Origin of the sequence: Geminicoccus sp. (assembly GCF_035556675.1) — a bacterium.
Lineage (GTDB): Bacteria > Pseudomonadota > Alphaproteobacteria > Geminicoccales > Geminicoccaceae > Geminicoccus.
Genome location: NZ_DATMFZ010000108.1, coordinates 1 through 41,550, shown reverse-complemented (window position 1 = coordinate 41,550; position 41,550 = coordinate 1). Strand labels below are relative to the sequence as shown.

Genomic DNA, 41,550 nt, shown 5'->3' with positions numbered 1-41,550 from the left:
GCGGATCATGTTCGTGAAGGTGCAAAGGTCGCCGCCCAGGCTCCAGGCCCTGGGCGCGTCCGAGCACCAGGCCAGGTAGCGGAACGGGATCTCCTCGGCGCCCAGGCCGGCATAAAGCTCGACCAGATGGTTTTGCAGGGTGCGCATGTCCTGCATCAGCGCCTGGGTGTAGCAGGCCCGCTGGGTGTGCTTCATCCGGGCGAACAGCACGCCCAGGGAGGCATCCAGCGTCACCGACAGATGCTCCAGCTCCAGTTCCGGCGTGCGCACCCGCCGGCCACGGAACGGGGTGACGGTGGCGTGACGAGGCTCGTCCGGGCTCACGCGGGAGTAGCCGACGAGCTCACGCATCTTGCGCAGGGAGATAGCCATCTGTTGGTTCCTATGCTTGCCGACTGGAGCGTTTCAAGTTGCAGGCCGGCCGTCCACCGGGTGTTGCCCTGATAAATCACCGGGAAATATCGTATTCAAATGATTTATTTTCCAGATTTACTTCATTTTTCCGCATCATTTTCAGAAGTAAATCTTCACGTCAATTAGAAAATCTGGGAGCGATGTTGTTTCAATCACCAGACTTGCCTCAGAATTGCCGAGTTCTTCGCCCTGACCCGCTCCACCCGCGCCTGCAACCGGAGCGCAGGAACAGGGGAACTTCAAGATCCGCGAAGTAGTTATGCAACTTGCTACCTTCATTTGCCTCCAGCCAATTGGCTACCTATCAGGTTAGGGCTCATTTTATTAAATTTCATCCATTTTTTGCTTACTCAACCCCGGATGCAATCGAAGTCCCATCATTAACTCCAGATGAACGGGCATGTTGATCTTGAGACTATCCCAGCATCTGCGTGCTTGATGAGTAAGCAATTGCCATTTTCTGAATTCTTATGCCAATATCCGGGCGAATTCTAAAAAACTTTACCCAAATATCCCGGCATTGACTATACGTGTATCCGGCTTCCATCCTCATCATGCTTTCTCGCGCCCCTGTTAACGGGCATCCTGTAGCGGCAGGATACGCCAAAACAACTTGCGGGAGAATGTCTCGCAACTACAGTCAACAAGGGAGAATTTTCGCATCTGCATCGCCTAGCGGAGTTCACGGAACTGCTCCAAAAGGTCGCAGCATGGCGATCCGTCCCCTTGCCGTGCCCCTTCCGATCCGGCCGGCCACGCGGCGCACACGATGGAATGCGGCCGTGTAGACAAGCTGGCATGGCCTCGCCGGATCCCGCCCGGCTATCAATCATCGAGAGACAGGAACAATTCCAGCAAGAACTGGAAATCGACGTGAATCTGTTCACATAAGCTACTTATTTTCTTGTGCTAGTTTTAATTATTCTAGAAGTTTTTGACCAAAGCAAAAACCATCACCATCAATACATTAGAATGCCCCGGATGATTGGCGACCATTCGAGAGATGCGAGCTTTCAGCGCACCATGCTTGCCTTGCGAGGGCCCTGGCTGATACTTCCGGGGGTCATCCGGATCTGAGAAGGTGCCGGGCGATTAACCAAGAGCTGAACGATTCGGCGGTAGCCAGGTGCCTGAACGCCTCGCAAGCACACAGTTCCTCTCGACGGCAGGAGCGCAGCCGGCTGCCCGCTTCCTCGCCGCCATCGGCGTCCTGGCGCTGCTGGCGGCACTGGCGACAGCGTGGCTGGCCGGTCCGGACGGTGTGCCGGTGCTGCTGAACCCGGTCAGTGCCATCCTGCTGATCGGGCTGCTGCGGTGCCGTCCGGCCGCACTTCCGGCCATGGTAGTCCTCGGCCCCGTGGCGATCCTGGCCGGATGGCTGCTGGCCGGCCAGCCGTTCCGACTAAGCCTGGAAGCCGCGCTGCTGCACATGCTCGAGGCAGGCTTGGCCGCGGCCCTGCTCCGGTACGGTAATCGTGTACGGATTGAGCAGCCCGCCGATGCTCTGTGGTTCGGCATCGTGGCCCTGCTGGTGCCCGCCTTCACCACGCTGGGTGCCATCGCCCTGGGCCACTTTCAGGGGCGGCCGCTGGACCTCCTGGCCGCCTGCCATGCCTACGCCGCCAGCACGCTGGGCCTGCTGGTGCTGGTGCCGCTGGTCCTGGTCAGGGGCTTGCCTGGCTGGCGCCTGGGCGCAGCGCTCCTGGCCGTGCTGCTCGCGGCCGCTGCCGCTCTGAGCGCGGCCACCGCCGTTCCGCCCCTCCTCCTCCATCTGCCGCTCCTGGCGCTGCCCTGCCTGACGCTGGCGGCCCTGCATCTGGGGCTGCGCAGCGGCCTCCTCCTGACGCTCGCCACCGCCGCAGGAATGAGCGTCGTACTCATGGCCCTGGATCTGGGCGTCGCCGTTCCGGCCGGCACCGTGCTCGCCTGGCAGGCCTATCTGCTGGCGGCGGCCCTGGCCGTGCTGGCGGCGGGTGTCGCCCAGGCGGAGCGCTGCCGCCTGCTGGCCGATCTGCGTGCCGCGCGGCAGATCGCCGATGACGCGCGCAGCGCCAAGGTCAACTTCCTGTCCGCGATGGGCCACGAGTTCCGCACTCCGATCACCGCGGTGCTGGGCATGGTCGACCTGCTCGACCAGTCGGACCTTCCGGCGGGCGAGAAGACCTATCTGGAGACGATCCGCACCTCCGGGCGCCACCTCCTGGCGATCGTGAACGACCTGCTCGACTTCTCCCGCAGCGAGGCCGGCCGGCTCCAGGTCGACAATGTCGAGTTCTCGCTGCGCGAGATCCTGGACCAGACCCGCGCCTTTCTGACTCCCCAGGCCAGCGAGCTCGGCCTCGAGTTCCACTTCGACGTCGACGAGCAGCTCCCGGTGGTGGTCCGCGGCGATCCGCGCCGGCTGCGCCAGGTTCTGCTCAACCTCACCGGCAACGCCCTGAAGTTCACCAATCGCGGCAGCGTGACGGTGCAGATGCGGCACACCGTGGCGGACGGTGCGGTGCGGCTGCGGGTCGACATCACCGATACCGGTATCGGCATGGCGCCGGAGAAGGTGGCCCGCCTGTTCCGCTCGTTCGACCTGGACGGCACGCCCACCCGGCGCAGCCATGGCGGCATCGGCCTGGGCCTGGCGATCAGCAAGCGGCTGATCGAGGCCATGGGCGGCCAGATCGGCGTCGAGAGCACCCAGGGCGTCGGCAGCCGGTTCTGGTTCGAGGTAACGCTGCCCCTCGGTTCGGCGCCCAACCCGGTCCTCCTGAACGCCAGCGACCTCCCGCCCCTGCGCGTGCTGGTGGCCGACGATGGCGCCGTCAATCGCAAGTTGCTCCTGCAGATGCTGAGCCGCTACGGCCACCAGGTGACCTCGGCCCGCAACGGCGTCGAGGCGGTCGAGATGGTGGTGCGTGGCCAGTTTGACGTCGTGCTGATGGACATCCAGATGCCGGTGATGGACGGCATCGAGGCGACCCGGCTGATCCGCGAGCTGCCGGCACCGCGCAATGCCACCCCGATCCTCGGGATCACCGCCAGCATCATGCCGGAGGAGTACCAGCGCTGCCTGGACGTCGGCATGAACCGCGTTCTGGTCAAGCCCCTGGACTGGGAGCAGCTGTTCGCGGTGATGGCCGAGCATGCCAAGCTGGACGAGGCCGACGCCTGATCGCCTGGCCGCGGCGGGAGGCCCGCCTCTTCCGCGGCGCACGGCGCTGGGCATGAGCGGCACCGTGCTCATGCTGCTGACCAGGGGTGCCATGGCCGTTGTCCCGGCCGACGACCGGCTGCGGATCGACCGGCTCATCGCCCTGATGACGATCGAGGAAAAGGCTGGCCAGCTTACCCTGCTGGCCGACCCGTTCCGCTGGCGCCCCACCGGCGTCAATCCCGGCGACACGGATGGCCTGGACACGGACCAGGCACGGATCGCCCGCCTGATCCGCGCCGGCCGGCTGGGCGCCCTGTTCAACGGCGTCGGCGCCGAAGCGGGCCGGAGCCTGCAGCGCCTGGCGGTCGAGGAAAGCCGGCTGGGCATCCCGCTCCTGTTCGCCGCCGACATCATCCACGGCCTGCGCACGATCTTCCCGGTGCCGCTCGCCGAGGCGGCCAGCTGGGATCCGGAACTGGCCCGCCGGATTGCGCGCGCCGCCGCCCGCGAGGCGGCCGCCAGCGGCATCCACCAGACCTTCGCGCCCATGGTCGACATCGGCCGCGACCAGCGCTGGGGCCGGGTGGTCGAGGGTGCCGGCGAGGACGTCCTGCTCGGCCGGCTGTTCGCGCAAGCGCGGGTCCGGGGCTTCCAGAGCGACGATCTGACCAGGCCCGACGCGCTGCTGGCCACACCCAAGCATTTTGCCGCCTACGGTGCCGCTGAGGCCGGGCTCGACTATGCAGGCGTGGAGATCTCGCTGCCCACCCTGCGCGAGGACTACCTGCCCCCATTCGAGGCCGCATTCGCCGCCGGTGCCGGTGCCGTGATGAGCGCCTTCCACGAGCTGAACGGCGTGCCCGCCACCGGCAACAGATGGCTGCTCACCGACCTGCTGCGTCGCCAGCTGGGCTTTGCCGGCTTCGTCGTCGCCGACTACACCGCCGATGCCGAGCTGGTGGCGCACGGCGTTGCCAAGGACGAGCGTGACGCCGCCCGGATCGCGTTCCTGGCCGGCGTCGACATGTCGATGCAGAGCGGCCTCTATCTGCGCTACCTGCCGGACCTGGTCGCCGCAGGCGAGGTCCCGCTCGCTCTGGTCGACGCGGCGGTGCGCCGGGTGCTGGCGGCCAAGGCGGCACTCGGCCTGTTCAGAAATCCCTATCGCGGCACCGACCCTGAGACGGAGCGCCGGGTGCTGGCCGATCCGGCACAGCTGGCGCTGGCGCGCGAGGCGGGCCGCCGCTCGGCCGTGCTGCTGAAGAACCAGGGCGACCTCCTGCCCCTGCCCAAGGGCGGGCGGCGGATCGCCCTGATCGGCCCGTTCGGCGACGACCGCGCCAATCTGTTCGGCCCCTGGTCGATCTTCGCCGACCCGGAACGCGCAGTGACGATCGCCGACGGGCTGCGCCGGGCGATGGCCGATCCTGCCCAGCTTCGGGTCGAGCCCGGCTCCGGCGTGGAAGAGCCGCTTCCCGGCGGCATCCAGGCCGCGGTGGCTGCCGCCGAAGCGGCCGATATCGTGGTCCTCGCGATCGGCGAGTCCGCCGCCATGTCCGCCGAAGCGCAGTCACGGGCCGAGATCGTGGTGCCGCCGGCCCAGCAGGCCCTGGCGGAAGCCGTGGCCGCGGCCGGCAGGCCGATCGTCGTGCTGCTCAAGACCGGCCGGGCCCTGGCCCTCTCTGGTGCTGTCCGTGATGCGCAGGCGGTCCTGGTGACCTGGTTCCTCGGCTCCGAGGAGGGCCATGCGGTGGCGGACCTCCTGTTCGGCGACCATGCCCCATCCGGCCGCCTGCCCGTGAGCTTCCCGCACTACTCCGGCCAGGAGCCCTTCTACTACAGCCGCAAGCCCACCGGCCGGCCGGAGCGGGCGGACGACCATGCCTTCAAGGCGCGCTTCCGGGAAACGGCCAATCGTGCCCTCTACCCGTTTGGCCATGGCCTCACCTATGCGCCGGTCCGCTACGGGGAATTGCGGGTCGAGCCCGCCCATCTGCCCTGGGACGGCGAACTCACCGTGACCGCCCGCCTGCGCAATGACGGCAGCCGCCCGGCCGAGGAAGTGGCGCAGCTCTATGTCCGCGACCGGGTGGCGAGGCTGACCCGGCCGGTACGGCTGCTGACGGCGTTCACGCGGGTGACGATACCGCCGGGCGGGGAGGCCGAGGCCCGGTTCACCCTGCGCCGCCAGGACCTGGAATATGTCGGCCCGGACCTGCAGCCCACGGTGGAGCCTGGGGAGTTCGACCTCTGGGTGGCGCCCGACGCCGAGCACGGGCTCCAGGCCCGCTTCACCCTCCTCGCCTGACGACGGCCTACTGGGCGAGGAAGCCGCCATCCACCGGCAGGGTATGGGCGGTCACCATCGCGGCCGCCGGGCTCGCCAGGTAGAGCACGGCGCTCGCCACCTCCTCCGGCTCCGCAATCCGGCCGAGCGGCGTGCGCTCCTCGATCTTCCGCATCACCTCGTCCTGGGCGAGCAGGGCCTGGATGAAGGGCGTGCGCACATAGGTGGGTGCCACCGCGTTCACCCGGATCCGGTGCGGCGCCCACTCGATCGCGAGCGCCCGGGTCATGTTGACCACCGCACCCTTGGTGGTCTGGTAGGACACGTTTGGATAGATCCCGCCCGACAGTCCCATGATCGAGGCGATGTTCACCACTGCCCCGCCCTTCCCAGCCGCAATCATGTGCTTCGCCGCCTCGCGGGCGCAGACGAAGCTGCCTGTCATGTTGACCGAAACCACCTTGTCCCAGTCGGCCATGTCCAGCTCGACCGCCGGCTGGCGGATCGCGATGCCGGCGCAGTTGACCAGGATGTCGACCGGCTGACGCTCGGCGATCGTAGCAAAGCTCTGTGCCACCGCCGCCGCGTCGGCGACGTCGCAGGCAGTGGCATCGATCCCGTCGCCCAGCGGATCTGCCGGCACCTGCCGGTCCAGCACGGTCACGGCGGCACCGGCGGCCCGGAGCAGCCGTGCCGAGGCCAGGCCGATCCCGCTACCGCCGCCGGTCACCACCGCGCCGGCGCCATCCAGGCGGAACAATCCATCGAGTACTGAGCGAGCCATGTCGGTTCCGTGCAGGCAGCCTGTTGCGTGAGGGGTCGCTAGGCGAAGGCGTCGTACTGGATCTTCATGGTCCCGCGCTTGGTGGGCGACACCATCTGCTGGGCGATCCCTTCCAGCGGCAGGCGGTGCGACACCAGCGCCTCGGCCTTGCCGCCCAGCCCCTGCAGCACCGCGATCGCGTCCGGCAGATTGTTCGACACCGCATGGCTGCCGATCAGGATCAGTTCGCGGCGGAAGATGTCGTAGGGGCTGACCTCGATCCGGGCCGTGGGCGGACACACGCCGAAGAACAGGATGGTGGCGCCGTCATGGGCATAGAGCGGCATCCGGCCCGCCACCTCGGCGACACCGGTGCAGTCCACCACCAGGTCGAACCGCTCGCCCAGCCGCTCCGGCGTCAGGCCCTGGCCCTCGACCGTGCCGGCGGCGCCCAGGGCGGTCGCACGCTCCAGGCGGGACGGCTCCAGGTCCACCATGGTGACATCGGCAAGGCCGCGCGCCTGCAGGCCCAGCATCATCATCAGGCCGATCGGCCCGGCGCCGAACACCAGGGCGCGCATGTCCGGCCGCACCTGGACCCGGTCGATGCCGTGCATCACGCAGCCGAACGGCTCGGCCAGCGCCGCCACATGGAACGGCAGGCCGCCCACCGAATGGGCGTTGCGCGCGGCCACCTTCACCATCGGCGCGAACCCGCCATGGGTGGTGGCGCCATAGGCCTGCAGGTTGGCACACAGGCTGGGCCGGTTGGCCTGGCAGGAGCGGCAATGGCCGCACGGGATCATCGGATCGACCGCGACCCGGGCACCCACCTCGATCCCGCGCACGCCCTCGCCCACCGCCCGCACCGTCCCGGCGATCTCGTGGCCGGGCACCACCGGATAGGCGCACAGATAGCGGCCGTGCAGGATGTCCATGTCGGTGTGGCAGACGCCGGTAGCCGCCACCTCGATCAGCACCTCGCCATCCGCCGCAACCGGCTCGTCGATCGCCATGATCCGCGCATCGCCCTGCGCGGCGAACACCAAAGCCTGCACTGTTCTCGCTCCCTGATCCCGCCGTCGTTGCGGCTGGTCCAGCCCTGCCAACGATCCGGGGGGCCGGTCAATCCCTGCCGGACGACGGCGGGCGGGATGGGTTGCCTCTAATAGCCCAGCGCCATGCCGTCCTTGCGCGGGTCGGAGCCACCCCAGAGCGTGCCGGTCGCCTGGTCGATCCAGATCGCCTGTGCCCCGCCGATCGGCGAGCCGACGATCTCGACCCGGTGGCCAAGTGCGGTGAGCCGCTCCAGCGTACCGGTATCGACCGTGGGCTCCACTTCCAGCATGCCGTCGAACGAGAAGGCCCGCGGCGCGTCGATGGCTTCCTGCACGTCCAGGCCCTGGTCCAGCATGCCGGAAAGGAAGGCGGCATGGCCGGCCGCCTGGTAGTGCCCGCCCATCACCCCGAATGGCATCACCGTCCGGCCATCCTTGCGCAGCATGCCCGGGATGATCGTGTGCATCGGCCGCTTGCCGGGTGCGATCGCGTTGGGATGGTCCTCGATCAGCCGGAACGAGGCGCCGCGGCTGTGCAGCAGCACGCCGCTTACCGGATCCAGCCGGGTCGAGCCGAAGGCGTGGAAGATCGAGTTGATGAACGAGATCGCGTTGCCGTCACGGTCGACCACGCAGAGATAGATCGTGTCCTGATGCTCGGGCTCGTGCCAGAGCGTGGCCACACCCGCCCGCTCACGCGACAGGCGCCGGCGCAGGATGGCGGTGGTCTCGTCCGAGAGCAGGGTCTCGACCGGGTGCGGCAGGTGCGCCGGGTCCGCGATCAGTGCGTCGCGGTGGTGGTAGGCGAGCTTGGTGGCCTCGGCATGGAGATGAATCCGCTCGGCCAGCGGCATCGAGGCCGGAAGCTCGAACCCGCCAAGGATGTTCATGATCATCAGCGCCGCGACACCCTGGCCGTTCGGCGGGCACTCCACCACCTCGTAGCCGCGATAGCCGGTCGAGATCGGCGTGCAGTAGATCGCGCTGTCCATCCCGGCCGCAAAATCGTCGAGCGTGTGCAGGCCGCCCAGCGCGCGCAGCCGCGCCACCATCGATTCGGCCACGGCACCCGTATAGAACGCCCTGGCCCCGTGCTGCGCGATCTCGCGCAGCCGGGCACCCAGCTTCGGCTGGGCATGGGTCTCACCCACCCGCGGCGCCCGTCCGTCCTTCAGCAGGAACTGCGCCGCTCCTTCGTCCTTCGCCAGGAGTTCCGCCTGGCACGCCCAGTCATGTGCCACGCGCGGGCTGACCGGATAGCCGTTCTCGGCATAATGGATCGCGTCCCGGAACAGCCGGTCGAGCGGCAAGCTGCCATGGTCGCCGTGCAGCTTCATCCAGGCGGAGATCGCACCCGGCACCGTCACCGCATGCGGGCTGGTCTGGGCGATCTCGGTCAGGCCCAGCTCCCGGAGCCGGGCCACGGTCGCCCCGGCCGGTGCGCGGCCGCTGCCATTGATCGCCACCACCTCACCGCCGGCCGGCGCATAGAGCGCGAAGCAGTCGCCGCCGATCCCGGTCATGTGGGTGTCGACCACCGCCTGCACCGCGACCGCCGCCAGCGCCGCGTCGACCGCATTGCCACCCTCGCGCAGGACCTGGAGCCCCGCCGAGGTCGAGAGCGGGTGCGAGGTCGCGATCGCCGCGTTCGGCGCCAGCATCGGGCTGCGGCCAGGGCGGAACAGGTCTCTCATGCTGCGGATCCTCTGGCGGATGACGATGGCGTCCCGGTCCGGGCAACGGCGCCGGACTGGCTGACGGTCAGGCCAGCGGATGCCTCGGCCCATTTCAGCCGACCGTTGCCGGATCGGCCAGAGGCAAATGCCAATCGTCACCGCCCGGGCAGTTCCGGAAGCCGCAGCCGGCCATCCGAGTTTAGCCAAGGTGGGCCTGCCAGCGCCGCGGCTGCACCCATCATACATGCCGACTTCCGGAAGCTCCTGCCGAGTGCTTGCCCAAAATCGCTGCACGCTGGCCTTCTGGCCCGATACGTCGCTGGCGCGATGGAGGCTTCGCCCGTGACGACCACCGGTTCCATCACCGCCCTGGCGGCCCTGACCATGGGCGCAGGCGGGCTGATGTCGCCACAGCCGCAGCGACGATCGACGCGGCACTGGCCTGAGACGCCACGCACGACAATCCCATCGCCTCCAAGGCCGCCCATCCCGCCGAACTGGCCGAGATCCACACCGGCTGGTGGAACCGCGCGACCGGATGGTCAGGGAAAAGGACCATATCCGCACGCAACGGGCCAGGAACGGCCTGCCCAAGCGGCAAGATCCAGGACCGCCCGCTCAAGCACCCCTGGCACAACCGGCGGCCCGGCTGTCCCGGCCGGGCGGGAGAGCGAGTGCCCATGGACTTGGCTACTTGCCCCCCTTCGCCCGACCCTGAAGCTTGGCCAGAATGGCCTGGGACTGTGGAGGTCAGATGGCACAAGAAGGGGATGAATCGCCGCTCGAGCCGATCATCGCCACAGCCGGAACATCGCTGGTCGTGCGCGAGTGGACCGCCTGCGGCCTCTCCTACCTGCACATCCACCGCGCGGATGACGAAGCGTGGCATGTGCTGGAGAGATCGCTGCGCTTCCGCCTCCGGGACCTGGAGTTCGACGCTCCCGCGGGAACCGCGGAGCCTGCCCGGCGGCGCCGATCCGCATCCCACGCTCGCCGAGTTCGACACGGGGCTGGTGGGCCAGCACTGCCCCGCAGGCGGAAGACGACGCTGACACCATGGCCGGCATCGGCGGTCACGCGATCGAAGCTGAGCGCCGGCAGATCTCAGTAGTTGACCGCGACCTGATCGCCCGGATGGGGCCGTTCGCCCGTGGTCACCGCCTTCACATAGCCATAGGCGTGCAGCATCATGCTGGAAGGCGCATCCCAGTATTCCGCGCAGTCGACCGTCACCCTGAGCAGCGCGATTGCAGGGTCGGCCGGCCCTTTCGGGAACCAGACCCGCAGGAACTCCGACCAGAGCTCCTTCACCTTGGCAGGGTCGTGCAGGATCTCGGCACGTCCGGAAATGGACACGTAGTTCTGCTTGCGCTCGTCCGAGTAGGTGATCGCCACGTCGGGAATGGCCTGGAGCTCGGCGATCATGTCGGCGTTCTTGTCGGTCACGAACCAGAGATGGCCGCCGAACTCGGCCTCGATCGTGCCCATCGGCCGGCTGTGCATCGACCCGTCGGCATGCCGGGTGGTCAGCATGGCGATCCGCGCGTCCTTGATCAGCTCGACCAGCTTGTCCTTGGCCGCCTTATCGTCCCTTACTTCCATCGGCATTGCTTCCTTGCAGTTCGCTTGGCGCTAAAGCGATGGCCGGACCCACAGTTCCGAACAGAGTGCTCTACCACGAAGCGAACGCGACGGCCGGTGATCCAGATCACCGGTCCGCGTGATCCCCGGCACAATGGCTCTGCAGGGTTCCCGCTATCCTCTCCGGCCATGGAACGCCCGCTTGGTACGGGCCTGGGAGAGAAATCATGTTCGTCGATGCAGATCGGGCCAGTTTCCGGCCGCTCCGGCGCACGGTCGCCGACCGCCTGGGGCGGCTCAGGGAACGGGTGTCCGCCTACCTGGCCGAGCGCCGGCTGCAACAGGCCATCATCTCGCTGAACGACCAGGACGATTTCGTGCTGTTCGATCTGGGTATCCGCCGCGACCAGATCGCCAACGTGGTGCGGCATGGCCGGCCCGTTCAACGTCTCCACGGCCTGCACCCGGAGCGCGACTGACGACCCGATCTTGTCTTTCCGCCAGCGCCGGCTGATGGTCCGGCCGCGAGCGGAGGAACGGGCAATGGCATCGGGGGTCACGATCCTGGACGGCGGCATGGGCCGCGAGCTGCTGCGCATGGGCGCACCCTTCCGTCAGCCGGAATGGTCGGCCCTGGCACTGATCGAGGCTCCCGAGCTGGTCGGCCGAGCCCATCGCGCCTTCCTGGACGCCGGTGCCCAGATCGTCACGACCAACAGCTACGCGCTGGTGCCCTTCCATATCGGCCCGGAGTGGTTCGCCGCGCAGGGCCAAGCCTTGGCCGACCTGGCCGGCCGGATCGCCCGGGAAGCCGCGGATGAGAGCGGTAGCGGTGCCAGTGTCGCCGGCTCGCTGCCCCCGCTGTTTGGCTCCTACCGCCCGGACCTGTTCGATCCCGAACTGGCGCCCGACCTGCTCCGCACGCTGGTGGAGGGTCTTTCGCCCCATGTCGATCTCTGGCTGGGCGAGACCTTGAGTGCCACCGCGGAGGCCGCGGTGATCCGCCAGGTGCTGGGCAGTGACCGCCGCCCGCTCTGGTTGTCCTTCACCCTGGCCGACGAGCTGACCGACGGGCGCGCCCGGCTGCGCTCCGGCGAGCATGTCGCCCGTGCCGCGGTCGATGCCCGGGCACTCGGCGCCGTCGCCCTCCTGTTCAACTGCAGCCCGCCCGAGGTCATGGCGGCGGCGATCGCCGAGGCGGCCACGGTGCTGTCCGGCAGCCGCATGCGCCTGGGCGCCTACGCCAACGCCTTTGCCGGAACCGGCCGGAGCGCTGCCAACGGCGATCTCAGCCCGCTGCGCGCCGATACGGGACCCGTCCGCTACCTGGAGCTGGCACGCGGCTGGATCGGGGCCGGCGCCAGCGTTATCGGGGGCTGCTGCGGCATCGGCCCGGAGCATATCCGCGGCCTGGCAGTTGGCCTCGGCTGAAAGGCCGGGGCACGGCCTCTCGGACCCCGTCCTGTCATTCCGCCCTATGCTGGAAAGGACCGAAGGGAGGCCACCCCGGCCGGTCCGCCCCTGCCGCCGTCACATCTTCTTGTAGATCTTGGTGGCGATCTCGTAGATCTCCTCTGGCGCGTATTCCGGCGTGAATGCGCTGGAGATGCCGCTCAGCTCGGCGATCTTGCCGCCGTCCGGAATACCGTCGACCACTTCCAGCTCGCCCGGCGGGTCGGTCGGCAGCGCCTGCTCCCCCCGCCCCCAGATGCTGGCGATGTCCTTGTAGTCGGTCGGACTCCATGTGTAGAGCCGCCGGTGCGAGCCTTCCTGCTCATACTTGGCGGCTTCCGGGATCTTCGCGAGGCTGATGTTCGGCACCGGCAGCATCTTCTCGATCTCGACGCCGGTCAGGTTCTTCAGCGCCAGCCCATAGGCATGGGCATGGACGGAGCCGCGCACCAGAAGGTAGCCGCAGACCTCGCGCGCGCACGGGTCCGAAACCGTCTCGTAGACCCGCAGCTTGTGCATGCGCGCGCCGCACTCCAGGAAGAAATTGTGCAGCAGGTCCAGGACCACGTTGCCGGTCGAGAACACGAAGGTGCCGTTCCAGGGCAGGCCGTTGCTGTCGGCGACCTGGGCAGCACCGCCCGCATGCAGGAAGGAGGCCGCCAGGCGGATGTCCTTCATGTCGGCGAACGGCGTGTCCGTGATGTCGTCGCCGTGCGTGTCCTCGCCATCCGGCCCCGAAGCCACCTTGTTGACGCCGGCAGTCACCAGCTCGACATGGCCGAGCTCTTCCGCGGTGATGCTCGCCACCAGGCTGTAGAACGGCTTCAGCTTGGACTTGCTGCGGAAGTTGAAGCTCTGGAACAGGTAATTGTTGAGGGTCGACATCTCGCCGAACTTGCCGCCCAGCAGTTCCTGCAGCGCCGCGGCCTGGTTCGGATCCGCCCTGGTGGGTTCGGGCAATTCGGTCTGGAGCTGGTCGATTCGCATGAACATGCGCCGGTCCTCCCGTACCTGACCATCAAGGTCACGGAACGAGAGGAGCCGGCCAAGGTTCCTTCGACCAAGTGCCGGACGCCGGTGCTTCAGGCGTAGCGCGACAGTGCCAGATCCGCCGTGTCGATGTCGGGCCGCCGCCCGGAAATCTGGTCGGCGATCACCCGTGCCGAGCCGCAGGCCATGGTCCAGCCGAGCGTGCCGTGGCCGGTGTTGAGCCACAGATTGTCGTAGCGCGCCTTGCCGATCACCGGCGTGCTGTCCGGCGTCATCGGCCGGAGCCCGCACCAGAAGCTGGCCTTGCTGTAGTCCGCGCCGTCCGGGAACATGTCGCCCACCGAGTTCTCCAGCGTGGCCCGGCGTCCGGGTCGCAGCGCCAGGTCAAAGCCGGTGACCTCGGCGGTGCCGCCGATCCGGATCCGGTTGCCGAGCCTTGTGATCGCGACCTTGTAGGTCTCGTCCATCACCGTCGATTCCGGCGCCCCGGACGGGTCGGTGATCTCGGCGGTGAGCGAGTAGCCCTTCACCGGATAGACCGGCAGGTGGACGCCATGACGGCGCAGGAGGAAGGGCGAGTAGCTGCCGAGCGCCAGCACATAGGCGTCGCCGCTGATCCGCTCCTTCGGCGTGCGCACGCCCACCACCTGGCGGCCATCCGCCTCGATGCCCTCGATCGGCGTGCCGTAGCGGAACTCGACTCCGCGCTTCGCCGCCATCTCGGCGAGCTTGGTCGTGAACATCTGGCAGTCGCCGGTCTCGTCGCCCGGCAGGCGCAGCCCGCCCACATACTTGCCCTGGACCCTTGCCAGCGCCGGCTCCGCGCGGATGCAGCCCGCCACGTCCAGCACCTCGTAGGGCACGCCCGCGTCCTGCAGCGCGATCACGTCGTCGCCGATGCCGTCCATCAGCTGCTGGGTGCGGAACAGCTGCAGCGTTCCCTGGGCCCGCTCGTCATAGGTGATGCCGGTGTCGGCGCGCAGCTGCACCAGCACGTCGCGGCTGTACTCGGCCAGCCGCAGCATCCGGCTCTTGTTCAGGAGGTAGCGCTTCTCCGTGCAGTTGCGCAGCATGCCCGCGATCCAGCGCCACATGGCAAAGTCGAGCTTCGGCCGCACCACCAGCGGGCCATGCTTCATCAGCATCCACTTGATCGCCTTGACCGGCACGGCCGGGCCGGCCCAGGGCGTTGAGTAGCCGGGCGACACCTCGCCGGCATTGGCGAAGCTGGTCTCCAGCGCCGGCCCCGGCTGGCGGTCGATCACCACGACCTCGTGGCCCGCCTCCGCCAGCCACCAGGCACTGGTCACGCCGATCACGCCGGCCCCAAGGATGATCACCCGCACCGGAACAGCTCCTCGTCATGTTGCGCTGCGGCAATGTCGGGGCCTGTCATGCACGCCGCAAGCACCATCATGCGGATCCGGGTTGCATGTGACCCGGATGTCAGACGTGCTGCAGCGTGCTAGCAGAGCTGTCCCACTCTGCCCCGGAAGCCCTGTCTTGTTCCAGCGACCGCTCCGCCTGCTCGTCGTCGAAGGCAACACGGCCGAGACCTGCGACCGCATCCGCAAGATCACCGGCCAGACCATGTCGGACAACTATGCCGAGGTGCTGCGCCGCGCTGCTCCGGATGCGACGGTCGACATCTGCTATCCCGCCTTCCCCGGCGCGAACCTGCCCGATGCCGCCGGGCTGGACAGCTATGACGGAGTCGCGATCACCGGCTCGGCGCTGAACATCTATGACCGCGGCCCGGCGATCGACCCGCAGATCGAGCTGGCGCGCGCGGTCTATCGCTCGGGCGTGCCGTTCTTCGGCTCCTGCTGGGGCCTCCAGGTCGCGACCGTCGCCGCCGGCGGCGAAGTGCGCAAGAACCCCAAGGGCCGCGAGCTCGGCATCGCGCGCAAGATCACGCTCACCGAGTTCGGCCAAAGCCACCAGATGCATGCCGGCCGGCCGCCGGTCTTCGATGCACCCTGCGTGCATCTGGACGAGGTCGGGATCAGCCCGGACGGGCTGAAGATCACTGCCTGCAACGAGGTGTCCGACGTCCAGGCCGCCGAGATCCGCCACGAAGGCGGGCTGTTCTGGGGCGTGCAGTACCATCCCGAATTCAGCCTGCTCGACCTGGCCGCGGTGATGCTCCGCTACGGGCCGGTGCTGTGGAAGGAAGGCTTCTTCCCAGACGAAGCCTCGGCCATGGCCTTCGTCGATGACCTGAAAGCGGTGCATGCCGACCCCGCCGGCCGCTGGGACCTCGCCTGGCGCTACGGCTTCGGCCGCGAGATCACCGACCCGATGCTCCGCCAGAACGAGATCACCAACTGGATCGAGCACTATGTCCAGCCGACCCGCTCGGCGCGCGGGCGGGGCTGAGGCGGGAGCAGGCATTGCACTGCACCGCGTCGCCGGTTAGGCGGATTCGGGGCCTCTGGTATCCCACGGGTTCACCATCGGCACTCCGGTCGTCCTGAAGTCCTTTACATTGCGCGTCACCAGCCTCAGCCCGTGCACCAGGGCAGTGGCCGCAATCATCGCATCGCGATGCGGGTGCGTCCGGGTCACGTGCAGGCGGGCGCACTGCTTGGCCACGGCGAGGTCGACCGGCAGGATGCGGTCCGAGAAACCGGGCAGGATCTGCTCGTCGAGCCACTCACGAAGGACAGCCGCCTGCAGCACGTCCTTGCGTGCCTTCAGCAGGACGCCGAGTTCCAGCTCGAAGATGGTGATGGTGGAGAGAAAGAAGCTCCTGCTGGAACGTGGCTGCATCCAGGCGATCACTGCCGGATGGGCCCGCCTGTGCTTGCGCAGCTCCGACACCACATTTGTATCAAGCAGAAAAGTCAATCAAGCTCCGCCGGCCTGAAGAACTCGTCATCCATCCGGGGCGGGTCGAAGTCGAACTCAAGGTCGCTCTTCTGCGCCAGCACGTCCAGGATGCTGCGCTCCTCGCCGGCAATCCTGCGGTACTCATCGATCGTCAGCAGGACGTAAGCCTCCTTGCCCCGGTCGGTGATGAACACCGGTCCGTCCTTGGCGGCGCGCTTCGCCTTGCCGACATCCTGGTTGAACGCGCGGCTGGACAGCGTGGTGATCGCCATCGGCCCCTCCGAGGGAGATGATGGCGATCAATATAGGCTGGAAGTAGGTACGTTGCTACCTCGTCGTTCAGGCCGCCTTCGGCCGCATCAGCACCTTGATGGAGTCCAGCCCGTAGGCGACCTTGATCGCTTCGTCCCACTCCTCCAGCGGGTAGTCATGGGTGACGATGCCCCTGGAGGTGACCAGCCCGCGGCTCAGCAGGTCGATCGCGATCGGGTAGCAGTACGGGCCCAGATGGGCGCCGCGAATGTCCAGTTCCTTGCGGTCGCCGATGATCGACCAGTCGACCGTGGCAGGCGCCCCGAACACGGAGAACTCCACGAACCGGCCGAGCTTGCGGATCACCTCCAGGCCCTGGTTGACGCCGGACGGCGATCCGGTGGCCTCGATATAGACATCGCAGCCATAGCCGCCGGTATGGCTGCGGATGATGGCGGCAGCGTCCTCGTTCTTCGGGTCGATCGCGACGTCGGCGCCGAACTTCAGCGCCAGCTGACGCCGCTCCTCGACCATGTCGATCACGATCAGCTTCTTGGGCGTCTTCAGCTTCGCGACCTGGACCATCATCAGCCCGATCGGCCCGGCCCCCGCGATCACCACCACGTCGTCCAGCTGGATGTCGCCGCGCTGCACGGTATGGATGGCGCAGGCGAGCGGCTCGATGATCGCCGCGTCCTCCAGCGGCATCTCGCGCGGGATCTTGTGCACCCGGGCGGTGGAGCCGAGCTTCATGAACTCGGCCATGCCGCCATCCGCGACCTCGCGCTGGAAGCCGTAGATGTTGTGGACCTCGCACATCCAGTACTGGCCCGAGCGGCAATAGCGGCACTTGTCGCAGGGGACGATCTGCTCGGCGATCACCGTGTCGCCGACCTCGACCCCGAAATGCTCGGCCGCCTCCTCGCCCATCTCTTCGACATAGCCGAAGAACTCGTGGCCCGGGATCACGGGAGGCTTCACGTAGGGCTGCTTGCCCTCCCAGAACATCGGCGCGCCCGACCAGCACTTGCAGTCGCTGGCGCAGATCCCGCAGGCGCCGATCCGGATCACCATCTCGCGCCGCCCGGGCACCGGCCGGTCGACCTGCTCGACCCGGTAGTCCTTGGGCGCGTAGCAGACGATCGCGGTCATGCGGGAGTTCGGGTTCTTCATGGCGCCTCTCCGGAGCTAAGCCCTGCCCTGCTGGTGGCGACTGCCTACGACAGGCCGAAGACGCGCGCCAGCCTCGCCCGGCAGTCCGCCTCAGGATGTCGCGACCAGCCGCCTGGGCGCCACCGTTCGCCACGCGACCCACAGCGCATCCTGCAGCGTGGCCTCGTCGCAGCCGTCCAGGCGGAGCCTGGTCCAGCCCCGCCGCCCCCATGCCCCGGCCGCCGGCGAGAACAGCGAGGGCTCGGCATCGAGCAGCACCCGCTGGTGCTCCGGCGGCAGCTTCACCACCGCAATTCTCTCCTCCGGCCGCATCGCCGCGAAGATCTTGTTCCGCACCCGGAAGTCGGGGTGGCCCATGTGCGCGCGCTCCACCGCCTCGGGCATGGCCAGTGCCAGTCGCCGCACGTCCTCGGGCGTCATGCCCATATCCCTGCACTCCAGGGGTGGCGTGAGCAGCCCAGGCGGGCCCGCGCTGCGCCGCGGGGCGGGCCCGCCGCACCCTTCTGCTGGCACCGCCGGATGCAGCCATGCTGCCGGAGAAGCCGGCGTCAAGCCCTGGCTACCGCCTTGGCCGCCAGTGCCCGTGCGCGGCTCTCGTCGAGCATCCGCGCCAACTGGTCGAACAGCACGACGCCCAGCACGATGAACGCCAGATCGAACACCCAGTTGGTGTTCCAGGAGCGCATCGCGATCTGGCCGATCGCGGTGAGGATGGAGCCGGCGGAGAAGATCGCGAGTCCATGCCGCCCCATGCGCGTTAGCGGTATGAAGATCGCACGCCCGCGCAGCCAGGCGGTGACCCGGAGCGTGTGGAGGGCATAGGCCAGCGCCAGGAAGTCGACCAGGCGGACGATGCCGAGGTCGGTCTTGGACTTGTAGGCATCCAGCCAGGTCATGGAGGCGAGCAGGCCCGGTGCCTGACCGAACAGGTCGGAGACCAGGAGTGCGCCGATCAGGTCGCAGGCCAGTGCTGCCAGCAGCAGCGGGCCCAGGCGCGGGATCGGTCGGCCGGTGCGGAGCATGAAGCCCGCGGCGATGCCGATCGCGAAGATGAACTGCCAAGCGAACGGATTGAAGAACCAGCCGTGCTGGACCGGCCAGCCCGGCAGGTGCAGCCCGCCCAGCGTGGCGGCGAGGTAGATCAGGCCCGAGGCCGCCAGCATGAGCGCCAGCGAGCGGACGGCCAGCCACAGCAGGACCGGTGCCAGCACCAGCAGCACGAAATAGAGCGGCAGGATGTTGAAGTAGCCCAGCTGGTGGCTCAGCCCCAGGATGCCCAGCAGGGCATCCAGCGGTGCCGTCACCAGCACGTCACGGCCATGCTCGGTCATGAACGCCATGTGCTCGATCAGGTAGTCGGCGGTGGCGAACAGCACGCAGGCCGCGAAGGTCAGACCCAGATGATAGAAATAGAGCAGCCGGGCACGCCGGCCGAGGCCGGTCAGGACCGTGACCAGATCGCCTTTCATCATCCGCCCGACATAGGCCAGCGCCACGGCGACCCCGGACAGGAACACGAACGCCTCGGCCGAATCGGAGAAGCCGAAATTACGCGGCGTCCAGTTCTCGAAATAGTTGCCCGGCAGGTGGTTGATGAAAATCACGATCAGCACGAGGCCGCGCCAGAAATCGACGCCGTCGATGCGCTGGTTGTTCATTTGCGGAGGGCGTTTCTCGGTCGGATGGAAATGACGGGCACCAGGCGCCATCCGCGACCGTAGCGTGCCCGTGTGACGGGCATGTGTCGGCATCGTGACGTGCTTCTCGGGGCCTGCGGAGTTCTGCCAAGCGGAAGAAGAAGCTGGCAAGCTTGGTCTGTCCGGATCGGCCATGACGCCACAGGCCGAGGTCGGTCAGCGCTCGGTCACGAACTCCCGCCAATCGAGGCGCGCCTGCCAGCCGGCACGCTCCAGCTCCGGCACGCTGTGCTCCTCCTCCGGCCGCCCGACGCAGAGCAGGGCCACGAACGCCCAGGCCTTCGGCGCATCGAGCAGATCGGCGACACCGGCCGGATCCAGGATCGACACCCAGCCGACGCCGATGCCGCGCGCCCGGGCGGCCAGCCAGAAGGTGTGGATCGCGAGCGCCGTCGAATAGCGCAGTGTCTCGGGCATGGTCCGCCGGCCGAGCCCATGGCCCGCCGCCGGCGCCTCGTCGGCGAACACGGCCAGGATCTCCGGGGCCTCGCGCAACCCGTGCAGCTTCAGCTGCCGGTAGCGCGCCTGCGCCTCGCCTTCATAGGCGGCCGCGGCCAGCTGGTTCTGCAGGTCGACATGCCGCGCCAGCCTGGTGCGCAGATCGCCCGAGCGCACCCGCACGAACCGCCAGGGCTGGGCGTTACCGACCGAGGGTGCCAGGCAGGCCAGGCGCAGCAGCTCGTCCATCTCGCCCGGCGGAATCGGGTCGGAGCGGAAGCGGCGGACGTCGCGGCGCCAGACCAGCAGCTCTTCCAGCTGCCGGACGAACAGCGAGCCGAAGGTGGCGCTGCGGGTCGGCCGTTCCATCTCCCCTGCCCTGCCGAGAACATTCCTCAGGGCATCCTGCCATGCCGGGTCAGCGCTGTCGCGCCGACCGGCCATTGGGCCGCTCGCACAGCACCTCGACGCCGCCTTCGCGGAACGCCTTGGCGAACGGCTCCGGCGGCGGACGGTTGGTGACGACGGTGAGCAGCGTGCCGAGCTCGAAGGTGCGCACGGAGGCACGCCGGCCGAACTTGCTCTCGTCGCAGATCAGAACGTTGCGACGCGCCTGGCCGTAGAGGATCCGGCGCAGGTCGGATTCCTCCTCGGCATAGTCCATCCAGCCATGCTGCGCATCGCAGGCGGCGATGCCCATCACCGCGATATCGAACACGAAGCGGCGCACGAAGGCCACCGTATCGCCGCCGAGCAGCGCGTTGTCGTTGGAGCGCAGCCAGCCGGGCGTCACCTTGATGCGCAGGCCGGGCTCGGAGGCGAGCAGCTGGGCGATGTCGAGCGAGTTGGTGACGAGCTGGACGTCGCGCTTGCCCACCAGCGCCCGGGCGAACGCCAGGGGCGTGGAGCCGGTGTCGACGAACACGGTCATGCCGTCCTCGACCAGGCCCGCCGCGATCTGGGCGATCTTGGCCTTCTCCTTGGGCCGGATGCGTTCGCGCTCGCCCAGCGGCTGCTCCTGGTCGGGGCGGAACGGCACCGCACCGCCATGGATGCGGCGCAGCCGGCCACGCGCCTCCAGCTCGTCCAGGTCGCGCCGGATCGTCTCCTCGCTGACCGCCAGCTCCTGGGCCAGGCCCGAGACGCGCACGCGCGGCTCGCGCTCCAGGCGGCGCAGGATCACCTCGTGGCGGTGCCGGGTGAGCGGGGACGAGCTCACGGGCACCACCTTGCCGGCGGGCGAGCGGGTGCGGCCCTGCATGTCCCTGCCATCAGGGACATGGTCAGGCCGCGAGGTGGCAGGCCGCGTACTCATGGGGTGCCACCACCTTCAGGCCGGGCTCCTGCTGGGCGCAGCGGCCGATCGCGAGCGGGCAGCGCGGGCGGAAGCTGCAGCCCTCGGGAATGTCGATCGGGCTGGGCGGCTCGCCCTCCAGCAGGCAGTCCTCGGCCCGGTACGGCTTCTCCTCCAGCACCGGCACCGCCGAGAGCATCGCCTTGGTGTAGGGATGGGCCGGCTTCATGAACACGGTCTGGTTGTCGGCCAGCTCCACCACCTTGCCCAGATACATCACCGCGATCCGGGTGCAGACCTTCCGCACCATGGCCAGGTCATGGCTGATGAACAGGTAGGTCAGGCCATGGCTCGCCTGGAGCTTCTCGAACAGGTCGAGCAGGCGCGCCTGTTCCATCGGGTCCAGCGAGGACAGGGTCTCATCCAGAATCATCAGCCGCGGCTCGAGCACCAGCGCGCGCGCAATGTTGATGCGCTGGCGCTGGCCGGCCGACAGGCCGATCGGCAGGCGCTCGGCCAGCTCGCGCGGCAGGCCCACCTCGGCCATCACCGCGTCGACCTTCTCGCGGATCTCCTTGCGCCCGGCGCCATGCACCTGGAGCGAGAAGCCGATGGTGCGGCCGACCGGCAGGTTGGGCGGGATGCAGTTGTAGGGGTCCTGCAGGAGCAGCTGGAAGCCGCGACGCATGGTCAGGCGCTCGCGCGCCGACATGGTGGCGATGTCCTTGCCGTCGAACAGGATGCTGCCCGAATCCGGCGGCTCCACCCAGGACAGGAGGCGGGAAAGCGTGGACTTGCCGCAGCCCGATTCGCCGACCAGGCCGAAATTGTCGCCGGGGAACACGTCGAAGGTGACGCCGCGCACCGCCTGGACGACCTGCTTGCCGAAGAACCGGTCGCGGTCCGGCACGCTGTAATGCTTGGTGACGTCCTGCACCGACAGGATCGGCTGGGTCTTGCCACCGGCCTTCGCCCGCGCCTCCTGCGCCTCCACGGTGGAGCGCAGCGGCGGCTGCTCGGTCCAGATCCGCGGCATCCGCTCCAGCAGCTCGCGCGAATAGGTGTGCTCGGGAGCTGCCACCATGCGGGCCGGCGTGGTGCGCTCGACGACCTGGCCCTTGGACAGGACCAGCAGGTCGTCGGCGATCTCCGCGACCACCGGCACCGAGGTCGTGATGAACAGGATGCCGGCCTTGATGTCCTCGCGCAGGTCGCGCAGGAGGCGCACGATCTGGGCCGCCACGGTCACGTCGAGCGGCTGGGTGACGTTGTCGCAGACCAGGAGGGTGGGCTCGGCCACCAGCGCATCCACGATCATGGCGCGCTGGAGCATGCCGCCTGAATACTGGCTGGGATACTCGCGGTAGCGGCGGGCGGCCGAGGGGATGCGCACCCGGTCGAGCAGCTCGATGGTGCGCTTGGCGGCCTGCGCCATCGGGATGTCCGGCCTGACCGCGCGCAGTTTCTCGGCAATCTGCACGCCCACCGGGATGGTGGGATCGAACGAGCTGCCGGGATCGGCGCCGATATAGCCGATATGCCGGCCACGCAGGGCGCGGGTGTCGGCCTCCGACAGGCCGAACAGGTCGCGGCCACGATAGAGCACCTGGCCGCCCTTGCGGAACAGCGGCGGGGCGATCCAGCCGGCGATCGCCTTGGCCAGGATGGTCTTGCCCGAGCCGCTCTCGCCGATCAGGCCCAGCACGGCCCGCTCTTCCAGGCTGAACGAGACCTGGTCCAGCACGGTGCGGCGCTCCTGGCCGCGGATCAGCTCGATGGAGAGGTCCTTGACCTCGAGCAGCGTCGCTTGCTTGCCCGTCATCAGATCGTGCCCCGCAGCAGCATGTTGCGCGCGCGCTCCAAAGAGGCGCCCATCAGGTTCAAGGACAGGAGCGAGAGGAACAGGAACGCGCCCGGCATGGTGGCGATCCACCAGGCGTTGATCAGGTACTTGCGCCCGTCCGAGATGATCGTGCCGAAGGTCGGGGTCGGCGGCTGCACGCCGATGCCGATGAAGCCCAGGATCGCCTCGAAGATCATCATGCGCGCCACGTCCAGGATTGCGACGAAGGCGATCGGCGGCAGGATGTTGGGGGCCACCAGCATCAGCATGATGCGCAGGTCGGAGGCACCCAGGATCTTCGCACCGCGCACATATTCCCGGCGCCGCTCGGTGAGCGCCACGCTGCGGGTGACGCGCGCATAGGCCGGCCAGCTCGCCAGCGCCAGCACCAGGATCACCGTGAGCGGCGTGGGCCTGGTGATGGTCAGGATCACGATCGCCAGGATGATCAGCGGGATCGAGAGCTGGGCGTCGGTGAGCCGCATCAGGATCGTGTCGACCCAGCCGCCCTTGTAGCCGGCCACCAGCCCGATCGTGGTGCCGATGATGAACATCAGGATCACGGTGGAGAAGCTGATCAGCAGCGCGTTCTGCAACCCGATCAGCGAGCGGATGAACAGGTCGCGCCCGAGCTGGTCGGTGCCGAGCGGATGGGCGAAGCTGCCGCCTTCCAGGAAGAAGGGCGGCAGGAACTTGTCCTTCACCGAGATCTTCACCGGGGAAAGCTCGGTGAAGAACGGGAAGATCACCGCCAGGCCGATCAGGATCAGGAAGATGATCAGGCCGACCTTGAACTCCGGACGCTTCCAGGCGGTCGCCCACAGGCGCCGGGTCGGACCGACCGGGCGCTTGACCGGGAGGGGGGTGGCGCTGCCGGCCAGGACCTCGCTTGCCATGGGCTCAGCTTTCCAGACGGGGGTCGATCCGCGCGGCGGCGAGGTCGACCAGGATGTTCACGACGACGAAGATGGCGCTGGACAGGATCGCCACGCCCTGGATCACCGGGAAGTCACGCTGGGTCACCGCCTGGACGGTGAGCAGGCCGATGCCGGGATAGTCGAAGATGTACTCGACGATCAGCACGCCGCCCAGCAGTGCGCCGACCTGCACGCCGAACAGGTTGAGGATCGGCACGGCGGCGTTGCGCAGGACATGGCCGTACAGGATCTTCCTGGGACCCAGGCCGCGTACCGCGGCGACCTCGACGAAGGTCTGGCGCAGCGTGTCCGCGACCGACACCGACAGCGAGCGGATGAAGATCGGCGACATCTCCACCGCGATCACGATGGCCGGCAGGATGGTGTAGGCGAAGCCCTGGTAGCCGATCGACGGGATCCAGCCGAGCTTGGCGGTCACCACCAGCGCCAGCACGATCGCGAACCAGAAGTTCGGCAATGAGACGAACACCGAGGACAGGTAGACCGCGAACTTATCCTGCCAGCGCCCGGCATGGACGCCGCCGGCGATGCCGATCGGGATGGAGACCACCAACGTGATCAGGAGCGCCAGGCCGGCCAGCTGCAGCGTGTAGGGCAGCGTCGAGCCGATCAGGCTGCCCACCGAGGCGCGGGCGCTGCGGATCTGGTCCTGGTTGCCCATGGAGGCGCCACCGCCTTCGGACTTGATGTAGGATGTGCCGAAGTCGCCCTGCAGGATGCCAGTGAGATAGCGCCCGTACTGCACCAGGATCGGGTCGCGCAGGCCCATCTCGCGGGCGGTCTGCTCGACCAGCTCGTCCGAGGCCATGCCGCCCAGGATGGTGCGCGCAGGGTCGCCCGGCGCCATGCGCACGAGCGCGAAGATCGCGAAGGACACGACCAGGACGATGAGAAGACCTTGCGCCAGCCGACGGGCGAGGAAGGTCAGGATGAAACCCATGTCGACGAATTCCCGTCGGCTGGAATGTGTCCGGTTCCGCTGGACACGCTCCGGCATTCCCCGGAGCGGCCAGCCAGGCATTCGAAGAAACGGAAGCCGTCCGGCGGCAGCGTCGCCGCGCCGCCGGACGGCTCTGTGCTGCTCAGGCCTTGAAGGAGGCCTTGCTCGCGTCGATCGGGCCGTTCGGATAGAAGGTCAGCCCTTCCAGCCCGGTGCGGTAGCCGTGCAGCAGCACCGAGGTGAACAGCGACAAGGACGGCGCCTTGGCGGCGATCGCCTCGGCGGCCTGGGCCACCAGCGCCAGGCGCTTGTCCGGATCCGGCTCGGCCTGCTCGGCGTTGAGCGCGGCGTCGATCTCCTCGTCCTGGATGCCGTTGATCAGGCCGCCCTTGGGACCGGCCTTGCTGTAGAACATCGAGCGCAGCACCAGGTCGGGCTCGGGCGAGCCGGTCGACCAGCCGCAGTCGACCATGTCGCCGAAGCTCGGCTGGCCAGCCTGCTGGTAGAGGCGCGCACCCCAGGCGGCGGTCTCCATCACCGTGAACTTGATCGGGAAGCCCTGCTCCTGGAGCATCGCGGCGATGACTTCACCATACTCCTTGGTCTTCGGGTAGAAGCCCATGGAGGTGAAGTATTCCATCTCCGGCAGGCCCTGGCCGTTCGGGAAGCCGGCCTCGGCCAGCAACTCCTGGCACTTGGCCGGGTCGTAGGTCGGATAGTTCGGCAGGTCGGTGTAGCCGAACTTCACCGGCGACATGTAGCTGTTGGACGCCTCGCCGGCCGCACCCATCACGCCCAGGATCTGGTCGCGGTCGATCGCGTGGCAGGCAGCCAGGCGCAGCTTCGGGTTGTCGAAGGGCGGCTTGTCGCAGCGGAAGTGCAGGTACTTGTTCTCGGTCGAGACGGTGCGGTGCAGCGTGACCTTCGATTCGCTGGAAAGCGAATCGTACTGCTCCGGCTCCAGCCGCTCGGTGATGTCGATCTCGCCGGAGAGCAGCGCCAGCACGCGGGTGGTGGCGTCGCCGATATAGGAGAAGTGGACCTCCTCCAGCAGCGGCTTGCCGTGCATGTAGCCGTCGAAGGCCTTGAGCACGGTGGTGTTGCCACGCTGCTCGGCGAACTTGAACGGGCCAGTGCCGTTCGGGCGGCCCTGCAGGGTGGCCGGGTCGGCGATGTCCTTGGCCGACATGATCGGCAGGAAGCCGGCCAGGAAGTAGAAGGCCGCTGCCGGGTAGTTGCCCTTCTTGGTGTGCACGCGCACGGTCAGGTCGTCGACGATCTCGACCTCGCACTCACCCGGGTACCAGGCGGCCGGGCGGCCGGGGCTCGACGCATATTCGAAGGTCGCCTTGACGTCCTCCGCGCCGAACTTCTTGCCGTCGTGAAAGGTCACGCCGTCACGCAGCGAGTATTCGATCGTGTAGAGATCGACGATCTTCTGCCCGGTCGCCAGCTCCCAGACGATATCGGTCGGGTTCTCGCTCTTCATCGGCGTGCGGAAGAGCTGGCCCATCACGTAGCCTTCCAGATTGATCTGGGAAAGCACGGTGTGCGAGGTGGGGTCCCAGTTGCCGGTGAGCGGCTCGCCGGAGCCGAACACCATGGTGTTGCGGCTCTGGCCGTAGGCGCGCTTGATGAAGGGTGCCGGCAGCGTCAGCGCTGCAGCACCCGCTGCACTGGTCTTCAGGAAACTGCGTCGCGACGGTGCGACGATCGATGAGATGCTCATTTACCCACCCCTCCGGTTCCGGCGCCGAGACTCCCCCGTCCGACCGCCTGCCATGTCTTGTTGTCTTGCCCTCGGGGCCGCCCGGAAAAATCGAGCCTGGCGTGGGCCCGCCCGCTTCCCTGGCAGCTTGCGTGAGCGTAGGCGCGGCTTGCGACGAGCGTCAACGGCGCATACCAAGAAACCCACTAATCCCACAGTCCCGGAACCGACCATTGTCCGCCAGATTCGCCTGCCCGCAGGGCTTTCTCGACCGGCTCGAATCCTTCTCGCAGATCGGCAGCACCGGTGATGGCGGCGTGGACCGCGTCGAGGCCAGCGCCGCCAACGGCCAAGCCCGGCGCGAGCTGGCGGAACGGATGGCAGCCGCTGGTTGCGAGGTCCGGATCGACGGTATCGGCAATGTGTTCGGGCTCATGAAGCTGGCTGAGCAAGAGGCGGGCCAGGAGGCACCCTGGGTGTTCACGGGCTCCCACATCGACAGCCAGCCCAAGGGCGGCCGGCTGGACGGCGCCTATGGTGTGATGGCGGCGCTGGAGGCGGCAACGGCGCTGAAGGAGCGCCTGAACGGGCAAAAACCACGCGCCAACCTGGGCGTGGTCGCCTGGACCGGCGAGGAGGGCGCGCGGTTCCAGCCAAGCCTGCTAGGTTCCTCGGTCCATGCCGGGATCCTGCCGCTGGAGCAGGCACTTGCCCGCAGGGACGGCAGCGGGGTGAGTGTGGCCGACGCACTGGACGCGATCGGCTTCCGTGGCACCGACCAGGCGCCCAGGCCCGCCGCCTATGTCGAGCTGCACGTGGAATGCGGCCCTGAGCTGGAGCAGAGCGGCACGCGGCTGGGCGTGTTCGACCGCTGGTGGGGTGCGCACAAGCTGGAGCTCCTGTTCAGCGGCGCCACCGCCCATACCGGGCCGACGCCGATGGTGAAGCGCAAGGACGCCCTGCTCGCCGCGGCCGAGGTGATCACCGGCCTGCGCCGCCTGGCCGACACCTTCCCCGGCGCCCTGCACACCTCCGTGGGCCGTCTGGAAGTCCTGCCGAACTCGCCGAACGTGGTGCCGGACCAGGCCAAGCTGTTCCTTGAGATCCGCTCGGCCGATGCGAGCATCATGGCGGACGCCCATTCCCGGCTGCAGGACCTGATCCCCTACGCCGCGGCGATCGCCCGGGTGACGCACCGGATCGTGCGCGACGAATACCGTGCCCCCGGCGCCTTCGCGCCCGGCCTGCGCGACCTGGCGCGAGCCACCGCGGCCGATCTCGGCGTGACGCCGCAGGCCCTGGAGACCATCGCCGCGCACGACGCCATGCCGATGGCGCGAATCTGTCCCTCGGTCGTGGTCGCGGTGCCGAGCCGCGACGGCCTGTGCCACTCGCCGCGCGAATGGACCGAGCCCGCCGACCTGGAGCTGGGCGTCGCCTGGCTCGGTTCGATGCTGGAGCGGCTGGTGCTGGAAGGGCCGTCGGTCAGCTGAGGTCGGCAGCCGGCAGGGCATTCTGGCCGAGTTCACGGATCGCGGCTTGGTCGGGTTTGCCCTGCTCGGTGAGCGGCATCCGCTCCAGGGGCAGCCAGACCATCGACCGGACCACGGTAGTACCGAACCCGGCCAGGACCGCGGCCGCGCAGGCTGCCAGGTCGATCGTGCCACCCGGCCAGGGCAGCATGGCGGCGATCCGGGCAGCACCGTCGGGCTCGGCCACGACCACGGCGTAGCGCACGTCCGGCAGGCCGCACAGCAGGTCTTCCAGCAGGGTCGGGCTCACCATCTGCCCATCGACCCAGGCGATGTCGGCGGTGCGGCCAAGCACGTGCAGATAGCCGTCTGGGTCGAGCCGGCCGAGATCGCCGGTCCGGTACCAGCCGTCCTGGAAGGAGGCTGCCTGCAGCTCCAGCCGGTTGCGGTAGCCAGCAGCCATGGCGGGCGACCGGACCTCGATACCGCCGGTCTCCCTATGCGCGACCAACGCACCGTCCGCGCCACGGAAGCGGACCTCCACGCCCGGGAAGATGCGGCCGGCACAGGTGAACCGCTCCGGCACCGCCGGGTCGTGCTCGGCCGGCGTCAGCACGCTGACCAGGCCGATCTCGCTGGCGCCATAGGTGTGCGCGATCACCGGCCCGAGCCGCGTATGGGCACGGCGGCGCAGGGTGGCCGGCGCGGAGGCGCCGATATGGTTGATCACCCGCAGCGAGGACAGGTCGCGCTGCCCGACCTCGGGATGGTCCATCAGCTCGAACAGCTGCGGCTCGACCAGGAACAGGTCGGTGATCCGCTCCGCCTCGATCATGGCGAGCGTCGCCGCCGGCTCGAACTGGCCATCCAGCACCACCGTGCCGCCGCCGATCAGGGTGATGTCCACCAGCACCTGGGACAGGTAGGCCAGGTGGCCGTTGACCAGCTGGCGCCGCCCGGGATTGCTCGGGGCATGCACCATGGCCGAGTAGGTGGCAAAGCTGCGGCAACTGCCTTTCGGCACGCCGGTGGTGCCGCCGGAGGAGACGATCACCGCCAGATCGTCCGGGCGTGCCAGGCATTCGACCGCCTCGCCCGGCTCGCCCTTCGCGAGCCGGTCCAAGCGCAGCGCATCAGCCAGGTCGATGCCGACGGCGGCCCTCCGCACCCTGACGCCCTCCGGCAGGAGCCCTGCCGTCTCCGCAAATAGCACCAGCAAGTCCGGCGCGATCTGCGCCAGCAGTTCCACCCGGCGCTCCGCCGTCCCCGGCACCGACAGAAACACCGCTGCAGCACCCAGCAGATGCGCCGCATAGCGGATTGCGAGCGCTTCGGGATGGTTCGGCGCGAACAGCGCCACGAGGCTGCCCCGGCCGATGCCCTGGCCGGCCAGGACCCTGGCATGGCGGTAGATCGTGCCTAGGAAGGCCGCCGCGGTGACGTCCTGGCCCTGGTGCCGGATGACCGGTGCCGCCTCACGCTCGCGCAGCCCCGCAACCAGGGCTGCGATGTAGGGCTGTTCGGGGCCGGGCACCTGGATCGTGAACATCGGGGCCTCCAAGGGGCACGGGAGCTGGCCGAAACCATGACAGCCATATTCCCGCGCCCGGGGACACGAAACACAAGGATCGCCTCGCCCATCCTCCACTCGCCACCATGGCACGATCGTGGCGGGCATTTGGCCAGGCCGCAGCGCATCATTCCTGGCCGTGCGGCTCCGTCGCCCTGACATGGGGCCGGGGCTGCACCAGGACGTCGTCGGCGGTGAGCACCCGGCCGTCCTGGGCCAGGATCTCCAGCTTCCGCACCGGGCGCCCATGCTCGGCGTCGATCATGAGCGCGTACGGCTCGCCCTGGTCGAACAGATGCTCGCGGCCCCATTGCCCGAGTGCCGCCAGTACCGGCAGCAGCGCCCGGCCCTTCTGGGTCGGCACGTATTCCTGATAGGCGCTGCCATCGGCGGCGGGCGCCAGTTCCAGGATCCCTTCCGCCACCAGCCTGCGCAGGCGGACGGTCAGGATATTCTTCGCCGCCCCCAGGCTGCGCTGGAACTCGCTGAAGCGCCGCACGCCCAGCAGCGCGTCCCGGACGATCAGGAGCGACCACCAGTCGCCGATGATGTCGAGCGACCGGGCCACCGGACACAGATTTCCTTCCAGGCTCTTGCGCTTCACCACTTCGACCCGACTCCGCCGCACTTGGCCAACCATGCCCCATCCCGGGGCTGCCTACCAAAGTATGGTTGCATCATAAAACCAGCAAGCCTAGCCGTTGGTTTCATCATGAAACCAAGGAAGCGTGCCATGCGCCTTGCGGGAAAGACCGCCTTCATCACCGGCGGCAACAGCGGCATCGGGCTGGCGACCGCCCGCCTCTTCATCGCGGAAGGGGCCAGGGTCGCGATCACCGGCCGCAGCCAAGTGACGCTCGACGCCGCGGCGGCCGAGCTCGGCGAGAACCTGCTGGCGATCCAGGCGGACGTCACGGACGTGGCGGCGATCGAACAAGCGGTGGGTGAGGCCGCCCGGGCGTTCGGCGGGCTGGACATCCTGTTCGCCAATGCCGGGATCGCAGGGACCACGCCGCTCGGGCAGACCACGCTGTCGGCCTTCGAGGCGATCATCCGGACCAACCTGACCGCGGTCTTCTTCACGGTGCAGGCAGCCGTACCTCACCTGAACGACCGGGCGTCGGTCGTCCTGAACGGCTCAGTGCTCGCCGTGACCGGTGCCCCCGGCTGGTCCGCCTATGCCGCGACCAAGGGTGCCGTGCGCTCCATGACCCGGGTGCTCGCCGCCGAGCTGGCGCCGCACGGGATCCGGGTGAACCAGGTCAGCCCCGGCGCCGCCCGGACCACCATCTGGGACCCGATGGCCCCGGACGCTGCCGCCATGGCACAGCTCGAAACCAGCCTCTCCACCGCCATTCCGCTCGGCCGCCTGGGCGAGGCCGAGGAGGTGGCCCGGACCGTCCTGTTCCTCGCCTCCGACGATGCCTCGAACGTGACCGCTGCCGAGATCATGGTCGATGGCGGCACCACCGGCGCACCGATGGGTGCCCCGATCTATCGCGGGCGGACCTGAGGCAGCCGTCCGGCGAGCAGGTTCAGAACGGCCAGGCCGGCATCGGCCTGCGCAGCTTCTCCAGGGCAGCCCCGACCTGCAGCACGCCCAGATCGTCCAGCCGCCGGCCGACGACCTGCACCCCGATCGGCCGGTTCTTGGCGTCATGGCCGAACGGCAGCGACAGGGCCGGCTGGCCGGTCTGGTTGAACAGGGCGGTGAAGGTCGCGTGCGCCAGGGGCGTCTCGACGTCCAGGCCTACCTGCTCGGCTGGGAAGGCCACGCACGGCAGGGTAGGCGTCACCAGGAAGTCGTAGCGGTCGATCGCGGCCAGCAGTTCCAGCTTGCTCGCCTCGATCCGGATGAGCAGGTCGAAATAGGCGGCACCGTCGATGCCCTCGGCCTTGAGGCTCCAGTCGCGGACCTGCGGCAGAACCCTGGCCTGCTGCTCTCTTGTGAAGCTGCGATATTCGGCGAGGCCGCGCACCTGCAGAGACAGGTCGATCGCCTCATAGGCGTCATAGGCGAATGGTGGCGCCACCTCCTCCACGATCGCCCCGGCATCCGCCAGCGCCCGGGCAGCGGCGCGCACCACGTCCTGCACGACCGGCTCCACCGGGGCTCCATAGCCCATGGACAGGAGCAGGCCGACCCGCCTGCCCTTCATGTCCGCGTCCAGCCGCTCGTGATAGGCGATGTTCTCCGGGGCCAGCGCGCCGCTGTCGCGGTTATCGAAGCCGGCGAGCGTGGTCAGATAGAAGGCTACGTCCGCGACATTGCGCGCCATGGGTCCGGCCGAGCGGGTGGTGCTCGGGACCAGATGCGGGATGCGGCCCTGGGTGGGCTTTAGCGCCACCACCCCGCAATGGGCGGCCGGCAGGCGCACCGAGCCGGCGATGTCGGTGCCGACCGCCAGATGGCAGAAGCCCGTGGCCAGCGCCGCCCCTGCCCCGGCACTGGAGCCGCCGGTATTGGTCGACGGGTCCCAGGGGTTGCGGACGATGCCGAAGGCGGAGCTCACACCGGCCGCCAGCAGGCCGAAATCCGGCATGGTGGTCTTGGCCAGCAGGATGGCCCCGGCTTCCAGCGTGCGGGCCGCCGGCGGAGCGTCGAAGGTGGAGGCTGCCCTACCCTCGTTGGCCGCGGTGCCGTGCAGATAGGGCCAGCCGGTGACGTGGATGCTGTCCTTCAGCGTGGCCGGGATGCCGTCGAGTGCGCCCGCCGGCTCGCCCTTGGCGAAGCGGGCCTCGGCAGCCTTGGCGGCATCGCGGGCCGCCTCGGCACGGATCGACCACAGCGCGTTGATCTCGCGGTTGGACTGCTCGATCCGGTCGAGTGTCGCATCGACGACCTCGACCGGCGAGACCTCGCGGGCACGGAACCGTGCTGCCAGCGACAGTGCCGAGGATTCCAACAATTCCCGCATCGCCCTACCCCTTCACGCTGCTGCCGGTCTCCGCCGTCATGGTCGGCAAGTCAAGCAGACCCCGGCAGAATCGGCTTTGCGTACCGGCCGAGCCTACCTAGGCTGTGACGACCAAATCGAAGCAAACCCAAAACCGCTTCCTTCCTGGAGGAACCGCCGCCGATGAGCGAGCTCGACCCGGATCGGGGCCGCGCCATGGCCGCCGTCACCGCCCTGCTGGCGGAACAGGCGCCAGATGCCGCCGAGATGCAGATCGTGCTGGAACCGGCCTTCGCCGTGCTGGCCTCGCCCGGCTGGCACGGCGTCGACGGCGTCCACTTCAAGGCGACCCTGCCGGACGGCAGCCGGCGGCACGTGAAGACCATGCACGCGGATGCCGGACACTATGTGGACGTCCGCACGGCATTCGCCGCGGCCAAGGTCGCGGCCGAGCTCGGCATCGGCCCCAGGATCGACGCGGTCGACCTGGGCAACGACACGCTGCTGATGGAGGACTGCACGGGCTTTCGCACCGGCACGCTCGACCGGCTGCGCGACCCGGCGATCGTGGCGAACCTGCTCCGCCAGCGCCAGGCCTTCCACAGGACCGGCGCGCTCGGCCGGCAGGTGAGCGTGTTCGATGAGATCCGCCGCTTCCACGATGCCTGCCGCAGCGCGGACGCGCCGCTGCCCGCGGACATCGACTGGCTGGTCGACAACGTCATGGACGCCGAGCGCGCGATCCTGGCGGCCGGCGTCGACCTGGTCCCGGCGCATGGCGACGGCAACGCCTCGAACTTCCTGGTAGGTCCCGACAAGCAGGTCCTGCTGGTCGACTGGGACCGGGCGGCCGACATGGACCCGTTCGCCGATCTGGGCAGCTTCATCGTCGAGGCGGCGCAGCAGGAGCCGGAGGCGCGCGGCATCTTCGTGATGGCGCATGGCAGCATGGACGAGGCGCTGTTCGCTAGGACCATGCTCTACGGCATCGCCGACCATCTGCGCTGGGGGCTGATCGGCTTCCTGCTGGCCAAGGTGTCGACCAGGCCCAGCCTCGAGTTCCTCAAGTATGGGAGCTGGCGCTTCTTCCATTGTCGGCAGGCGGTCCGCGAGCCGCGCTTTGCCGAGCGGCTGCGGAGGGTCTGATGGCGACGACGGAACGGCTGCTGGGCGAGGCGCGCACCGCGGACGAGCAGGCGATCGAGGCGGCGATCCGGCGGGTGCCGCATTTCGCGGACGGCGAGGTCCGCTACCGGATGCTGGTGGGCGGCATCAACAACCGCAACTGGCTGATCAGCGTGAGCGGCCATGCGCGCCGCTATTTCGTGAAGGTGCCGGGCCCGGGCACGGAGAAGTTCATCGACCGGGCGGTGGCGCACCAGGCGGCGGTCAACGCCCATGCGATGGGCCTTGCCCCCGAGGTGATCCATTTCGATCCATCCGACGGGCTGGAAGTCCACGAATTCCTGGAAGGCTACCAGGCCTGCACCAATGCCGACTTCGAGAACCCGGCGATCCAGGAGGCGGTGATCGACTGCTACCGGCGGCTGAACGCCGGGCCGAAGCTCGACCTCACCAAGACCATCTTCGAGATGATCGAGGAGCACTGGCGCGACGCCGAGCAGCTGGGCGCCCTGCTACCGCACGACTATCCCTGGCTGATGAAGCAGTACCGGCTGGCCAAGGACGCGTTCATGGCGTCGGGCCTGGACCTGGTGCCCTGCTTCAACGATCCCATGCCCGGCAACTTCCTGGTCAGCCCGGGCAAGCCCATGAAGATCGTGGACTACGAGTTCGCGTCCAACAACGAGCGCGCCTACGAGCTGGGCGTGCTGCTGGGCGAGATGTTCTTCACAGAAGCGCGCTCGCTGGAGCTGATCGAGGCCTATTACGGCGAGGTCCGCCAGGACATAGTGGCCCGGGTCTGGATCGGCCGGGCGCTGGCCGACATCAAGTGGGCCGGCTGGGCGATCCAGAACCGGATGCTGACCGACTGGGACTTCGACTACCAGAAGTATGGCGACTGGAAGGCCGCGCGCGCCCGCTCGGTGATCCTGGACCCGCGCTGGGAGTGGTGGTTGCGCTCGATCTGAGCATCCCGGGAGCGGGCCTCTGGCCTGCTCCCGGCCCGCGGCCCGCCCCGTACCGCACACCTGAAAGCCGCGAGACGCGATTGTTCCCGGGCCTCATTCCCGAGGGCAGGCCCGACCGAATCGCTGCCATGGACTGCCAGCGCAAGGCTGGCAGACGAGATGCCAAGGCAGGCAAAAGTCACCGTCGAGGGTGGTTCGTGATGGCAATGATGATTGCCAGAGCAGCATAATCGTCCGACAGTTACTCCTCGTACTTCTAACCTGGGCCGCCGGCGCAGCGCTCACGCGTGCCTGCTCCAATGGCTTGCTGTCGGCCGCGCTGAAGACGGTCAGCGCGAATCCGGCGCCGCGGTGCGCCTGCCTGCATGGGAAGGCGTGTCGGGACAAGTTGACCTTTGCCATCGAGGATCAACGAGAAGACGCCGCCCGACGCTCGCACGTTCCGACGGCGTCCAGGACAGGGAGGAATGGAATGAGGAAAGCTGCGTTCCTTGCCTCGGCCGGGCTGATGCTCCTGCCGGCGGTCGGCCATGCCGAAGGGCTGGTGACCCGCCATCCCGACGGGAGCATCGAGCTGAAGAGCGACGTCGGCGACAGCATCACCTTCCCCAAGGGCACGCTCGGCTCCGTGATCGAGGACGCCTGGGCCAACGGCACCAAGCCCTATGACGGCATCACCGTCTCGGTGGTCACCCTGAACGCCGGCCCGCGCGGCGCCATCTCGGGCGGCATCCTGCCCTGGCAGAAGGCCTGGGAGGAACTGTCCGGCCAGAAGCTCCAGGTGGTGCTCAAGCCCTTCAACGACCTGGCGCCGGTGATCTTCAACGACCTGTTCACCGATACCGGCGCCTATGACGGCTTCGTCCCGCCGATGGTCTTCCTGGGCGACATGAAGGACAAGCTGGTCGTCCTGAACGACTATATGTGCGACCCCAGGTTCCCCAAGGTGTTCACCAACGAGGAATGCCGGATCAGCGACGGTGCCGAGCGCGGCATGAGCACGCTGATGCCGTCGATGCAGCCTTTGTTCCGCTGGGGCAGCGACTGGTACGCAGTACCTTGGGATGCCGATTCCCACATCCTCTACTACCGCAAGGACCTGATCGAGAACCCGGAGGTCCAAGCCCAGTACAAGGCCGATACCGGCAAGGAGATGCGCCCGCCGCAGTCCCAGCAGGAACTGCTGGAGATGGCCTGCTACCTGAACGGCAAGGACCCCCTCGGCACCGGCAAGAATCTCTATGGCGTGATGCAACCGGGTGCTTTGAACAGCCAGCTGTTCGACTGGTACAAGGACTTCGCCGACAGCTGGAGCACCATGGTGGGCGGTGCCAAGGACGGGTTCCGCGAGACCTACCACTTCGACCCGGACACGATGGAGCCCCTGATCAACGGGCCCGGCAACGTCGCGGCGCTGGAATGGATGAAGCAGGCCTATGCCTGCGGGCCGGCCGACTTCGCCTCGATCGACCTGGGCGGCCATTTCAACCGCTTCGTCCAGGGCGAGGCGGCGTTTGCCTGGAGTGCCGGTGACATCGCGGCCCTGGCGGAAGAGGAAGGCTCGAAGATCAAGGGCAATCTCGGCGCCATGGTCATCCCGGGCTCCGAAGAGGTCTACAACGCGCGGGACGGCAAGATGGTCCATGTCGACCAGCCGCGGCCGGCCTACAACGTGTTCGGCGCCAGCTGGTCCGGCGAGGTGTCGGCCCTGTCGAAGAACCCGGAGGCGACCTACGCCCTGTTCGCCTTCCTGGGCTCGCCCACCATGCGCGTCTGGAACGTGAAATGGGGTTTTGACGGGATCGACATCGGCCAGAAGGCCGACTTCCTCCCGCCGAATGGCACCGCCAAGCTCGAGACCTACTTGGCCGGCGGCTTCGACAAGGGGGATGCCGAGACGGTCTCCCAGGCGATCCACGATAACTTGGCGGGGCCGACCTTCGAGTATTTCAAGATCCCGGGTGCCGCCGAGTACAATCTGGCGCTCGAGATCGCCCTCCAGCAGACCCTCACTGGGCAGCTCGAACCGCAGCAGGCCCTGGATGGCGTCGCCGAGCAGTGGCGGTCGATCACCGACCGGCTCGGGGTGGACAGCCAGAAGGAGGCCTACCGGCTGACCCTCGGCCTGCAGTGAGCACCGCCGTCACCACAGGTGCGGAAGGCCGGGCGCGGGTGGCGGCACGCCGCCCGCGCCTTGGCCGCTTCCGCTCCGCCAAGGCCTGGTTCCTGCTGCCCGCGGTCATCTGGACCTGCGGCTTCACGTTGTTCCCGCTGTTCTATGCCCTGTGGCTGAGCCTGCAGCAGTCGCGCGGCATGGGCCGGCCCCTGGAGTTCGCCGGCCTCAAGAACTATGGGCGCCTGTTCGGCGACGACCGTGTCTGGGGTGCCCTGGGCTTCACGCTCGGCTATGCGGCGGTGACCGTCGCGATCCAGATCGTGCTGGGCCTGGGCCTGGCGCTGCTCGTCAACCGCGAGTTCCGCCTGCGCGGCCTCGTGCGCACCCTGCTGCTCCTGCCCCTGTTCGCCACGCCGGTGGGCTTGGGCTTTCTCGGCCGGATCATCTATGCCGATGCCGGCCCGATCAATGTCGCCCTGACCGCGATCTTCGGCAGCGGCGTCCCGTGGATGTCCAATCCCTGGTCGGCGCGCATCGCCGTGGCCCTGCTCGACATCTGGCAATGGACGCCGTTCTGCTTCCTGATCCTGCTGGCGGGCCTGCAGAGCATCCCGGACGAGCTCTACGAGGCGGCACGGCTCGACACCAACCGCCGTTTCGAGATGCTCTGGCACATCACCTTGCCACTGCTCCGGCCGCTGATCGCGCTCACCGTGCTGCTGCGCCTGGTGGAAGCGCTGAAGATCATCGACATCCCGTTCGCGCTCACCGCCGGCGGGCCCGGCCGCGCCAACGAGACCTTCAGCATCTTCATCTACCGCACCGCCTTCACCGGGTTCGACATCGGCTATGCGTCCGCCGCGTCGTTTCTGTTCCTGGTGGTCGTGCTGGTGGTGGTGAACGCCTTCATCCTGTTCGGCCGGTTCCGGACGGTCTGGCAGGCGGGAGACTGAGATGAACGTAGCCGGTCGCCTGCCCCCGTTCCTGCGCCTGCTCTGGCTGCTGGGGCTGCTCCTCGCGCTGACCATTGCGCTCGCCCCACTGCTCTGGGCGATCCGCAACTCGCTCATGACGCTGGAGGACACCTACAAGCCTCTGTTCATCCCGTTCCTGCAGTTCATGCCGACGCTCGAGACCTGGTCATTCGAGCTTCTGGAACAGTCGGAGCTGTCGACGGCGCTCGGCCGCAGCCTGGTCGTGGCGTTCTGCCACCTGCTGGTCGTCATCCCGATCGGCACGCTCGCCGGCTTCGCCCTCGGGCGGTTCCGCTACCGGCGGCCCGACAATTTCAACATCACCTTGTGGTTCCTGTCGCAGCGCTTCCTGCCGCCGGCGGTGGTGATCATCCCCTACCTACTGATGATGCGCGCCGCCTGCGGGCCGATCGCCCTGCCGTTCGGCCTGTGGCTGCCCCAGCCCCTGCAGCTGGTCTGCGTCCTGGAGGGGGATCGCAACCTGCTCAACACGCTCTCGGCGATCACGCTCGCCCACGTGACCTTCAACCTGCCCTTCGTGATCCTGATCATGCGCTCGATCTTCGCCGAGCTGCCGCGCGAGATCGAGGAGGCGGCCAAGGTCGACGGTGCCAGCGACCTGCAGATCTTCCGCAAGATCGCGCTGCCGCTGGCCGTGCCGGGCCTGGTCGCGGCGACGCTCATCACCTTCGCCTTCTCCTGGAACGAGTTCCTGTTCGCGCTGATCCTGTCCGGGCCTGATTCGCAGACCCTGCCGCTGCTGATCGGCTCAGGGGAGGGCGTGCGCAGCCTCGACTTCCCCTCGGTCAGCGTGCGCGCCCTGGTCGCCATCCTGCCGCCGGTGGTGCTGGCGGTGCTCACCCAGCAATGGATCGTGCGTGGCCTGACGCTGGGCGCGGTCAAGGGCTAGGGAGCAGGCCAGCCCCGACTCGGCGGGCCGCCGCGAATGAGGTCAGAACGGCAGGAGATGGCGGCCGAACTGGGCCAGCACGATGCCGGCGGCGGTGCCGGCCACGGCGAACGCGATCCAGGGCCAGGGCGAGGACGAGGCACGGCGTCTGGGCTTGGGCCCGATCGTCAGCTCGATCCGGCCGTCGTCGCGCTGGTGGCTGCTCAGCACCTGCTCGTCGGGCAGGAGCACCAGCATCCCGGCCATCTCGGGCTCGATCACCAGCGTCTGCCGCGTTACCGGCCCGCCCAAGGATACCGAACCAGACCTCAAGGTCGCCATGGCCCGTTCACATGCTGGTAGTTGCGCCCCACGTGCACCTGCCCGGCCATGCTCTTCCAGGCCGCCCAAGTCGACCCCGACGCTAACCCCCGCCTCCGGAGCGATCAACTTAAATGATTGTTCAAGATCGGCACCGGCGGCGCACTGTGACATGTACATACCTATTCAAGTACTTCCGGGATACTTCTGACAGCACGCCGAGAATAACCTACACGCCTTCCAAGTGAACAGCAGCGGTGTTCGGCAACTGCCCGAATAACCGCAGGCTACAGCCGGTCCCAGCCTGGAACAGGCCTGGACCTCGGCCGCCCTGCCACTGTCGGGTGCGGGTCCCTGGCGCTACAGCATCTCCAGGGGCCGCTTGCGGCGGGGCGGCGGGAACGCCCGGTCCAGCAGCGCCAGGTCCTCCGCGTCCAGCCGGAGGTCGGCCGCCCGCCGGTTCGCTGCCACATGAGCCTGGCTGCTGGCCTTGGGGATCGCGATCACGCCCGGATGATGCAGCACCCAGGCCAATGCGATCGTGAACCGGTCGACGCCATGGCGGCCTGCCAGCTCGTCCAGCGCCGGGCTCGCCGGCAGCCGCCCCTGCTCGATCGGGCTGTAGGCCATGACCGGCACGCCGTGGCGGCGGCACCAGGGCAGAAGGTCGAACTCCGGCCCGCGCCGGGTCAGGTTCAGGAGGATCTGGTTGGCGGCACAGGCCTTCCCGCCCGGCACACCCGACAGTTCCTCCATGTCGTCCGTGTCGAGATTGCTCACCCCCCAGTGGCGGATCTTGCCGTCCCGCTGGAGCCGCTCGAACGCCGCCACCGTCTCGCCCAGCGGATAACGGCCGCGCCAGTGCAGCAGATAGAGGTCGATCCGGTCGGTGTTGAGCCGCTGCAGGCTGCGCTCGCAGGCGGCAACCGTACCCTTGGCCGAGGCATTGTGCGGATAGACCTTGCTGACGATGAACACCCCGTCGCGCTGGCCGGCAATCGCCTCGCCGACCACGATCTCGGCCCCGCCTTCGCCATACATCTCGGCGGTGTCGATCAGCGTCATGCCGAGCTCGATGCCCCGGCGCAGTGCTGCCACCTCCGTCCTGCGGCTGGCCGCCTGCTCGCCCATGTACCAGGTGCCCTGCCCCAGCGCCGGCACCCGCTCGCCACCCGGCAGCTCGACCTGCTGCATCGTCACTGATCCTCCTGGGCGCCCGCCCGCGCCCTGCTATATGCGAGCGGGCGCCAGGGTCCAGCCCTGGTGCGGCCTCTTTCCCTTGGAGATCAACGATGAAGTACGTGCTGCTCGCGACCGCCCTCCTGACCCTGCCTGCCCTCGCCGCCACCGCCGATGCCCAGGAGTTGCGCGGCTGCGCCGCCCGGGTCGCCGACCTGGAGGTCAAGCGCGACGAGGCCCGTGCTGCCGGCGAGATCGAGCGGGCCGACGGCCTGCAGAAGGCGGTGGTCGACGCCAAGCAGAAGTGCGACGACGCCAAGCTGCGCGCCGAGCGCGAGGAGCGGGTCGCGGAGAAGCGCCGCGAGGTCGAGGAGGACAAGGAAGACCTGGCCCGCGCCGAGCGCGAGGGCGACTGGGAGGACATCGAGGACGCAAGGCGCGACCTGCGCGAGGCGCAGTGGGAACTGCAGGAGGCCGAGGCCGACCTGGACCGCTAAAGCATCCTGAAGCCGGCCATCATGGCGGACCTACCCACCATGATGGCCGCCCGGCGTCAGCCCGGCATGTCGATCTGGATCTTCACCGAGCCCTTGGGCGAGGTCGCGGCGTACTCGAACGCCTTCACGCTTTCGTCGAACGAGAACTTGTCGGTGATCAGCGGCGACACGTCGATGGCGCCAGAGCCCAGCATGGCGATGCAGCGCGGATAGACATGCGCGTAGCGGAACACATGCTCCACCCGCGCCTCCTTCAGCGCCGCCCCCGGCACGTCGTACGCCACGTCGTGCAGCGGCATCCCGATGAACACCACGCATCCGCCCGGCCGCAGCGGCTGGAACACCTGCGCCGCCGCCTTCTCGTTGCCCGAGCACTCGAACACGACATCGGCACCCCAGCCATCGGTGTCGCGCATCACCACGTCCTTCACCGACGTCTCGCGCACGTTCACCCCGACCACCGAGCCCGGCACCTTGGCCAGCTTCTCCGCCAGCGCCAGCTTCCCCTCGTCGATGTCGCTGACATAGACCTTGGCGCAGCCGGCCGCGAACGCCGCCAGCACGGTGACCAGCCCGATCGGCCCCGCCCCGATCACCACCGCCGTGTCGCCCGGCGTCACCCGCGCCTTGACCGTGCCATGCACGCCCACGGCCAGCGGCTCGACCATCGCCGCCGCCTCGAACGACACGTTGTCCGGGATCTTGAACGTATAGTCCGCCGGGAACACCAGCGTCGGCCGCAGGCACCCATGCACCGGCGGCGTCGCCCAGAACTGCACCGCCGGATCCAGATTATACATCCCCAGCCGCGACGCCCGGCTGTTCGGATCCGGAATGCCCGGCTCCATGCACACCCGGTCGCCCACCTTCAGATGCGTGACCTCCGGGCCGGTCTCGATCACCACGCCCGACGCCTCATGGCCCAGGATCATCGGCTCGCGCACGATGAACTGCCCGATCCCGCCATGGGTATAATAGTGCACGTCACTGCCGCACACGCCCACGGTCTTCATCTGGATCCGGACATCCCGCGGGCCGAGCTGCTCGTCGACCTCGATGTC

37 protein-coding genes are annotated in these 41,550 nt (G+C 68.3%); 13 read left to right on the top strand and 24 right to left on the bottom strand.

Features of this window, described 5'->3' with window-relative positions:
* On the bottom strand, positions 1-372 hold a 372-nt coding region (locus tag VNS22_RS08800), incomplete at its 3' end, for a hypothetical protein (protein WP_325731634.1).
* Between the two features lie 1,168 nt (positions 373-1,540).
* On the opposite strand from VNS22_RS08800, the gene VNS22_RS08795 reads away from it, so the two are divergent.
* Positions 1,541-3,577: a hybrid sensor histidine kinase/response regulator gene (locus tag VNS22_RS08795; RefSeq protein ID WP_325731632.1), complete on the top strand. Its 2,037-nt coding sequence runs from the start codon at positions 1,541-1,543 to the stop codon at positions 3,575-3,577.
* Between the two features lie 52 nt (positions 3,578-3,629).
* Positions 3,630-5,867, top strand: a complete 2,238-nt coding sequence (locus VNS22_RS08790) for a glycoside hydrolase family 3 N-terminal domain-containing protein (protein WP_325731630.1) — start codon at positions 3,630-3,632, stop codon at positions 5,865-5,867.
* A 7-nt stretch (positions 5,868-5,874) separates the two neighbouring features.
* On the opposite strand, the gene VNS22_RS08785 is transcribed toward VNS22_RS08790, so the two are convergent.
* The 4 genes from VNS22_RS08785 to VNS22_RS08770 all read right to left on the bottom strand — a co-directional run bounded on the left by VNS22_RS08785 (position 5,875) and on the right by VNS22_RS08770 (position 10,945).
* Positions 5,875-6,630: an SDR family oxidoreductase gene (locus VNS22_RS08785; protein ID WP_325731628.1), complete on the bottom strand. Its 756-nt coding sequence runs from the start codon at positions 6,628-6,630 to the stop codon at positions 5,875-5,877.
* Between the two features lie 38 nt (positions 6,631-6,668).
* The gene (locus tag VNS22_RS08780) at positions 6,669-7,667 is read right to left on the bottom strand and encodes an alcohol dehydrogenase catalytic domain-containing protein (protein ID WP_325731626.1); all 999 of its coding nucleotides are present in this window, start codon (positions 7,665-7,667) and stop codon (positions 6,669-6,671) included.
* Between the two features lie 107 nt (positions 7,668-7,774).
* Positions 7,775-9,361, bottom strand: a complete 1,587-nt coding sequence (locus VNS22_RS08775; RefSeq protein ID WP_325731625.1) for a gamma-glutamyltransferase family protein — start codon at positions 9,359-9,361, stop codon at positions 7,775-7,777.
* Positions 9,362-10,447: 1,086 nt separating this feature from the next.
* Positions 10,448-10,945 carry a pyridoxamine 5'-phosphate oxidase family protein gene (locus VNS22_RS08770; protein ID WP_325731623.1) on the bottom strand — a complete coding sequence of 166 codons (498 nt, stop codon included), beginning with the start codon at positions 10,943-10,945 and terminating at the stop codon, positions 10,448-10,450.
* A 206-nt stretch (positions 10,946-11,151) separates the two neighbouring features.
* Here VNS22_RS08770 and VNS22_RS08765 point away from each other — a divergent pair, with 206 nt between their 5' ends.
* Both VNS22_RS08765 and VNS22_RS08760 read left to right on the top strand, forming a co-directional pair.
* Positions 11,152-11,403 (top strand): hypothetical protein, encoded by a 252-nt coding sequence (locus VNS22_RS08765; RefSeq protein ID WP_325731621.1) that lies wholly within the window; start codon positions 11,152-11,154, stop codon positions 11,401-11,403.
* A 64-nt stretch (positions 11,404-11,467) separates the two neighbouring features.
* A complete protein-coding gene (locus VNS22_RS08760) occupies positions 11,468-12,355 on the top strand; it encodes a homocysteine S-methyltransferase family protein (RefSeq protein ID WP_325731619.1) in 888 nt (295 codons plus the stop codon).
* A gap of 99 nt (positions 12,356-12,454) precedes the next feature.
* Here VNS22_RS08760 and VNS22_RS08755 read toward each other — a convergent pair whose 3' ends face one another.
* Both VNS22_RS08755 and VNS22_RS08750 read right to left on the bottom strand, forming a co-directional pair.
* The gene (locus tag VNS22_RS08755; RefSeq protein WP_325731617.1) at positions 12,455-13,369 is read right to left on the bottom strand and encodes a manganese catalase family protein; all 915 of its coding nucleotides are present in this window, start codon (positions 13,367-13,369) and stop codon (positions 12,455-12,457) included.
* Between the two features lie 89 nt (positions 13,370-13,458).
* Positions 13,459-14,712 (bottom strand): D-amino acid dehydrogenase, encoded by a 1,254-nt coding sequence (locus VNS22_RS08750; protein ID WP_325731615.1) that lies wholly within the window; start codon positions 14,710-14,712, stop codon positions 13,459-13,461.
* A gap of 157 nt (positions 14,713-14,869) precedes the next feature.
* Between VNS22_RS08750 and VNS22_RS08745 the strand changes: the two genes are divergently transcribed.
* On the top strand, positions 14,870-15,745 hold the full coding sequence (locus VNS22_RS08745; RefSeq protein ID WP_325731613.1) for a type 1 glutamine amidotransferase: 876 nt from the start codon (positions 14,870-14,872) through the stop codon (positions 15,743-15,745).
* Between the two features lie 36 nt (positions 15,746-15,781).
* Here the strand turns inward: VNS22_RS08745 and VNS22_RS08740 are convergent, their stop codons facing one another.
* The 11 genes from VNS22_RS08740 to VNS22_RS08690 form a co-directional block, all read right to left on the bottom strand.
* Positions 15,782-16,216, bottom strand: coding sequence for a type II toxin-antitoxin system VapC family toxin (locus VNS22_RS08740; RefSeq protein WP_325731612.1), 435 nt, complete (start codon positions 16,214-16,216; stop codon positions 15,782-15,784).
* A complete protein-coding gene (locus tag VNS22_RS08735; protein WP_325731610.1) occupies positions 16,213-16,470 on the bottom strand; it encodes a type II toxin-antitoxin system Phd/YefM family antitoxin in 258 nt (85 codons plus the stop codon). Before VNS22_RS08735 ends, VNS22_RS08740 begins: the two co-directional genes overlap by 4 nt.
* 67 nt (positions 16,471-16,537) lie before the next feature.
* A complete protein-coding gene (locus VNS22_RS08730) occupies positions 16,538-17,623 on the bottom strand; it encodes a zinc-binding dehydrogenase (RefSeq protein ID WP_325731609.1) in 1,086 nt (361 codons plus the stop codon).
* A 90-nt stretch (positions 17,624-17,713) separates the two neighbouring features.
* A complete protein-coding gene (locus VNS22_RS08725; RefSeq protein ID WP_414653337.1) occupies positions 17,714-18,049 on the bottom strand; it encodes an MmcQ/YjbR family DNA-binding protein in 336 nt (111 codons plus the stop codon).
* Between the two features lie 122 nt (positions 18,050-18,171).
* A complete protein-coding gene (locus tag VNS22_RS08720; RefSeq protein WP_325731605.1) occupies positions 18,172-19,281 on the bottom strand; it encodes an OpgC family protein in 1,110 nt (369 codons plus the stop codon).
* Between the two features lie 195 nt (positions 19,282-19,476).
* The gene (bluB, locus tag VNS22_RS08715) at positions 19,477-20,127 is read right to left on the bottom strand and encodes a 5,6-dimethylbenzimidazole synthase (RefSeq protein ID WP_325731603.1); all 651 of its coding nucleotides are present in this window, start codon (positions 20,125-20,127) and stop codon (positions 19,477-19,479) included.
* Between the two features lie 49 nt (positions 20,128-20,176).
* On the bottom strand, positions 20,177-21,019 hold the full coding sequence (locus VNS22_RS08710; RefSeq protein WP_325731601.1) for a DeoR/GlpR family DNA-binding transcription regulator: 843 nt from the start codon (positions 21,017-21,019) through the stop codon (positions 20,177-20,179).
* Positions 21,020-21,041: 22 nt separating this feature from the next.
* Positions 21,042-22,874, bottom strand: coding sequence for an ABC transporter ATP-binding protein (locus tag VNS22_RS08705; protein ID WP_325731599.1), 1,833 nt, complete (start codon positions 22,872-22,874; stop codon positions 21,042-21,044).
* Positions 22,874-23,791, bottom strand: a complete 918-nt coding sequence (locus tag VNS22_RS08700; protein ID WP_325731597.1) for an ABC transporter permease — start codon at positions 23,789-23,791, stop codon at positions 22,874-22,876. The genes VNS22_RS08705 and VNS22_RS08700 overlap by 1 nt, the downstream gene beginning before the upstream one ends.
* Positions 23,792-23,795: 4 nt before the next feature.
* Complete coding sequence (locus tag VNS22_RS08695) at positions 23,796-24,773, bottom strand: ABC transporter permease (RefSeq protein ID WP_325731595.1); 978 nt, start codon at positions 24,771-24,773, stop codon at positions 23,796-23,798.
* Positions 24,774-24,915: 142 nt separating this feature from the next.
* Positions 24,916-26,502, bottom strand: a complete 1,587-nt coding sequence (locus VNS22_RS08690; protein WP_325731593.1) for an ABC transporter substrate-binding protein — start codon at positions 26,500-26,502, stop codon at positions 24,916-24,918.
* A gap of 212 nt (positions 26,503-26,714) precedes the next feature.
* Between VNS22_RS08690 and VNS22_RS08685 the strand changes: the two genes are divergently transcribed.
* Entirely contained in the window at positions 26,715-27,974 is a 1,260-nt protein-coding gene (locus VNS22_RS08685; RefSeq protein WP_325731591.1) for a Zn-dependent hydrolase, read from the top strand.
* Here VNS22_RS08685 and VNS22_RS08680 read toward each other — a convergent pair.
* The gene (locus VNS22_RS08680) at positions 27,967-29,502 is read right to left on the bottom strand and encodes a class I adenylate-forming enzyme family protein (RefSeq protein ID WP_325731589.1); all 1,536 of its coding nucleotides are present in this window, start codon (positions 29,500-29,502) and stop codon (positions 27,967-27,969) included. The two genes, VNS22_RS08685 and VNS22_RS08680, sit on opposite strands and share 8 nt — an antisense overlap.
* A gap of 148 nt (positions 29,503-29,650) precedes the next feature.
* Entirely contained in the window at positions 29,651-30,163 is a 513-nt protein-coding gene (locus VNS22_RS08675) for a helix-turn-helix domain-containing protein (RefSeq protein ID WP_325731588.1), read from the bottom strand.
* 93 nt (positions 30,164-30,256) lie between these two features.
* Between VNS22_RS08675 and VNS22_RS08670 the strand changes: the two genes are divergently transcribed.
* A complete protein-coding gene (locus VNS22_RS08670) occupies positions 30,257-31,036 on the top strand; it encodes an SDR family NAD(P)-dependent oxidoreductase (RefSeq protein ID WP_325731586.1) in 780 nt (259 codons plus the stop codon).
* A gap of 22 nt (positions 31,037-31,058) precedes the next feature.
* On the opposite strand, the gene VNS22_RS08665 is transcribed toward VNS22_RS08670, so the two are convergent.
* Positions 31,059-32,441, bottom strand: coding sequence for an amidase (locus VNS22_RS08665; RefSeq protein ID WP_325731584.1), 1,383 nt, complete (start codon positions 32,439-32,441; stop codon positions 31,059-31,061).
* A gap of 162 nt (positions 32,442-32,603) precedes the next feature.
* Between VNS22_RS08665 and VNS22_RS08660 the strand changes: the two genes are divergently transcribed.
* From VNS22_RS08660 to VNS22_RS08640, 5 genes are all read left to right on the top strand, one after another.
* Entirely contained in the window at positions 32,604-33,566 is a 963-nt protein-coding gene (locus VNS22_RS08660) for a phosphotransferase family protein (protein WP_325731582.1), read from the top strand.
* Positions 33,566-34,513, top strand: coding sequence for a choline kinase family protein (locus VNS22_RS08655; RefSeq protein WP_325731580.1), 948 nt, complete (start codon positions 33,566-33,568; stop codon positions 34,511-34,513). Before VNS22_RS08660 ends, VNS22_RS08655 begins: the two co-directional genes overlap by 1 nt.
* A gap of 472 nt (positions 34,514-34,985) precedes the next feature.
* Positions 34,986-36,647, top strand: a complete 1,662-nt coding sequence (locus VNS22_RS08650) for a hypothetical protein (protein WP_325731579.1) — start codon at positions 34,986-34,988, stop codon at positions 36,645-36,647.
* Complete coding sequence (locus VNS22_RS08645; protein ID WP_325731577.1) at positions 36,644-37,582, top strand: sugar ABC transporter permease; 939 nt, start codon at positions 36,644-36,646, stop codon at positions 37,580-37,582. The genes VNS22_RS08650 and VNS22_RS08645 overlap by 4 nt, the downstream gene beginning before the upstream one ends.
* A 1-nt stretch (position 37,583) precedes the next feature.
* Positions 37,584-38,513 (top strand): carbohydrate ABC transporter permease, encoded by a 930-nt coding sequence (locus VNS22_RS08640; protein ID WP_325731575.1) that lies wholly within the window; start codon positions 37,584-37,586, stop codon positions 38,511-38,513.
* Positions 38,514-38,555: 42 nt separating this feature from the next.
* Here the strand turns inward: VNS22_RS08640 and VNS22_RS08635 are convergent, their stop codons facing one another.
* Both VNS22_RS08635 and VNS22_RS08630 read right to left on the bottom strand, forming a co-directional pair.
* Positions 38,556-38,774: a hypothetical protein gene (locus tag VNS22_RS08635; RefSeq protein ID WP_325731573.1), complete on the bottom strand. Its 219-nt coding sequence runs from the start codon at positions 38,772-38,774 to the stop codon at positions 38,556-38,558.
* Between the two features lie 399 nt (positions 38,775-39,173).
* On the bottom strand, positions 39,174-40,007 hold the full coding sequence (locus VNS22_RS08630; protein WP_325731571.1) for an aldo/keto reductase: 834 nt from the start codon (positions 40,005-40,007) through the stop codon (positions 39,174-39,176).
* Between the two features lie 98 nt (positions 40,008-40,105).
* Between VNS22_RS08630 and VNS22_RS08625 the strand changes: the two genes are divergently transcribed.
* Entirely contained in the window at positions 40,106-40,489 is a 384-nt protein-coding gene (locus VNS22_RS08625; RefSeq protein ID WP_325731570.1) for a DUF1090 family protein, read from the top strand.
* Positions 40,490-40,545: 56 nt separating this feature from the next.
* Here VNS22_RS08625 and VNS22_RS08620 read toward each other — a convergent pair whose 3' ends face one another.
* Positions 40,546-41,547 carry an NAD(P)-dependent alcohol dehydrogenase gene (locus VNS22_RS08620; protein ID WP_414653338.1) on the bottom strand — a complete coding sequence of 334 codons (1,002 nt, stop codon included), beginning with the start codon at positions 41,545-41,547 and terminating at the stop codon, positions 40,546-40,548.
* Between the last annotated feature and the right edge of the window lie 3 nt (positions 41,548-41,550).

Excerpts from the sequence above, each read along its gene's own strand:
- VNS22_RS08720 (WP_325731605.1), bottom strand. The coding sequence starts at position 19,281 with ATGAACAACCAGCGCATCGACGGCGTCGATTTCTGGCGCGGCCTCGTG.
- VNS22_RS08695 (WP_325731595.1), bottom strand. The coding sequence starts at position 24,773 with ATGGGTTTCATCCTGACCTTCCTCGCCCGTCGGCTGGCGCAAGGTCTT.
- VNS22_RS08755 (WP_325731617.1), bottom strand. The coding sequence starts at position 13,369 with ATGTTCATGCGAATCGACCAGCTCCAGACCGAATTGCCCGAACCCACC.
- VNS22_RS08765 (WP_325731621.1), top strand. The coding sequence starts at position 11,152 with ATGTTCGTCGATGCAGATCGGGCCAGTTTCCGGCCGCTCCGGCGCACG.
- VNS22_RS08660 (WP_325731582.1), top strand. The coding sequence starts at position 32,604 with ATGAGCGAGCTCGACCCGGATCGGGGCCGCGCCATGGCCGCCGTCACC.
- VNS22_RS08630 (WP_325731571.1), bottom strand. The coding sequence starts at position 40,007 with ATGCAGCAGGTCGAGCTGCCGGGTGGCGAGCGGGTGCCGGCGCTGGGG.
- VNS22_RS08770 (WP_325731623.1), bottom strand. The coding sequence starts at position 10,945 with ATGGAAGTAAGGGACGATAAGGCGGCCAAGGACAAGCTGGTCGAGCTG.
- VNS22_RS08640 (WP_325731575.1), top strand. The coding sequence starts at position 37,584 with ATGAACGTAGCCGGTCGCCTGCCCCCGTTCCTGCGCCTGCTCTGGCTG.
- VNS22_RS08625 (WP_325731570.1), top strand. The coding sequence starts at position 40,106 with ATGAAGTACGTGCTGCTCGCGACCGCCCTCCTGACCCTGCCTGCCCTC.
- VNS22_RS08725 (WP_414653337.1), bottom strand. The coding sequence starts at position 18,049 with ATGGGCATGACGCCCGAGGACGTGCGGCGACTGGCACTGGCCATGCCC.
- VNS22_RS08790 (WP_325731630.1), top strand. The coding sequence starts at position 3,630 with ATGAGCGGCACCGTGCTCATGCTGCTGACCAGGGGTGCCATGGCCGTT.
- VNS22_RS08710 (WP_325731601.1), bottom strand. The coding sequence starts at position 21,019 with ATGCAGGGCCGCACCCGCTCGCCCGCCGGCAAGGTGGTGCCCGTGAGC.
- VNS22_RS08670 (WP_325731586.1), top strand. The coding sequence starts at position 30,257 with ATGCGCCTTGCGGGAAAGACCGCCTTCATCACCGGCGGCAACAGCGGC.
- VNS22_RS08650 (WP_325731579.1), top strand. The coding sequence starts at position 34,986 with ATGAGGAAAGCTGCGTTCCTTGCCTCGGCCGGGCTGATGCTCCTGCCG.
- VNS22_RS08775 (WP_325731625.1), bottom strand. The coding sequence starts at position 9,361 with ATGAGAGACCTGTTCCGCCCTGGCCGCAGCCCGATGCTGGCGCCGAAC.
- VNS22_RS08675 (WP_325731588.1), bottom strand. The coding sequence starts at position 30,163 with ATGGTTGGCCAAGTGCGGCGGAGTCGGGTCGAAGTGGTGAAGCGCAAG.
- VNS22_RS08680 (WP_325731589.1), bottom strand. The coding sequence starts at position 29,502 with ATGTTCACGATCCAGGTGCCCGGCCCCGAACAGCCCTACATCGCAGCC.
- VNS22_RS08760 (WP_325731619.1), top strand. The coding sequence starts at position 11,468 with ATGGCATCGGGGGTCACGATCCTGGACGGCGGCATGGGCCGCGAGCTG.
- VNS22_RS08690 (WP_325731593.1), bottom strand. The coding sequence starts at position 26,502 with ATGAGCATCTCATCGATCGTCGCACCGTCGCGACGCAGTTTCCTGAAG.
- VNS22_RS08785 (WP_325731628.1), bottom strand. The coding sequence starts at position 6,630 with ATGGCTCGCTCAGTACTCGATGGATTGTTCCGCCTGGATGGCGCCGGC.
- VNS22_RS08655 (WP_325731580.1), top strand. The coding sequence starts at position 33,566 with ATGGCGACGACGGAACGGCTGCTGGGCGAGGCGCGCACCGCGGACGAG.
- VNS22_RS08705 (WP_325731599.1), bottom strand. The coding sequence starts at position 22,874 with ATGACGGGCAAGCAAGCGACGCTGCTCGAGGTCAAGGACCTCTCCATC.
- bluB (WP_325731603.1), bottom strand. The coding sequence starts at position 20,127 with ATGGAACGGCCGACCCGCAGCGCCACCTTCGGCTCGCTGTTCGTCCGG.
- VNS22_RS08700 (WP_325731597.1), bottom strand. The coding sequence starts at position 23,791 with ATGGCAAGCGAGGTCCTGGCCGGCAGCGCCACCCCCCTCCCGGTCAAG.
- VNS22_RS08730 (WP_325731609.1), bottom strand. The coding sequence starts at position 17,623 with ATGAAGAACCCGAACTCCCGCATGACCGCGATCGTCTGCTACGCGCCC.
- VNS22_RS08665 (WP_325731584.1), bottom strand. The coding sequence starts at position 32,441 with ATGCGGGAATTGTTGGAATCCTCGGCACTGTCGCTGGCAGCACGGTTC.
- VNS22_RS08735 (WP_325731610.1), bottom strand. The coding sequence starts at position 16,470 with ATGGCGATCACCACGCTGTCCAGCCGCGCGTTCAACCAGGATGTCGGC.